The 57671-nt window shown below is 48.2% G+C and carries 48 protein-coding genes and 1 pseudogene (2 of these 49 cut by a window edge); 33 read left to right on the forward strand and 16 right to left on the reverse strand.

All coding sequences use genetic code 11. The features are described 5' to 3' along the window. A protein-coding gene (locus tag DXA36_RS00305) for a DUF2461 domain-containing protein (RefSeq protein ID WP_118675706.1) crosses the window boundary here: on the reverse strand, positions 1-22 show its 5' portion. It extends 665 nt beyond the left edge of the window; only the first 22 of its 687 coding nucleotides appear in the window; it begins with the start codon at positions 20-22; its stop codon lies off the left edge, out of view. 14 nt (positions 23-36) lie between these two features. Next, positions 37-876 carry an RNA polymerase sigma factor gene (locus DXA36_RS00310; protein WP_118675707.1) on the reverse strand — a complete coding sequence of 280 codons (840 nt, stop codon included), beginning with the start codon at positions 874-876 and terminating at the stop codon, positions 37-39. Positions 877-1076: 200 nt separating this feature from the next. Between DXA36_RS00310 and DXA36_RS00315 the strand changes: the two genes are divergently transcribed. Both DXA36_RS00315 and DXA36_RS00320 read left to right on the forward strand, forming a co-directional pair. Further along, positions 1077-3014, forward strand: a complete 1938-nt coding sequence (locus DXA36_RS00315) for a GGDEF domain-containing protein (RefSeq protein WP_118675708.1) — start codon at positions 1077-1079, stop codon at positions 3012-3014. Positions 3015-3104: 90 nt separating this feature from the next. After that, positions 3105-5297: a hypothetical protein gene (locus tag DXA36_RS00320; protein WP_118675709.1), complete on the forward strand. Its 2193-nt coding sequence runs from the start codon at positions 3105-3107 to the stop codon at positions 5295-5297. Positions 5298-5434: 137 nt separating this feature from the next. Here the strand turns inward: DXA36_RS00320 and carB are convergent, their stop codons facing one another. From carB to DXA36_RS00335, 3 genes are all read right to left on the reverse strand, one after another. Continuing rightward, a complete protein-coding gene (carB, locus tag DXA36_RS00325) occupies positions 5435-8659 on the reverse strand; it encodes a carbamoyl-phosphate synthase large subunit (RefSeq protein ID WP_118676345.1) in 3225 nt (1074 codons plus the stop codon). A 282-nt stretch (positions 8660-8941) separates the two neighbouring features. After that, on the reverse strand, positions 8942-10297 hold the full coding sequence (locus DXA36_RS00330) for a B12-binding domain-containing radical SAM protein (RefSeq protein ID WP_118675710.1): 1356 nt from the start codon (positions 10295-10297) through the stop codon (positions 8942-8944). Between the two features lie 90 nt (positions 10298-10387). Next, positions 10388-11767, reverse strand: a complete 1380-nt coding sequence (locus DXA36_RS00335; RefSeq protein WP_118675711.1) for an MATE family efflux transporter — start codon at positions 11765-11767, stop codon at positions 10388-10390. 178 nt (positions 11768-11945) lie between these two features. On the opposite strand from DXA36_RS00335, the gene DXA36_RS00340 reads away from it, so the two are divergent. The 5 genes from DXA36_RS00340 (at position 11946) to DXA36_RS00360 (ending at position 20843) form a co-directional block, all read left to right on the forward strand. Next, the gene (locus DXA36_RS00340; RefSeq protein WP_118675712.1) at positions 11946-12470 is read left to right on the forward strand and encodes a PadR family transcriptional regulator; all 525 of its coding nucleotides are present in this window, start codon (positions 11946-11948) and stop codon (positions 12468-12470) included. Between the two features lie 276 nt (positions 12471-12746). Continuing rightward, positions 12747-14087 (forward strand): methyl-accepting chemotaxis protein, encoded by a 1341-nt coding sequence (locus DXA36_RS00345; protein ID WP_182478849.1) that lies wholly within the window; start codon positions 12747-12749, stop codon positions 14085-14087. A gap of 255 nt (positions 14088-14342) precedes the next feature. Continuing rightward, positions 14343-15728 (forward strand): glycoside-pentoside-hexuronide (GPH):cation symporter, encoded by a 1386-nt coding sequence (locus tag DXA36_RS00350; RefSeq protein ID WP_118675714.1) that lies wholly within the window; start codon positions 14343-14345, stop codon positions 15726-15728. A 3-nt stretch (positions 15729-15731) separates the two neighbouring features. Continuing rightward, entirely contained in the window at positions 15732-17648 is a 1917-nt protein-coding gene (locus DXA36_RS00355; protein WP_118675715.1) for an alpha-glucosidase, read from the forward strand. Positions 17649-17753: 105 nt separating this feature from the next. Next, positions 17754-20843 carry a glycoside hydrolase family 2 TIM barrel-domain containing protein gene (locus DXA36_RS00360; RefSeq protein ID WP_118675716.1) on the forward strand — a complete coding sequence of 1030 codons (3090 nt, stop codon included), beginning with the start codon at positions 17754-17756 and terminating at the stop codon, positions 20841-20843. A 111-nt stretch (positions 20844-20954) separates the two neighbouring features. Here the strand turns inward: DXA36_RS00360 and DXA36_RS00365 are convergent, their stop codons facing one another. The 6 genes and pseudogenes from DXA36_RS00365 to DXA36_RS00395 all read right to left on the reverse strand — a co-directional run bounded on the left by DXA36_RS00365 (position 20955) and on the right by DXA36_RS00395 (position 26747). Then, positions 20955-21842 carry a fructose bisphosphate aldolase gene (locus tag DXA36_RS00365; RefSeq protein ID WP_118675717.1) on the reverse strand — a complete coding sequence of 296 codons (888 nt, stop codon included), beginning with the start codon at positions 21840-21842 and terminating at the stop codon, positions 20955-20957. 524 nt (positions 21843-22366) lie between these two features. After that, positions 22367-23104: pseudogene (locus tag DXA36_RS00375) on the reverse strand (nucleoside recognition domain-containing protein); the annotation flags it as partial. Positions 23105-23157: 53 nt separating this feature from the next. Then, complete coding sequence (locus DXA36_RS00380) at positions 23158-24783, reverse strand: recombinase family protein (protein WP_118675720.1); 1626 nt, start codon at positions 24781-24783, stop codon at positions 23158-23160. 3 nt (positions 24784-24786) lie between these two features. After that, positions 24787-24954 carry a ribbon-helix-helix domain-containing protein gene (locus DXA36_RS00385; RefSeq protein WP_227187772.1) on the reverse strand — a complete coding sequence of 56 codons (168 nt, stop codon included), beginning with the start codon at positions 24952-24954 and terminating at the stop codon, positions 24787-24789. A gap of 211 nt (positions 24955-25165) precedes the next feature. After that, positions 25166-26059 (reverse strand): hypothetical protein, encoded by an 894-nt coding sequence (locus DXA36_RS00390; protein ID WP_118675721.1) that lies wholly within the window; start codon positions 26057-26059, stop codon positions 25166-25168. Further along, positions 26046-26747, reverse strand: a complete 702-nt coding sequence (locus DXA36_RS00395) for a hypothetical protein (protein WP_243114530.1) — start codon at positions 26745-26747, stop codon at positions 26046-26048. The genes DXA36_RS00390 and DXA36_RS00395 overlap by 14 nt, the downstream gene beginning before the upstream one ends. A gap of 410 nt (positions 26748-27157) precedes the next feature. Here DXA36_RS00395 and DXA36_RS00400 point away from each other — a divergent pair, with 410 nt between their 5' ends. The 13 genes from DXA36_RS00400 to DXA36_RS00465 all read left to right on the forward strand — a co-directional run bounded on the left by DXA36_RS00400 (position 27158) and on the right by DXA36_RS00465 (position 39662). After that, positions 27158-27472, forward strand: coding sequence for a YdcP family protein (locus DXA36_RS00400; protein ID WP_118675722.1), 315 nt, complete (start codon positions 27158-27160; stop codon positions 27470-27472). A gap of 20 nt (positions 27473-27492) precedes the next feature. After that, a complete protein-coding gene (locus tag DXA36_RS00405; protein ID WP_118675723.1) occupies positions 27493-27876 on the forward strand; it encodes a YdcP family protein in 384 nt (127 codons plus the stop codon). Between the two features lie 7 nt (positions 27877-27883). After that, positions 27884-28129 carry a hypothetical protein gene (locus DXA36_RS00410; protein WP_118675724.1) on the forward strand — a complete coding sequence of 82 codons (246 nt, stop codon included), beginning with the start codon at positions 27884-27886 and terminating at the stop codon, positions 28127-28129. Between the two features lie 26 nt (positions 28130-28155). Then, the gene (locus tag DXA36_RS00415; RefSeq protein WP_118675725.1) at positions 28156-29553 is read left to right on the forward strand and encodes an FtsK/SpoIIIE domain-containing protein; all 1398 of its coding nucleotides are present in this window, start codon (positions 28156-28158) and stop codon (positions 29551-29553) included. Positions 29554-29729: 176 nt separating this feature from the next. Beyond that, positions 29730-30926, forward strand: coding sequence for a MobT family relaxase (gene mobT / locus DXA36_RS00425; RefSeq protein ID WP_118675726.1), 1197 nt, complete (start codon positions 29730-29732; stop codon positions 30924-30926). Between the two features lie 48 nt (positions 30927-30974). Beyond that, on the forward strand, positions 30975-31196 hold the full coding sequence (locus tag DXA36_RS00430; protein WP_021636460.1) for a hypothetical protein: 222 nt from the start codon (positions 30975-30977) through the stop codon (positions 31194-31196). 64 nt (positions 31197-31260) lie between these two features. Beyond that, a complete protein-coding gene (locus DXA36_RS00435; RefSeq protein WP_118675727.1) occupies positions 31261-32004 on the forward strand; it encodes a hypothetical protein in 744 nt (247 codons plus the stop codon). Positions 32005-32052: 48 nt separating this feature from the next. After that, complete coding sequence (locus DXA36_RS00440; RefSeq protein ID WP_182478850.1) at positions 32053-32541, forward strand: antirestriction protein ArdA; 489 nt, start codon at positions 32053-32055, stop codon at positions 32539-32541. Between the two features lie 103 nt (positions 32542-32644). After that, on the forward strand, positions 32645-33037 hold the full coding sequence (locus DXA36_RS00445; RefSeq protein ID WP_054354528.1) for a conjugal transfer protein: 393 nt from the start codon (positions 32645-32647) through the stop codon (positions 33035-33037). Next, positions 33021-35474, forward strand: coding sequence for an ATP-binding protein (locus DXA36_RS00450; protein WP_118675728.1), 2454 nt, complete (start codon positions 33021-33023; stop codon positions 35472-35474). The genes DXA36_RS00445 and DXA36_RS00450 overlap by 17 nt, the downstream gene beginning before the upstream one ends. Then, on the forward strand, positions 35471-37741 hold the full coding sequence (locus DXA36_RS00455) for a CD3337/EF1877 family mobilome membrane protein (RefSeq protein WP_118675729.1): 2271 nt from the start codon (positions 35471-35473) through the stop codon (positions 37739-37741). The genes DXA36_RS00450 and DXA36_RS00455 overlap by 4 nt, the downstream gene beginning before the upstream one ends. Continuing rightward, on the forward strand, positions 37738-38739 hold the full coding sequence (locus tag DXA36_RS00460) for a bifunctional lytic transglycosylase/C40 family peptidase (protein WP_118675730.1): 1002 nt from the start codon (positions 37738-37740) through the stop codon (positions 38737-38739). The genes DXA36_RS00455 and DXA36_RS00460 overlap by 4 nt, the downstream gene beginning before the upstream one ends. 14 nt (positions 38740-38753) lie before the next feature. Further along, the gene (locus tag DXA36_RS00465; RefSeq protein WP_118675731.1) at positions 38754-39662 is read left to right on the forward strand and encodes a conjugal transfer protein; all 909 of its coding nucleotides are present in this window, start codon (positions 38754-38756) and stop codon (positions 39660-39662) included. Between the two features lie 50 nt (positions 39663-39712). Here the strand turns inward: DXA36_RS00465 and DXA36_RS00470 are convergent, their stop codons facing one another. Continuing rightward, the gene (locus DXA36_RS00470) at positions 39713-40555 is read right to left on the reverse strand and encodes a LysR family transcriptional regulator (protein WP_182478851.1); all 843 of its coding nucleotides are present in this window, start codon (positions 40553-40555) and stop codon (positions 39713-39715) included. Between the two features lie 133 nt (positions 40556-40688). On the opposite strand from DXA36_RS00470, the gene DXA36_RS00475 reads away from it, so the two are divergent. Further along, a complete protein-coding gene (locus DXA36_RS00475; protein WP_118675733.1) occupies positions 40689-41213 on the forward strand; it encodes a DUF4865 family protein in 525 nt (174 codons plus the stop codon). A 49-nt stretch (positions 41214-41262) separates the two neighbouring features. Here the strand turns inward: DXA36_RS00475 and DXA36_RS00480 are convergent, their stop codons facing one another. Beyond that, complete coding sequence (locus DXA36_RS00480; protein WP_118675734.1) at positions 41263-41616, reverse strand: helix-turn-helix domain-containing protein; 354 nt, start codon at positions 41614-41616, stop codon at positions 41263-41265. A gap of 594 nt (positions 41617-42210) precedes the next feature. Between DXA36_RS00480 and DXA36_RS00485 the strand changes: the two genes are divergently transcribed. The 3 genes from DXA36_RS00485 (at position 42211) to DXA36_RS00495 (ending at position 43594) form a co-directional block, all read left to right on the forward strand. Next, positions 42211-42633, forward strand: coding sequence for a sigma-70 family RNA polymerase sigma factor (locus DXA36_RS00485; RefSeq protein ID WP_021636445.1), 423 nt, complete (start codon positions 42211-42213; stop codon positions 42631-42633). After that, positions 42630-42866 carry a helix-turn-helix domain-containing protein gene (locus tag DXA36_RS00490; protein ID WP_118675735.1) on the forward strand — a complete coding sequence of 79 codons (237 nt, stop codon included), beginning with the start codon at positions 42630-42632 and terminating at the stop codon, positions 42864-42866. Before DXA36_RS00485 ends, DXA36_RS00490 begins: the two co-directional genes overlap by 4 nt. A gap of 518 nt (positions 42867-43384) precedes the next feature. Continuing rightward, positions 43385-43594, forward strand: coding sequence for a hypothetical protein (locus DXA36_RS00495; protein WP_118675736.1), 210 nt, complete (start codon positions 43385-43387; stop codon positions 43592-43594). On the opposite strand, the gene DXA36_RS34360 is transcribed toward DXA36_RS00495, so the two are convergent. Genes DXA36_RS34360 through DXA36_RS00510 form a run of 3 tightly spaced genes read right to left on the reverse strand, consistent with a single transcriptional unit; the run spans position 43565 to position 45493 of the window. Beyond that, positions 43565-43762 (reverse strand): helix-turn-helix domain-containing protein, encoded by a 198-nt coding sequence (locus DXA36_RS34360; protein WP_117450229.1) that lies wholly within the window; start codon positions 43760-43762, stop codon positions 43565-43567. The genes DXA36_RS00495 and DXA36_RS34360 overlap by 30 nt on opposite strands. An 8-nt stretch (positions 43763-43770) precedes the next feature. Further along, complete coding sequence (locus DXA36_RS34145) at positions 43771-45252, reverse strand: ferrous iron transporter B (protein ID WP_118675737.1); 1482 nt, start codon at positions 45250-45252, stop codon at positions 43771-43773. Continuing rightward, positions 45242-45493, reverse strand: a complete 252-nt coding sequence (locus DXA36_RS00510) for a FeoA family protein (RefSeq protein WP_118675738.1) — start codon at positions 45491-45493, stop codon at positions 45242-45244. The genes DXA36_RS34145 and DXA36_RS00510 overlap by 11 nt, the downstream gene beginning before the upstream one ends. 271 nt (positions 45494-45764) lie before the next feature. On the opposite strand from DXA36_RS00510, the gene DXA36_RS00515 reads away from it, so the two are divergent. From DXA36_RS00515 to DXA36_RS00555, 9 genes are all read left to right on the forward strand, one after another. Then, positions 45765-47231 (forward strand): arylsulfatase, encoded by a 1467-nt coding sequence (locus tag DXA36_RS00515; RefSeq protein ID WP_118675739.1) that lies wholly within the window; start codon positions 45765-45767, stop codon positions 47229-47231. Positions 47232-47315: 84 nt separating this feature from the next. After that, positions 47316-49382, forward strand: a complete 2067-nt coding sequence (gene lysS / locus DXA36_RS00520; RefSeq protein WP_118675740.1) for a lysine--tRNA ligase — start codon at positions 47316-47318, stop codon at positions 49380-49382. 116 nt (positions 49383-49498) lie between these two features. Then, positions 49499-51943, forward strand: coding sequence for an ATP-binding cassette domain-containing protein (locus tag DXA36_RS00525; RefSeq protein ID WP_118675741.1), 2445 nt, complete (start codon positions 49499-49501; stop codon positions 51941-51943). A 2-nt stretch (positions 51944-51945) separates the two neighbouring features. Next, on the forward strand, positions 51946-52968 hold the full coding sequence (locus tag DXA36_RS00530; RefSeq protein WP_118675742.1) for a S66 family peptidase: 1023 nt from the start codon (positions 51946-51948) through the stop codon (positions 52966-52968). A gap of 169 nt (positions 52969-53137) precedes the next feature. After that, the gene (locus DXA36_RS00535; RefSeq protein ID WP_118675743.1) at positions 53138-54124 is read left to right on the forward strand and encodes a LacI family DNA-binding transcriptional regulator; all 987 of its coding nucleotides are present in this window, start codon (positions 53138-53140) and stop codon (positions 54122-54124) included. Positions 54125-54376: 252 nt separating this feature from the next. Then, on the forward strand, positions 54377-55765 hold the full coding sequence (locus tag DXA36_RS00540; RefSeq protein WP_182478852.1) for an extracellular solute-binding protein: 1389 nt from the start codon (positions 54377-54379) through the stop codon (positions 55763-55765). Positions 55766-55856: 91 nt separating this feature from the next. Continuing rightward, a complete protein-coding gene (locus DXA36_RS00545; protein WP_182478853.1) occupies positions 55857-56756 on the forward strand; it encodes a carbohydrate ABC transporter permease in 900 nt (299 codons plus the stop codon). A gap of 11 nt (positions 56757-56767) precedes the next feature. Next, positions 56768-57604 carry a carbohydrate ABC transporter permease gene (locus DXA36_RS00550; protein ID WP_118675746.1) on the forward strand — a complete coding sequence of 279 codons (837 nt, stop codon included), beginning with the start codon at positions 56768-56770 and terminating at the stop codon, positions 57602-57604. A 48-nt stretch (positions 57605-57652) separates the two neighbouring features. Next, positions 57653-57671, forward strand: the beginning of a protein-coding gene (locus tag DXA36_RS00555) for an alpha-N-arabinofuranosidase (protein ID WP_118675747.1). 1610 nt of this gene lie beyond the right edge of the window; only the first 19 of its 1629 coding nucleotides appear in the window; it begins with the start codon at positions 57653-57655; its stop codon lies beyond the right edge, outside the window.

Genomic DNA, 57671 nt, shown 5'->3' on the forward strand with positions numbered 1-57671 from the left:
GCAGCATACAGTTGTCATTCATTTCTATCTGTCTCCTTATGCATTCATAATATAGCTGCATTTGTCCGATTGCAGAAAGTCGGACAGGAATTTCCTGGCTTTTTCGGTGGTCCGGAAGGAGGGGAGAGAAGAAAAAAGCAGGGAAAGATCATCGATCTCCTCCATGTTTTTTACAAATTCTTCCGCTTCCGGGTTGGGGACGGCCAGCGGGGAATATTCCGCAGCTTCCGGATAGATGCGGTGTGTGGCGGCAGCGTAAGGAATCCTTCTTTTGCAGGAACATTTCCCACCGGCAAGGCCGCAGTATTCATTCAGGAAAGCGGACATTTTTTTTCGGATCCGGGAGAGCTTCTGACGGTAATTTTCAGCGGACATATCCAGAATCTCACCGGCTATCCGGCTGTCCGCCCGGAACATAGTGCCCAGGACGAAAATACAGCGGCTTTCCGGATCCAGACATTGCAGCATGACGTTGGTACAGGAAAGCTTCAGCTCCTGTTCCAGCAGATCGTGATCCAGATCAGGGGAGAGGGCAGGGAGATCCCGTTCCTTTCCGCTGTCGATATCCGCTCCGTAGAATTCAAAGCTTAAAGGCCGGTTGGCAAACATATGCTTTTTGTAATCCTTCAGGTGATTGACGGCAATTCGGAAAACCCATGTGGTGAAAGCGCTTTCACCAAGGAATGAAGACAGATGTGTCATTACCTTTAAAAGAATTTCCTGGGCGGCATCCTCCGCATCCGGCACCGTTCCCAGCATGCGCAGGGACAGATGAAAGACAGGATCCTGAATTCCCGTCAGCAGTTCTTCCAGCGCCCTGCGGTCGCCCGACACCGCTTTTTCCACGGCGGCTGTGATTTCTGGTTGGTTGTTCATCGATTTTTTCCTCCTTTATATTGTTAGACGGCGGCTTCTGCAATATGTGACAAACTTTTTAGAAAACGGTTATGCTTTATAAAAGGTTCTTTTTCCTGATTGCCATGGTGCTGCCATACCCAAACAGGAGAAAAAACCAAAAAAACAGGTACATCCCTTGAATTATAACAGACGGAACCATATACTGATAGAAGGAATACATGGAAAAGGAGCATCCCATGCAGAAAATCTTTACCCGCTATATCAGTGTTGTGGTCATTGTGGCCCTGATGGCCATATTCGGAGTAAACTGGTTTTTCCAGGAATATAATGCGAGGAAGCAGATGACGGAAAAATCACAGATGAAGCTGGATCAGATCATACAGACGCTGGAGAACAATGAGGTGGAGCTGGAAAATCTGAAGGAAAGCCTGGATGAGGATTACCTTACCAGAGCTTATGCGTTTGCCTATATCATCGAGCAGAACCCGGAGGTACTGAACAGCCAGCCGGAGCTTGAGCGGATCGCAACGCTTCTGAATGTGGACGAACTGCATGTGATTGATGAAAACGGAATTTTGTTTGCAGGCAGCATTCCCAAATACTTCGGCATGGATTTTCATGACACGGATCAAACGAAGGAGTTTCTGGCGATTTTAGAGGATCCGGAGTCGTGCCTTGTGCAGGATATACGGCCCAACGGTTATGAACAGAAGATTTTCCAGTATATCGGCGTGCCCAGACAGGATCAAAAAGGAATCGTCCAGGTGGGGATGGCTCCCACCAGAATGCTGGAGGCCCAGAAAAGGAACCAGCTGGATTACATACTTGCAAGAATGCCTGTTGAGGCGGGCAGCACGCTGTTTGCAGTGAATACGGAAACGGGAAAGGTTCTGATCTGCCGCAATGGCAATACAGAGGAAAGGGAGCTTTCTTCGTTTGGTTTCGACATAGAGGATGTGAAAACCCTTTCCGGCGGCGGATTTATGCAATCTGAAGGAACAAATGTGTTTTTTGTAACGAAGGAATACGACAATATGGTTCTGGGAATCGGAAAAGAAGCGGGGGCGCTTTATGAGGACAGGAACCGGCAGATCATCCTCACCACGGTTTTTCTGGTATTTATCTCCCTCGTGATGATATCCCTGATCAACCGCCTGCTGAAGGCACAGATTGTGAACGGGATCCATCGGATCACCGGTGATTTGGAGCGGATTACCGAAGGGGATCTGAATACGGTGGTGGATGTGGACAACAATCCGGAATTCCGCCAGCTTAGCTCCGGAATCAACAAAATGGTTGCAGGTATACTCAGTGCTACGGTTCGGGTATCCCAGGTAATTGATATGGTGGATATGCCGATAGGCGTATTTGAATATGGGAGGGACGGCAGGGAGGTTATGGCGACCGGCAGGGTGCGCCAGGTATTCGGCTGGACGGAGGAGGAAGCACAAAGCCTTTACCGGGAAAAAGAACGGTTTGAAAAGCGCCTGGAGGAAATCCTTGGCAGACCGGAGGAAGGGGAACGGGATATTTACCGCTTGTCCGATGCCCCGGAAAAGTGGATCAGCATCCGTATGAATTCGGATGAAACCGGAACCTTCGGCGTGGTGGCAGATGTTACCAGGGATATCCGGGAAAAGCAGAAAATCCTGCACGAAAGGGATTATGATTCCCTTACCGGCCTCTGCAACATTGATACCTTCAAAAAAGAAGCAACCCTTGTCCTGAAAAAGGGCGGTTTCGGTGTTGCCGCCATGGTAATGCTGGATCTGGATAATTTCAAGCACATAAACGACAGCTACGGCCATGATTGGGGAGATGAATATCTGCGGATCTGTGCCGGCATCCTGGAAACGAGTAATGGCGACCGAGGAATTGCAGCACGCCGATCGGGAGATGAGTTCTGTCTGTTTCTCCATCATTTTTCCTCTAAGGCGGAGCTTGCCAATTATATGGAGGAATTTTACGCCAGGCTGGATATGACGGAAATCCTGTTCCCGGACGGAAGCAAGGGCAGGCTTGCCATATCCGCCGGGCTGGCCTGGTACGGGGACGGCCTTGACAGCTGCGGGCCGCTGCTGAAGGCCGCCGATTATGCGCTGTATGACGCCAAAAACAGCGGAAAGGGGATTATAAAACAATACACCCTGGATTAAATTTATGCGGAACAGCCCAAAATACCACTTTAAAAAAGAGCGGAGGTTATGGTATACTGTGTGTAAACGCTTACATAAAAGGGGAAACATATGGGATTATCGATTTTAACTGAAAAATTTAAAAATCCGGACAGGGAATATACCGCATTTCCCTTCTGGTTTTTTAACGGTGATTTTACGGATGAGGAAATTATCCGCCAAATCAGGGACTTTAAGGAGAAGGGGATTTATGGTTTTGTCCTGCATCCCAGGATGGGGATTCCGGAAAGCATTCCGTATTTGTCGGATATCTTTATGCATTATGTGAAAACAGCGGTGGAAACGGCGCGGGAAGAAGGGATGCAGGTGGTGCTGTATGACGAAGGCATGTACCCTTCCGGTTCGGCCCATGGCATGATTGCGGCGGCGGATCCGGCGCTGGCTTCTGTGGGGCTTACGCTGGAGGACAGCTGGAATACGCAAGGGCATCCCCCTGAGGAACGTCCTGTGGCCCGGCTTGCCGACGGAAAATTCCTGGTGTGCAGGCATAACCGGGGAACTATCCGGGGGATTCATTTCGGCGAGGATGACGGAGAAGCAAAGGCACCGTTAAGTGCGGATATCCTGAATCCGGCGGCGGTGGATTTATTCCTTCAGCTGACCCATGAACGTTACTATGCGGTTTTGAAGGAGTACTTCGGTACCACGGTAATCGGTTTTTTTACCGATGAACCCAGTATTCTGGGCAGAAACGGCCTGGGTACCCCGGAAAAGCCTTTCTTTCCCTGGACACCGGGACTGGAGGAGGAAATCTGCAGCCGCGGGGGCAGGCCGGAAGAGTTGGCAGCTCTTTTTGAAGGAAAGGAAAACAGGACGACAGCTATTTACCGTCAGGTAATTACGGACAGGGAAGGCCGGGTTTATTACGGAAAGCTTTCCGCCTGGTGTGAGGCGCATGGCATCGCGCTCATGGGACATCCCCATCAGAGCGATGATATTGATGTACAGCAGTTTTTCGGGGTTCCGGGGCAGGATCTGGCCCTGCGCTGGGTGGCTCCGGAAAAAGGCGGCCTGGAGGGAATGGACAGCGTCATGGGAAAATGCTCCTCCGATGCCGCAAGGCTGATGGGAAGGCGCCGCAATTCCAATGAGTGCTTTGGGGCATGCAACAGGTCGGAAGGAGGCAGGCAGGTCCCCTGGTACTTTACCGGCAGCGATATGAAGTGGTATCTGGACTGGCTGGCGGCCCGGGGCGTAAACCTGTTTATCCCCCATGCGTTTTATTACAGCATTGAAGGCGCCAGAAAGGAGGAACGTCCACCGGATGTGGGGCCAAACAGTATCTGGTGGGGCCGTTACCGGCAGATTTCCGGTTATATGAGCCGCCTGTCCTATATGGGGACGGATGTGAAGAACTGTGCCCGGGTGGCGGTATTATGTGATAACAGGGATTTGCACTGGAAGGAAATGCGGGAATTTTATGAAAGCCAGGTGGAATTCAATTACCTTCCCCTGCGCTTTCTGGAAGCCTGCAGGGAAGAAAACGGAAAGCTGCTATGTGGGGATCAGACTTATGACTGTATGTTTGGGGAGGAGAAATACGGGCGGCTGCAGGAGCAGCTGCGGGAGCGGATGCCCGGAGTGAAACGGATCCGCTCTGCGGCGGAAGCGGGACGGCAGGATATGCGTCTGCAAAAGCCCTGTCCCTCCCTTCGGCTCACCCATTTCATCAAGGAGGGAAAGGAATGCTTCTTCCTGGTGAATGAAGGGGAAGAGACGATTTCAGAAACGGCGGAAATCAAGATAACGGAAGATAAGAATTGCTGCCTTGCCGCCTGCGATCTCTGGAAGAATGAATACTATGGGATCCTCGTCCGGCAGCAGGAGGGGTATTTGGCCTTTCCGCTGGAACTCGGGAGAAGGGAAAGCCTGCTTTTGCTTTTATGTACGGAGGAAGAATTCCGGGAAGCAGGTTTCCGGTACCGGGCGGAAAAAGAAGAGATCCGGATCCGCGGCTGGAAGCTTATCGGGGAGAAACCCCATGATCTTCAAAAGGAATATGAAGGAACCTTCTATTGGGAAAAGGAAAGAGACAAAAAAAAGAGATGGGTGCTGCATACGGCGGCGGAAGAAATGGTGGAATATTACGTTAACGGCCGTTTTGCCGGTGTTACGTTATGGAATCCCCATGAAATAGAACTGTCCGGCCTGTTGGAGGAAGGGGAGAACCATCTGCGCATCGTGGTGACCGGAAATCCGGCAAACCGGTATGGGGCAGCAGATATCCCATACGGATTATTATAAACCAGAAAAAAGAAGCCCTGTACGTGTTCCGGGTTAAGGATGCACCCGGAAATACGCGCAGGGCTTTTCTCTTCGGCAGCAGTAACTGTCCCGCAGAGCTGGGGGTGCAACAGGTACTGTTCCGGTTTTTAGCGGTATTATCTTTCCTCGATTTCTCTGTGAAGCTCTTGAATGGATTTCACATCCCCGTTGCCATGTTCCTTCACATATTTGATACCGTTTGCGGTTGCTTTCGCCGCCGCAATGGTGGTCATATAGGGGATTTTTGCCTTGATGGCGGCCTTACGCAGATAGCTGTCGTCGTGCACGCTTTCCTTGCCCACGGGAGAATTCACCACAAGCTGGATTTTGCCGTTGGTTATGAGATCCAGGATGTTAGGCCGTCCCTCATAAAGCTTATTGACCTTTTCAGCTTCAATGCCGGCTTCCCGGATCAGGCTGCAGGTGTTCTTCGTGGCTGCGATATGGAAGCCGGCATCTGCGAAAGCCTGTGCGACCTCCACAACCTCTTCCTTATCCTTGCGGTTAACGGAAATCAATACGGTGCCTTCCAGGGGAAGACGGGACTGTGTGGCTTCCTGGGCCTTATAGAAGGCTTCCCCGTAGGAATAAGACAGGCCCAGCACTTCGCCGGTGGAGCGCATTTCCGGTCCGAGGACAGGATCCACCTCCGGGAACATATTGAAAGGGAATACCGCTTCCTTTATCCCGAAATAGGGGATATGCTGTTCCTGCAGAGCAGGCACGGGAGAGGGCTTTCCGGTCAGTTCGGAGGTGATGATATCGATGGCAAGCGGCACCATGCGTATGTTGCAGACCTTGGATACCAACGGGACCGTACGGGATGCGCGGGGATTGGCCTCCAGCACATAGACTGTTCCGTTTTCGATGGCATACTGCATGTTCATCAGACCCTTGACATGCATTTCTTCCGCAATTTTTCTGGTATATTCTTTGATTGTTTCCACATTCTCCGCAGATATATGCACGGAAGGAATGATACATGCGGAATCCCCGGAATGCACGCCTGCCAGCTCAATATGTTCCATTACTGCAGGAACAAAGGCATGTGTGCCGTCGCTGATGGCATCCGCTTCACATTCCATGGCATGGTTCAGGAAACGGTCGATCAGGATGGGGCGGTCCGGGGTTACTCCGACTGCGGCCTTCATATAGCCGGCCATGCTTTCCTCGTCATAAACCACTTCCATCCCTCTGCCGCCCAATACATAGGAAGGGCGGACCATAACGGGATATCCAATTTTTCCGGCGATGGCCAGCGCTTCTTCCACCGTGGTGGCCATGCCTGATTCCGGCATGGGAATTTCCAGCTTTTCCATCATGGCACGGAACAGATCCCTGTCTTCCGCCAGATCGATCACGGAAGGGGCGGTGCCGAGAATCTTCACGCCGTTCTTTTCCAGCTCGTTCGCCAGATTCAGCGGTGTCTGGCCGCCGAACTGGGCAATGACACCCACCGGTTTTTCTTTTTTATAAATACTCAGAACATCCTCCAGCGTCAGAGGCTCAAAATAGAGCTTATCCGAGGTGTCGTAATCCGTGGACACGGTCTCCGGGTTACAGTTGACGATAATCGTCTCAAAGCCCAGATTTTTCAGTGCCAGGGACGCATGGACGCAGCAGTAATCGAATTCGATGCCCTGACCGATACGGTTGGGGCCGCCGCCCAGAATCATTACCTTGGGCTTATCGGAATTTATCGGGTTTTTATCCTCTCCGTTGTAAGTGGAGAAGTAGTAGGCGCTGTCCGGAGTGCCGCTTACATGGACGCCCTCCCAGGTTTCTTCTATGCCCAGTTCGATACGGCGGCTGCGGATATCCGCTTCCGGAACTGCAAGGATCTGGCTTAAGTATTTATCGGAAAAGCCGTCTTTTTTGGCAGCGATGAGGTTTTCATCGGAAGGAAGGCTTCCTTTGCCGGCGGCCAGGGCTTCCTCCTCCTCCACCAGCTCCTTCATCTGCTGGATAAAGTAGGTCTTTACCTTGGTGATTTCATGGATTTCGTCAATGGAAGCGCCTTTGCGGAGAGCTTCATACATGATGAAATGCCGTTCGCTGGAAGGGGTGATCAGAAGGGTGAGGAGCTGTTCCTTCGTCTTGCTTCCCAGGTTCCCGGCGTTGCCCAGGCCGTAGCGCCCGGTTTCCAGGCTGCGGATTGCCTTCTGGAAGGCTTCCTTATAAGTTTTGCCGATGCTCATGACTTCGCCTACCGCACGCATCTGGGTGCCCAGCTTGTCCTCCACACCCTTGAACTTTTCAAAGGCCCAGCGGGCAAATTTGATAACCACATAATCGCCGTCAGGCACGTATTTGTCCAGCGTTCCGTATTTCCCGCAGGGAATATCCTTCAGGGTAAGGCCGCAGGCGAGCATGGCGGATACCAGTGCGATGGGAAAACCGGTGGCTTTGGAGGCCAATGCGGAAGAACGGGAGGTCCTGGGGTTGATTTCAATAACAACGATACGGTCGGTTTCCGGATCATGGGCAAACTGTACGTTGGTGCCGCCGATAACCTGGACGCTTTCCACAATCTTATAAGCCTGCTCCTGCAGACGTTTCTGGCATTCCCGGGAAATCGTGAGCATGGGGGCGGAGCAGAAGGAATCGCCGGTATGCACACCCAGAGGATCGATATTTTCAATAAAGCAGACGGTGATCATGTTGTTTTCACAGTCTCTGACAATTTCCAGTTCCAGTTCTTCCCAGCCGAGTATGGATTCCTCAACAAGAACCTGTCCCACAAGGCTGGCCTGCAGGCCTCTGGCACAAACTGTTTTCAGCTCGTCCACATTGTAAACAAGTCCGCCGCCTGCACCGCCCATGGTATAAGCCGGACGGAGGACTACGGGATAGCCCAGACGGTCAGCGATAGCCAGCGCTTCTTCAACACTGTAGGCAACCTCACTGCGGGCCATTTCAATCCCCAGCTCATTCATGGCTTTTTTGAATTCTATCCGATCCTCACCCCGTTCGATGGCATCCACCTGGACGCCGATGACTTTCACATCATATTTTTCCAGGATTCCGGCTTTGTTCAGCTCCGAACACAGATTCAGCCCGGACTGCCCGCCCAGATTGGGAAGCAGGGCATCGGGCCTCTCTTTGGCAATAATCTGCTCCAGCCGTTCAACGTTAAGCGGCTCAATATAGGTTACATCTGCTGTTTCCGGATCCGTCATGATTGTTGCCGGATTGGAATTGACAAGAACGATCTCATAGCCCAGTTTACGCAGCGCCTTGCAGGCCTGGGTACCGGAATAATCGAATTCGCAGGCCTGGCCGATGATGATGGGGCCGGAGCCGATGATCAGTACTTTGTGGATATCTGTTCTTTGTGACATAATTCCTCCATTCTGCTGCCAGGACGGCAGCCAGCTTACGGGGAAAACTGGTACATGCGTCTGCACGCAAGCCAAGGCGGAAAGAACCATCCGGTCCCTCCCGCACATTCCTGACAGTTCAGACGCTCCTGAACTGTGACGCACATTCTTCTGTAATTTCCCTTTGCAGTCTATTATATAGGATATTGCGGAAAAGGGAAAGAGATTTCTTTTCCGGATTCACCAGGAATTGTTACCGCACGTAACCGTTCAGACGGCCCTTTGTGTCCTGCGGCATCCCCTTTACCGGCCCAGAAGAAAGCGGGCGATCAGCTTCGGGGCGTTTATAAAGTCATAGGAGCCGTAGCGGCGTGCGAGGAAAAACAGCCGGAGGACAAGGATATGGTAGCGCAGGTAGAAGGCGGGGACGCTCATGTGGGCAGGGGGGAGGAGGACATGGGTGTAGTCCCATTTGCGCCAGTCGCGGGTGAGCAGGTCTTTTTGGCAGCGGTCATACATCGGGGTTCCCGGAAGCGGGGTGATGATGGAGGGAATGACGTATTCCAGCTCCTGTTCTTTCACCCAGCGGTACATGGAAGTAAAATCCCCTGCCGTGAAGTCGGTGTCAATTATCATCATGGCATAGAGGCCCGCATGGATGCTTTTCAGAAAGCGGATACAGGAAAGGCTGTCTTCCACAGCTATTTTTTTATCATATTTTTCCAGGTAGTTGTCCCGGACGGCTTCGAAGCCGACGATAAAGTAACGGAAGCCGATTTGGGTAAGCTCTCTGATAAGTTCTTTATTATTGAGGATAAAATCACACCTGCCGTAGCAAATATAATTTTTTCGGATTCCAAGGCGGCGTATCCAGGCAATGAATTCGGAAATGACCGCAGGATCCACGAGAAAATTATCATCCACAATATAAATGGTATCGCTCCGGACTGCCTGGATTTCCTCTGCAAAACGCTGTATATCCTTATGTATATAGCGGCCGCAGTTCATCATGGTACGGTAGCAGAAAGTACATTTGTGGGAGCAGGAATACGCAAAACGGACACAGGCAAGGGGGTTGTGCCTGAGCAGGCGGAAACAGGATTGATACCGGTAAAAATGGGAACGGTCAATGTGCCGGGGAAGACAGTTAATATCATAGGGGGTAATGGTATTTTCCGCCCAGCTGCCGTCTCCCTTCCGGAAGCAGAGGCCGTTCAGCGCTTCCAGCCGGTCTGTTTGGATTTCCGGTTCTGTCTGCAGGGAGGCGACGGCGGAGAGCACGGCGGGATCATAAGAACGGCAGATATAATCCACGGTATCCGCATAGAGGTATGCGTAATTGTGCTCTGCAAAAATCCCTCCCAGTACGGTGGTTATCCGGGGAGAATAAGCCTTGGTCCTTTTCATATAATCCAGCATATAGGGAACCTGTTTGACAACGCCGTCCGCATAGACCAGCCGGGGAGCAAAGGCGGACAATACCTGTTCATAGCCTGTCTGCTCCCGGTCGGGATCGTAAATGCGGACGGTATGGCCGTCCTGTGTGAGGACTGTATATAAGATTTCTGTGTCCAGGGGTTCATTTTCAACAATGCCGATGGAACGGAAATGGGTACGTGTTTCTTCCGTATGGATCAACAGGATGCGGGTCGGGTTCATGGTTTTTCCTTCCGTTGTATAAGTTTATGCTGCACCTATTTTACCATAGAATATATTATTATGCATGAAATTTTATTTTTCGCATCTTTTTCAGGCCGCCGGTTCTCTGTCAGGCGCTGCCGGTACGGTGCGTGACAGCTCTCTGTGAAGCTGAACGGCCATGATTACCGTGACGGCAGCGGAGAGGACATCTGCAATCGGCTGGGCATAAATAATGCCGTTGATACCGAACAGGGACGGAAGAAGCAGGATGACGGGCACAAAGCAGATTCCCTGCCTGCAGGCGCCGAGGATACAGCCCTCCTTTGCTTTGCCCATAGCCAGGAAAAGGGAGGAATATACCGTGTAGAAACCAAAGGGGAGGAAGGAAAGGCCGTTTGCCCGCAGGGCGGCCTGTCCCACCCGTATCATATCCATATCCCCTTTTGTGAACCGGGCAAGGATTGCCGGGGAGAAAAGGGCGGCGGCCAGACCGAAAACGGTGCAAAACAGCGTGGACCACAGGATGGACGTGTTAATGGCTTCCCGCAGACGGCTGTAATTGCGGGAGCCGCAGCTGTAGCCGGCAATAGGCTGGAAGCCTTTGATAAAGCCGAATACCATAAGGCTTCCCACAGACATAATCCGCGTCACCGGCCCCATTGCGGCGAGTACGGAATCCCCATACTCTTTTGCCGTGCTGTTGATGAGGGTAATGGACAGGCTTGTCAGCAGCTGGAATACCAGAGTGGGAATTCCTATTTTCAATATTTCCGACATGATTTCCCTGGAAAAACAGCAGTCCTTGATACGAAAGTGAAATACGCTTTTTTTTCGGAAAATATAGCATAAGTATACCAGCGTGGAAACCAGCTGTGAAAGGGCGGTTGCTATGGCGGCGCCGGCTACGCCCAGCTGCAGGCCGTAGATAAAGAGGGGATCCAGAATTACATTCAGTATGGCTCCGGTCATGAGTACACACATGGTGGTTTTGGCGGCGCCTTCACTTGATACGATGTTGTTCATGGTGACATTAAAAACATTGAAGATGGAGGAGGCGATATATATGCCCGTATAGGACACCGCATAAGGCATGATGCTTTCAGTCGCTCCCAGCAGCTTAAGCAGCGGACTAAGAAAAAGCAGGGAGCAGATGATGACCGCCGCGCCTACGGTTATGCTGCTGTATAAGGCGGTGCTGGCGACCTTGTCCGCCGTATTTTTTTCTCCGCGTCCCAATAGACGGGAGAGATAGGAGGCGGCGCCGTTTCCGAACAAAAGGCCCAGGCCGACCACCACCTGTCCCAGGGGATAAGCCACGGTGATTGCTCCCATCTGGCTGGTGCCCAGCCCTCCTACAAAATAAGCATCCACCAGATTGTATAAGGCATTGATCATCATGCCGATCATGGTGGGAAGCCCAAGGGCGAGAAGCGCTTTGGGTATCGGTGCGCTTCCCAGCAGTTCCATTTTCCTGTCAGTTCCGTTCATGTGTAAATCTCCTTTCGTGTAGTGTAAGTTATAATACTATAAATTATAGTACTTGATCTGCGTGGCATATAGTACTATAATTTATAGTACTTGTCAAGAAGAATAAGAAACAAAAGAAATAGTAAGCGGCCGGAAATCCCCGAATATCGGCAGGAGCGGAAAAGAAAAGGAGGACATCATGGCCACCATAGATTTGATTGTATTGGGAATACTGAAAAAAGAGCCGTTAAGTGCTTACGATATCCAAAAAACGGTAGAGTACCGCAACATTTCCCGCTGGGTAAAAATCAGCACTCCATCCATATATAAGAAGGTAATCCAGCTGGAGGAAAAAGGCTATATCAGCAGCACGATGGTAAAAGAAGGGAAAATGGCGGAAAAAGCCGTCTATTCGTTAACGGATGCGGGCGGGGCGGAATTTGAAAAGCTTATGGGGGATATAGCAGCAAAACCCATCCATATATTTCTTGATTTTAATGCGGTGATAGTGAACCTGGACAGCCTGCCCCCTGAAAAGCAGAAGCGGTGTCTGGATAATATCGAACACAATGTTATCACGATGAAAGCAAACCTCGAAGAAAACATTGCCCGGAAAAAGGATATGCCGGAAATCCCGGAAACCGGAAAAGCAGTTTTGCAGCAGCAGTATATATTGATACAGGCAATCGAAACATGGATTGCCTCGCTGAAAAGAAAATTTTGAAAATAATAACAGCTTTCTGACACAGGATCAGGAGAAGCGGATACGGACGGCGGCCCCCCGGGCTGCCGTTCTTTGTTTCCTGCGTTAACTTTTTTGAATCTTATCCGATTAAATAAGTAATTGAAGAATAATTGCTTCCTGAAGGGGGACTGCCCGGTACGGATGAGAAGGTGGTGGATGCTTTATCGGAGAGAAGAACAAAATACGTTGAAAGAAGATATTGTTACAGTACTGCTGTATTCAAAAAAGGAATCGAAGAGATTGGAGAGAGTAAAGATGGTTAACCGAGAAAAAATGTTGCTCCTGTGTGCAAAAATTGTGAGTGTTGTAATCGCCTTATTTATTATAATCAATTGTATGAAAGGGACCTTTTTAGTGGGCGGGCTTCTGCTGCTTACTTCCCTGATTTTGATTCTGCCTGTTTTCCTGGGGAGAAACCGGATACCGGAGGTTCCCCTTTGTGTTTTTTTCTGTGTGGGCCTGAATGTGATTGTGTTTATCGTCTGCCTGCTGGGAGGAGAAGCAGTTGCCAGTATTCCCATTTTCATCTGCGCGGGAACCATATCCGCAATCTTTTTTGAACCAAAACTGGTGAAAATAGGGTTCACGGCGGCGATTCTTCTTTTTTCTGTCCAGACCGGCCTGCTGTGGCTGATTAACGGGAGCCTGCCCGTGGATGCCTTTACCTTGCTGGAATGCCTTTTGGGAATGATCGTATGTGCCGTTCTTGTTTACCGCAGTGTATCCAATGGCGTGGCATATCTGGAAAAAGCAACGGAAAAAGAAAAGGAAAGTGAAAAACTGCTGTCCACCGTAAACCGGCAGCGTGAAGCGGAGAAAAAAGCGATGGAGCAGCAAAGATATACGCTTACCCGGGTGGACGAGGTTTCTTCCAGCATAATGGCAAAATCGGGACGGCTGGCGGAAGAGGCGGATACCTTGGCTTCCGGGGCGACGGAACAGACGGATCTCATTAATGAGCTTTCATCTTCCATAAAGGATATTCTGCTTAAAATCAAGGAAACGGCCGATTATTCCCTGAAGGTGCGTTCCGAGTCCGAGGAAATGAGTTCCAATGTGGCGCTGGGAAGCCAGAAAATGAACGATATGCTCAAAGCGATAGAGGATATTTATAACAGCTCCGTTTCGATAGAAAAAATCATCAAAACCATTGAAGATATTGCATCACAGACGAATATCCTGGCGTTGAATGCGGCGGTGGAAGCCGCGAGGGCCGGTACTGCCGGCAAGGGTTTCGCCGTGGTTGCGGATGAAGTCCGTAATCTGGCCGTGAAAAGCAGTGAGGCGGCCCAGAGCACCACGGAGCTTATCGGCACATGTCTCAATACGATAACAAACGGCAATAATATTGCCGGGGAAACGGCTTCCGCTTTGGAGAGCATACGCAGGAGTGTGGAGGAGGTGTCCTCCAAGACCGGACAGATTTCGGAAATGACAGAGGAACAGACGATTATGGTTACGGAGATCAACGACAGCATACAAAAAGTGATCTCTGTTATCCAGGCATCGGTTATGGCTGCGGAAAATACCGCGGATACCGGTAAGGCCCTGCAGACGGATGCGGATCTTCTCCGGGCGCTGGGGACAGGAAAGTAACCCTTTCATAAAAATAGAATAACGCAGGAATCAACGGCCCGGAAGGCCGCAGGGGATTGGCATGGCCGGTTCTTCCTGCGGCCTTTTCCTGTGGATGGAGAGAGGATGCTGATAGCAGGGAGATCTTGGCTGTTTTGCACAATTATCAGTTGCAACCATGTCCGTTCTGGGGCATAATGAATATAGATGCTGAATATAGATGCCAAGGCAGCAGGAAAGACAGACGGTCCGCGGGGACAGCAAAGGGGGAGTTAAGTGAAACAGAATCGGAAACGCAACAAGTATACGTTCGGGTTAGGCACGATAGGCAGGGATATGGTCTATTCCATGGTGAGCATGTACCTGATTTATTATCTTACGGACATTATAGAACTGCCCACATCCGCTTTGTGGTGGATAACGGTCATTGTTCTTTGTGCCCGTATTTTTGATGCGCTCAATGACCCGATCATGGGGGTGGTGGTGGATAATACCAGCACCCGGTTCGGAAAGTTCAAGCCATGGATAGCCCTGGGAGCGCTGCTTTCCGGGATGTTGACCGTGCTGCTTTTCACGGATTTCGGGCTTCGGGGGGCGGGGTATGTGGCGGTGTTTGCCCTGATTTATATAGCCTGGGGGCTTGCCTATACCGCTAACGACATTTCCTATTGGTCCATGCTGCCCTCTCTGAGCCTGGAGCAAAAAGAAAGAGAGCAGATTGGTGCGGTGGCGAGAATTTGTGCCAATGTGGGCCTGTTCTTTGTGGTGGCGGGTATTGTACCCATTACTACGGCGCTGGGCAATGTCCTCGGCAGCATGCAGAAGGGGTATTTCGCTTTTTCCCTGCTGGTGGTGGGGATCATGTGGGCGGGCCAGTGCATTACGCTTGCCGGTGTCAGGGAACCGCGGGAGCTTGTGGCACAGAACAGCCATACCAGCCTGAAGGAGCTTCTGAAGGTGATCTTCGGTAATGACCAGCTATTGTATACGGCGGTGTCCATGGCCTTATTCATGATAGGCTATACCACCACCACGAGCTTCGGCCTTTATTTTTTCAAGTATGCCTATGGGGATGAAGGGATGTATTCTATTTTTGCGCTGATTCTGGGCGTTTCCCAGATTGCGGCCCTGGCGGTGTTCCCCCGGGTCAGCCGTTATTTTGAGCGCAGAACCCTGTACGCCTTTTCCACCGGACTGGTGGTTGCGGGTTATGTGATTTTTTTCTTTGCCCCGCTTACCACCATGCTGTTTATCGGCATTGCGGGAGTGCTTCTTTTTATCGGGCAGGCATTTATCCAGCTGATGATGCTGATGTTTCTGGCGGATACGGTGGAATACGGCTTTTGGAAATCCGGAAGGCGCAACGACAGCATTACCTTTTCCCTCCAGCCGTTCATCAATAAAATGGGAGGAGCCGTTGCCAGCGGTGTCGTGAGCGCAACCGTCATACTTTCGGGAATCAAGGATGCGCAGGATGCCTCCCAGGTGACGCCCCGGGGGCTGCTTATGATGAAAACTGCCATGATGATCTTCCCTTTGCTGTGTATCCTTGCAGGTTTCCTGCTATACCTGAAAAAATATAAAATAGACAGCAGCCTGTATGCCCGGATCCTGAAGGAACTGAAGGAACGGGGAGATATCCGCACAGAGGAAGGAGAGTAAGGCATGAACGGGAAAATGACTATGAAAAGCAGCCTTCGTGAGGTATATGCCCATCCGGCGGGCCATGATATCCTGAAAAAAATCATGCTGCAGACAGGCATGCAGGATTGGATGGTTGACAACCGGATAACCGGATCCTTCTCATTGCAGACAGTGGCTGCCCTGACGAAAAAAATACTGGACGAAAGCTTCTGGGAGACGTTTCTGCATCTGCTGAATGAAGAAATGGATTACCCGGAGGAAACAGATACGCAGATTGTGCGGAAATGGTGGAAGGAAGCCGTTTTCTACCAGATTTATCCCCGGAGCTTCTGTGACGGAGATAAAGACGGTACCGGTGATTTGAAGGGGATCCTGGGAAAGCTGGATTATCTTTCCGGGCTTGGGGTGGATGCGGTATGGCTTTCCCCTATTTACGATTCCCCCAATGACGACAACGGCTATGATATCCGGGACTACTATACGATCCTGCATGAATTCGGCACCATGGAGGAATTTGACGCCCTCCTTTCCGGGCTGCACAGCCGCGGCATGCGCCTGATTATGGATCTGGTGGTAAACCATACCTCCGATGAGCATGAGTGGTTCCGGGAGGCGGTGCGGGATCCATACGGCCCTTATCATGATTATTATCTGTTCCGGGAAAACGAGGACGGACGGGAGCCGAATAACTGGACCTCCTTTTTCGGGCAGGGCAGGTACGGGGATGCATGGCGCTATATCCCGGAAACGGATGAATGGGCGCTTCATCTTTTTTCGCCAAAACAGATGGATCTCAACTGGGACAATCCCCGGCTGCGTAAGAGTATTATCGCCATGGTGAAATGGTGGCTGGAAAAAGGGGTGGACGGCTTCCGTCTGGATGTTATTAATTATATTTCCAAGGAAGAAGGCCTTCCCTACGGGAATAAATCGGTGGGAAAGCTGCTGGGATACGTGGGGATCGAACACTATTTTTACGGGCCGCATCTCCATGACTATCTGCGTGAGCTGCGCTGCCGGGCGTTTGACCCTTATGAAGCCTTTTCCGTGGGCGAAATGCCCGGAATCGGCATGCAGATGGGCAAGCTTCTCACAGGGGAGGACAGACATGAACTGGATATGCTGTTTTCCTTTGATCATCTGGAGACGCCGGGGCATACCCGGTTCGATGCATACCGTTATGATCTGAACTATCTGAAGCAGTATTACACGGAGTGGATGGAGGGTTACGGGAACCGTTGCTGGATGTCCCTTTTTTATGAGAACCATGATAATCCCCGGATGATTTCTAAAGTGAATGAAGATCCCCGTTTCCGTTTTGCCATCGGCAAGCTGCTTGGCATGATACAGTTCACGCTGAAAGGCACCCCGTTTTTATACCAGGGACAGGAGCTGGGAGCCGTCAATGTATCTTTTACGGAGATATCCCAGATCCGGGATGTGGAAAGCCGGAACCTGTATGAAGAATTCTGCCGGGAAATGAGCGAAGAAGCCGCATTTGACAAGATACTGGCGGGAACCAGAGATCATGCAAGGGCGATGATGGATTGGCAGGAGGCCGAAGAGCAGAAATACGACAGGGATTCTATTTACTATTTTTACAAAAAGCTCATAGCCCTGCGCAAAAAGTACCCGGCCCTCGTCTATGGGGATATACGGATAACGAACCGTTCCGCCAAAAATCTGTTTACCTGGTTCCGTGAGCTTGACGGCGAGGTTTTCTATATAGAGTGCAATCTCAGTGAAGCGCCGCTCAAACGCCCGCCCAGGCCGGAGGGCTTTGGGGGAGTGCTGTCGAACTATAAGAAGCCGGGAAAACAGATGCAGCCCTATGAAGCGTGTCTGTACCGGAAAACAGAGGTTTCCGGGAGGGGATGCCGCAGGGAGCAAAGGCCGTCCGGACTGTTACATAAAAGCAGGTCAGAAAAATACAAATAGTCTGCAAGATTTTACATTTTCAAAAGTACCAAAAAATCATATGATTAAAAATGATTGTTTTCCAAACGGACAACGGTACGTAAAGTAAAGGGAGGTACATTTACCATGAACAGCAAGCTCTTACAACCAAATGGCTATATGCCATGGGAAAAGAACCCGGAAGTTTTCCGGATTAATAAGGAAAAGCCCCACAGCGATATCATTCCTTTCCCCACGACGGAGGATGCCCTTTCCTGGAATAAAGAAGCGAGACATATTACGGATCTGAACGGAACCTGGAAGTTCTGCTACTTTGAAAACCCGGATCAATGTGATGCGGCCTTTCCCCAGGGGCTGGAAGGTTTTGTGGATACGCATAACTGGGGACATATCCAGGTGCCGGCAAACTGGCAGCTGCAGGGCTATGATTATCCCCAGTATGTGAACGTGAAATATCCCTGGGAGATGACGGAAGACATTATGCCGCCGGAAATCCCCAGAGTATATAACCCTGTGGGAATTTATTCCCGTATCTTTTCCGCGGACAAGAGGGAAAAGGGACGGACATTCCTGCGTTTTGAAGGGATAGAATCCTGCGGGGAGGTCTATGTAAACGGAAGCTTTGCAGGCTACAGCGAAGGCTCCTTCACTCCTGCGGAATATGATATAACCGACTATGTAAAGGACGGTGAGAACCAGCTGGTGGTAAAGGTGCTGCGCTGGTGCGACGGCAGCTGGCTGGAGGATCAGGATTTCTGGAGGCTTTCCGGCATTTTCCGGGATGTGTATCTGTACTCCCTGCCGGAGGTCTACGTGAGCGACTGGAGAGTGGATGCGCTGCTGGACGAGAATTACCAGGACGGAATCCTTACCGTGGAAGCTCAGATAGAAGGGGACACCCGGGACTGCGGGCTGATGCTGGAGCTGTACAGCCCCAAAGGAAGGCAGATAGGGAAGCTGGAAGCAGAAAAGGCGGAGGAAGGCAGAGCCGTATTTCATCTGGAGGTGGATACGCCCTGGCAGTGGAGCGCGGAATCACCCTCCCTGTACACGGTGGTGCTCCGCCTGCTGAGAGGGGGACAGGAAACGATTCTGGCATCCCGGTGCGGGTTCCGTACCTTTGAATTAAAGGACGGTCTGATGATGCTCAATAATAAACGGATTGTTTTCAAGGGGACAAACCGTCATGAATTCGGAGCAAAATTCGGAAGGGCGATCACCAAAGAGGCAATGCTTTCGGATGTGCTTGCCATGAAACGGAATAATATCAATGCTGTCCGTACCTCCCATTATCCCAATCACCCTTATTGGTATGAGCTGTGTGATGAATACGGACTCTATGTCATCGATGAAACCAACCTGGAAACGCATGGCACATGGACGTACGGTGTGCCGGAAGACAGGCAGCCGGATGTGCTTCCCGGAAGCAATCCCCTCTGGACAGGGGCGGTGCTGGATCGTGTGGCGGATATGTATTACCGGGACAGGAACCATCCCTCCATATTGATCTGGTCCTTGGGCAATGAATCCTATTGCGGAACGAATTTCAGGGAGATGGCGGATTTCCTTCGGGCGCATGATAAAACCAGGCTGGTTCATTATGAAGGACAGCATCATTGCCCGGGGTATGAGGATGTTACGGATATGGTTTCGACCATGTATACACCCGTGTCGGAATGGGTGAAATACGCCGGAGAGGAATCTGCAGGCCAAAAGGATTCCGGGAAACCAGGAATCCTTTGCGAGTTCGCCCATGCCATGGGAAATTCCTGCGGAAGCCTTTATAAATACGCCGAAGCTTTTGATAACTATCCGAAGCTGCAGGGCGGATTTATCTGGGATTTCGTCGATCAGGCCATCTGGAAAAAGGATGAGGACGGCAGGGAGTACCTGGGCTACGGCGGTGATTTCGGGGAAGGCTATACGGACGGTATTTTCTGCGGAAACGGCCTCCTGTTCGCCGACAGGACAGAAACCCCCAAGCTTATGGAAACCCGGATCTGCTACCAGAATATCAGTTTTGAAGAGATTGACTGGGAAAGCGGGGAAGTGACTGTCCGCAATAAGAACCTGTTCACGGATGTAAGTGCCTACCGTCTGGCATGGAGCCTGTACCTGGATGAACAAAGGACTGCGGAAGGGGAACTGGAAGCCGCCTGTGAACCGGGTGAGACCGTGCGGGTGAAGCTGCCTTTGGGAAGCCTGCCGGAAGGAAGCTTCATGGAAGCCTTCCTGAATCTGGAAGCGCGGCTGAAAGAGGATACCGGCTGGGCAAAAGCCGGATATGCGGCAGCCAGGGGACAGTTTATAACAGGAAGCCGTGAAAAGCTGCAGGAAGCAGCAAAGACAGGAGGCAGCCTGCAGGTTACAGAAAATTTCGGGACACTTATCATTGCCGGATCCGATTTCGAATACCGTTTTTCCAAACGCTCCGGTGATTTTTACAGTATCCGCAAGGGCGGCAGGGAATATCTGAAAGCACCTGTGGAATGCAATTTCTGGAGGGCAAGTACGGATAATGACCGGGGAAGCAAGCAGTCCTTCCGTTCCATGATCTGGAGATATGCCGGTGCCAATGCGGCAAAATGGACGAACCGGGGAGAAACAAGCGCAGAGGCGGTGGAGGTGGATATGAAGTTCATCCTGCCCGTTACCTCTCAGGCCGTCATGGATACCAAAATAACAATACGCGCAGATGGAAGCATTTTGTTCGATAATACATACAGCGGCGGGGAAAATCTGCCGGATATGCCGGAAGCAGGGCTTTTGTTTACCCTTCCGGAATGCTTTGACCGTTTCCAGTGGCATGGAAGGGGGGCGCATGAAAATTACATCGACAGGAATACCTCCGCTTTTGTGGGAACCTGGGAGGCAAAGGTGGCGGAACGCGTGGTTCCTTATCTGATGCCCCAGGAATGCGGGAATATGACGGGAGTCAGAAGGCTTACCCTTGCAGGAAGAGACGGGAGAAGCCTTACCTTTACGGGATTCCCGGAGGTGGAAGCCAACGTGCTCCCCTATACGCCGGAGGAAATGGAGCTTGCCGCCCACCAGAAGGATCTGAAGCCTGCGGATAAAACCGTGGTGAGGATCAATTACCGCCAGACCGGAGTGGGAGGGGACGACAGCTGGAGCCTGAACGCCAGGGCCCATGAGGAGTTCCGGATCAAAGGAGACAGCACCTTCCGTTTTGTATTTGAAGTAAAACCGGAATAATCACAAAGCAGCCGCCAGGGAAGGCTCCCCGCGGCTGCTTATTTTCTGTGTGCCGGCTGGCACGCATACGCCAATGGACATACATGCGACCGGCGGGCGCGTATCTGACGGTCAGGTCATGGATGCTTTATATATTTCATCGATGGAACGTTTCAGTACGGCATTGAATTCCTCATCCGTCTGCTGCTTCTGCAGCCCGGCGGTGAGGGCGCGGGAGAAACTGGCTATCAGGCCATGGTTCCTTGCAAGCCGCTGATTGGCTTCTATCTGGCTGTAACCGCCGGACAGCGCCACCACACGGACCACATGAGGATCCTCCATGAGCTCCTGATAAAAATCATCAACGGAAGGGATGGTAAGCTTGAACATCAGCTTACTATCCGGATCCAGACCGTCAAGATGGGCAAGAAGCTCCTTTTTCAGCAGCTTTTCGCTGTTTTCCTTGTCCGGGATAAAAATATCCACTTCCGGCTCCAGAATCGGGACCAGGCCGGCACGGGCGATGCGGCAGCCGATTTCAAACTGCTGATCCACGACTTTTTTTATCCCGTACGGATCCGCCGCTTTGATAACCGAACGCATTTTTGTACCGAAAATATGCTTTTCTTCCGCCCGTTTCAGCAGATCCTCCAGATTGAGGATAGGCTTCATGACGCGGACCCCGTTTTCCTGTTCCGCCAGGCCCTTATCTACCTTCAGGATTGGAAGGATCCCTTTTTCCTCCCACAGATAATCCGCGGTATCTTTCCCTTCAATCTGCCGCTCCATGGTATTTTCGAAAAGAATAGCTCCCAGGATATGTTCGCAGGTAAAGGCCGGGCTGGTTATAATACGTGTTCTCATCTCATGGATAAGAGAATACATTTCTTCATCGCCGTGATAAGACCCATCCGGAATCCCATAGAGCCGGAGAGCCTTCGGCGTGCTTCCGCCGCTCTGATCCAGTGCGGCAATAAATCCGTTCCCCTGTTGCATCCGACAGAATTGTTTCTGATCCATATATGCTCCCCCTTTTCGTAATTGTCCCGGCGGCAGCACGGAAGCGGTATGCCGGTTTGGCAGACGGCTTCCTAAGCTGGATACCGGTGTTCCCTTTAAAGTTTCTTTATAGTTATATTATACTACGATATAAGGCGGAAAGCTATGCACAAGTGCAGTATAACCGCGGTTTCCCGGCGGAAAAGCCGGATACAATAGCGGAAGGCCCCGCAAGTACGGGACCTTCACTTTTTTGTCTATATTATAATTGAGCAACAGAACCGCATCACAATGCCTGACTAACACGATTCTGTGTTCCCTTCAATTTGTTATTATCATATCCTAAAAATGTGACAAAACTATGTACACTTTCATAAGAAATCATAAAAAAATACCGAAAGAATTTAGAAATATTTTGGAATGTAAGGATTGGATTTGTCATAGATGGCGGAAAAGAATACGCGGATGGAAGCAAAAGGGCGGGACTGCCCGGAAAAGCAGCCCCGTCCTTTGTGATCCGGGATTTTCATTAGCGTCACCGGCCCCTACGAAAAAAGCAGGCGGGCAGCGGTGGTAAATAAAAAGCAGATTAGGATTCCGCAAACAGTGGGAAGCAGAAAAGAAAGAAGGGTCCATTTCAGACTTCCCGTTTCCTTTTTGATTGTGAGACAAGTGGTGGCACATGGCCAATGCATCAGAGAGAACAAAATCGTGCTCACGGCGGTTATCCAGGTCCAGCCGTTTGCCGTAAAAAGCTGCAGCAGCTGCGCGCCTTCTATTTCAATCAGACTGCCTCCGGCCATATAGGTCATGATGATGATAGGGACAACGATTTCATTGGCCGGAAGTCCCAGAAGAAAGCCGGTAAGGATACAGCCGTCCATCCCGATGGCCCTGGCAAAGGGATCCAGTAAGCCGGTAAGGGAGTTAAGAAGCGTGGTCTGGTTTTGCAAACGAATATTGGCCAGAAGCCAGATGATCAGACCGGCGGGGGCTGCTGAAACCATGGCGCGTCCAAGGACCTTTATGGTACGATCCACAATACTTCTTACAATTACCTTTAGTATCTGTGGTTTCCGGTAGGGAGGCATCTCCAGCGTGAAGGAGGAGGGGACTCCCTTTAACAGGGTGGCCGACAGCAGCCTGGAAACCAGAAGTGTCATAAAAACGCCCAGGACGATTATACCTACCAGAATGCAGGCGCCCAGGAAAGACCCGTAAAAGCCTCCTGCCCCTCCGATCAGGAACAGGGTGATAATGGATATTATGGTGGGAAATGCGCCACCATCCAAACGGCAACTTTGCTCCATACGACGAGTAGATGGCTGACAGTTCCCTACTCGCCGTCGATAAAAATATGGAGGTCTTTGCCATCCCAGACAATTTTCTTAACCATCAGCTTGATTAAGGTACGCTTTTCTTCAATCGTCAGCGTATGGAAATTGTCTTTGAAGCTGGATAACGCCGTGGACAGCATATCCACTTGAATTTCCCTGTCCGCTATGATGTTTACATCCTTTTGCAGACGGGCTTTTTCTTCTTTCATGGAAGCAAGCTCTTTGTCCAGCTCCGTAATTCTGGCATTTACACGTTCAATGAACGCAGCTCCTAAGTTTCCGTGTGACAGTGTGTTGATAAGATTGTCAATCTCGCTGTTACATTTCTTGATTTTATCATCAATGACCGCTACGGGGCTTTTTTGTGTCTGTCCTTGTAAATCACGTTTCAGCTTTTCCAGCAGCTTGTAGATACCGGAGTTTTCATCCGTGTACTGCATGAGATATTCACAAACAATATCGTCCGCCTGCTGACCACCCAGATTTTGACAGTCGCATAAATCTAAGCCGCCACGCAGTTTGTTGTTACAAATATAGTCGTAAAGTTCACGGTTGCCGCCTTTGCCGCTCCGCTGCTTTGCGAACATCCGGCTCTGGCATTTATCGCAGAAGATTAAGCCGGACAGCAGGGAATAGTCATTGTGCATGATAGCAGGCTTCTTCCCAGTGGGGATATTGTCTTTCAAGATATTTTGAATTGCTACCCACTTTTTACCGGATATGCGCCCTTTGTGCCTACCGATTGCGACAATCCATTTATCCATATCCTGTCTTGGGGCACTTTTCTTCCGGTAATCACGCTTATTGTATGCCAGCAGACCGTATTTATTAGAACAATCGGTTTTCTCAAAGCAAACGTCTGAATGATGTTCCGTGAAGTATTCCCATGCGTCTTCATCAGCGATACAGTAAACCGGATTTTGCAATATCTCTTTAATGCCTAACAGGGAGAACATTTTACCTGTACGTGATTTGATTCCCTGCTTGATTAAGTATTTGCTTACGCCGGATATGCTCCGAAGCTCTAAGAATTTTTCCAGAATACAATCAATGGCTTTCAATTCCTCTGGATTGTCCTTTAGCTTGCAGGAAGTCTTGATTTTACCGTCAATAATGATTTCCTGTATCTTTTCAGAAGTAAATCCTGTTGGGGTAGTGCCGCCCAGCCAACGTCCAGTCCTTGCCAGCATTAGCATATTGTCACGGACACGCTCTGCAATCGTTTCTCTTTCCAGTTGGGCGAAAACCGAAGCTATGTACATCATGGCTTTTCCCATAGGCTTTGAGGTGTCAAATTCTTCTTTAATACAGATAAATGAAATATTGTAGCTGTTCAAGTCTTCAATCAGAGAAGAAAAGTCACTGACATTACGGCTGATACGGTCAAGACGATAGCAGACAACGTATTCCGGTTTATTCAGTTTTATATCACGGAGCATTTGTTGGAATTGCGGTCTGTCCGTGTTCTTTGCGGAAAAGCCCTCGTCTTCATAAACGACGATTTCCGCATTATCCGATTCGGGGATTTTGGTTGAAATATACTCCCTGCACATTTCAATCTGGTTTTCAACGCTTTCCCCTTTGCCCGTATATACCGATTTACGGCTGTATATATAGATTCTCAAAGGTTACTCACCATCCTTTTTCTGCTGCACATAGTCAGATAAAATCTTAGCGCATAAGTTGGAAAAGGTACGCTTGTCCTCTTTTGCCAGATTATCTAACTGCTGCTTTAATTCCTTTGGAATTGTTATAGGTACTCTCACGTTATTTTCAGAAACAGCCAAACTATCCACCTCCTTACATATAGTGTATCACAGTGTAACACTTTTGTCAAGAATACGGGTACCACTGACTTGCTATTATTATGTTTTGTATGATGTGGTTGCATATATAGAACGGAATATTTTTTCAACAAAAAACTCTTTTTGACAATTTCATCAAAAAGAGTTTCTAAACTTGTAAATAATAAATATGGTTTATATTTAAAGAGACTTAATTAATGTTCTATACACTTAAACTACCGATATAAGTGCCATTATATGCATTGGGTTTCTTTTTATTATCAAGAAAACTGACAGAATAGTTTTCATTAGATACATAAATGTCAACTATCGAATTATCACAATCTAAAATGATGTCTCCAGCAGTATTTTGGGTTATGGTATTATATCCAGATAGGTAATTAATTTTGTCGGATGGCGCTTCTCCTATAATAACAATTTTGGGATTGATACTTTCCATCCACTCCTTGGGGAGTTTACCGCTGCTTCTACCATGATGGGGTGCAAATATTATGTCAGCTTCGGGTAATTCAATTTCATCTTTTATTTTTTCGGTAAAGGAATTTTCTAAATCCCCGAACCATAAAATAGTTACCCCATTATTTAATGAATATTTTATTATTGGCGAAATATTATTTGGACTTTTCCCATCTTTAGCATTAAGCAGTTCAGCTTTAAAATGTTCATTATCAACAATAGGCCATAAGATATTGATACCCGACGAACCGTAATTTTTTTCTTCATCGTTATCGTTCATCCAACGGCGGGAACAGCCTTTGTATAAGTAAAATGCTTTTTTGTCTGAATCCCTTAATTCGCAGTAACGTTTAAAATCCTCTGTCTCATCCTCTTTTGTTGCTTCATTAGCAACGCAATAAAAATTAAGAATACCGATACTATCATCTAAATATTTTAGTCCGTGAATATGGTCTTCATCTGGATGTGTTGAGATGAACCTTTTAATATCTTTTTCCTTAGATTCACTAATTATTTCATCAGTAATTAATTTTTTATTTGTATCATCCATATTGCAATCAATAATAGTAAAATTGCTACTACCATGCTTTATGTAGAACATATCCCCATCTCCAACAGAGATTGATTTAATAATACTCATTTTTTTCCTCCTCTTTCGATATATCGAGCGCTATAACATTATAGACAAAACGTTTAGCTTTTATATGTGTTGCTACATTAGTAATAATTAATACCCCAAGTAGATAAATAATAAAGAGTTTTTCATATGTTAGCCACTTAAAGAAAAAACAGGATATAAAGTATAATACAAGAATAACCATAGTGGAAACATACATATCCCTCATTAACAAATAGTTTCGATTTGACATAAACACCATAGGAGCTTCTCTATATTGATTGTAAATTTTATACCATTGACTATTCTCATACTTTTTTCTTTCATCCAGATTTATTGGTATCGCAGAATATATATGAGAGTATTTTTGTAAAGCCATATCCGTAGTAAAACGAATGTCTTTATTTTTGTTTTTAATTTCAGTAAATATATATTCACCTGGTAACTTCATAAAATACAAATTGACTATTTTGTTTTTTATTTTATCGTCTATGACACTATCAAATAATATTGTGAATATATATATTATTGAAGCAAGGAGAGTTGTTCCCAACAAAGAGACTATCCCCTGTAATAACTTTATATTTTCAGTATTAGCAAAGTCGATAAATCCATGAACCAACAAAAAAACTAATGCATTAGCAATTACATATTGTTTCAATTCATTTTCTCTGTAATCTTTTAAATTATTCAGTTGAACCACCTCATTCATAATGGATAATACTTCGTTTATGATACCACGAAACCGACTTGTTTTCAATAAACATACCAAGTAAAAAGCAAATTAAAGATTACTAAGATTTATCATAGACGTTCATCAATGAGCGTCTTTTTTCTTACCCAAAATTCAGAAAGGATGTGATACCCATGCCACGGCAAGAACCGCAGGAGCGTTCCCCTCCGCATAACATCATGTGGAGATTGTGCCAGTCACAGGCTGGCTGAAATCCTCCTTATTCGGCTTGACTACCCTTTACCTGTTAGAATGGGATTTGTCAAGGGTGCGAAGCACAACGCCAGCCCTTGATAAATCACAGGCAGACAGGTATTCTCCACGAAGCTGAATGAAGAACTATCAAAACCCATTAACCATCAATCATAAGAAAGGAAAGGTAAAAACATATGGAACTTAAATTTGTTATCCCGAACATGGAAAAGACATTCGGCAGCTTGGAGTTTGCCGGAGAAGACAAGACAGAACAGCGCAGAATCAATGGGCGCATGACTGTACTCACACGTAGCTTCAATCTGTACTCTGACGTACAGAGGGCGGATGATATTATCGTGATTCTGCCAGCCGAAGCAGGCGAAAAGCATTTTAATTTTGAAGAACGTGTTAAGCTGGTAAATCCCCGTATTACCGCAGAGGGCTATAAAATCGGCACTCGTGGCTTCACAAACTACATCCTCCATGCAGACGATATGGTAAAAGCATAAGGAAAGAGAGGTATCTATTTATGAGATTAGCAAATGGAATCGTCATTGACAAGGAAGCAACATTCGGGGCGTTGAAATTCTCCGCCCTCCGCCGTGAGGTACGGATTCAGAATGAAGATGGTACGGTATCGGATGAAATCAAGGAACGCACTTACGATTTGAAGTCCAGAGGACAGGGGCGCATGATTCAAGTGTCCATCCCTGCCAGTGTGCCGCTGAAAGAGTTTGAATATAACGCAGAAGTGGAAATCATCAATCCCGTAGCCGATACCGTCGCAACCGCCACGTTTCAAGGGGCAGAGGTGGACTGGTATATCAAGGCGGATGATATTGTCTTGAAGAAAGGTGCTGCCCCTGCCGGAAATCCGCAGCCGCCGAAGAAAGACAATCCGCCTGTAAAATAAGAAGCCTATGGATGGTATCGCAAGATATGACGAGTACGAAGACGACTTCCGGCTTCTTTCCCTGCCGGAATACCGCTGGATGGCGGAACAGCTATTGAACGAAGCCTTAGAAGATTACAGACCACCGGAAAATCTGAATGTATTTATGGCGGATTGCCTATGTAATGACATTTCCGGCTATACATTCCTGTTTACAGCCCGTACAGAAGACAGCGAAAAAAACTATTCACTGCTCTACACGGGCTTTTATTAAAGTCAGAGAAAAAGAGTGAATCAAGCATGAAACAGTATCTTCCCCGTGGCAAGCGGATTCGTGCCACGGACAAAGACTTAGTTTTCCATACCGCCACCGCCGCCCTGCTTCCAGTCTTTCTGCTGATTGTCCTGCTGTTTCATGGCAGATCAATCATGCAGACAGACTGGCAGGATGTTACTTTCACGCAGCTTGGAGAATCCATCCACATTCCCTACCTGCTTATCAGTATGGGCGTGGCAGGGCTTATCTGTCTGGCGGCGGTTCTGGTCTTCCGGCACTACTGCCGTGACTATGTGAAACAGCTCTACCACCGCCAAAAGCTGGCGAAGATGGTTCTGGAAAACAAATGGTATGAAGCAGAACAGGTGCAGTCAGACGGTTTCTTCAAAGACCTGTCGTCCAGCCGTTCAAAGGAGAAAATCAGTTATTTCCCCAAAATCTACTACCAGCTTAAAAATGGGCTGATTCATATTCGGGTGGAAATTACGCTGGGAAAATATCAAGACCAGCTTTTGCACTTAGAAAAGAAGCTGGAAAGCGGCTTGTATTGCGAGCTGACCGACAAGGAGTTAAAGGATTCCTACGTGGAATATACCCTGCTCTATGACACTATCGCAAACCGCATTTCCATTGAAGATGTGCAGGCAAAGGATGGCAAGCTCCGGCTGATGAAAAATATCTGGTGGGAGTATGACAAGCTGCCCCATATGCTGATTGCCGGAGGAACGGGCGGCGGTAAGACGTATTTCATTCTGACGCTCATAGAAGCCCTGCTCCGCACAAATGCCGTTCTTTACGTTTTAGACCCGAAGAACGCCGACCTTGCCGACTTGGAAGCCGTCATGCCAAACGTCTATTATAAAAAGGAGGATATGACTGCCTGCCTTGACCGTTTCTATGAGGAAATGATGAAACGCAGCGAGGATATGAAGCAGATGGAGGGCTACAAGACAGGAGAAAACTACGCCTACTTGGGATTGCCAGCGAACTTCCTTATCTTTGATGAATATGTGGCGTTCATGGAAATGCTGGGAACAAAAGAGAACGCCGCCATCCTTAATAAGCTGAAACAGATTGTCATGCTGGGGCGGCAGGCCGGATTCTTTCTGATTCTTGCCTGCCAGCGTCCGGACGCAAAATATCTGGGCGACGGAATCCGTGACCAGTTCAATTTCCGTGTGGCTCTTGGGCGTATGTCTGAAATGGGCTATGGGATGATGTTTGGGGAAACCGACAAGGACTTTTTCTTGAAGCAGATAAAAGGGCGTGGCAATGTGGATGTGGGAACAAGCGTCATATCGGAATTTTATACGCCCCTTGTGCCAAAAGGACACGACTTCCTAAAGGAAATCAAACTACTTGCAAACAGCAGGCAGGACACACAGGCGGCGTGCGTAGCGGAAGCCGCAGGGGTGGACTGACCTGCTGGCTGGTGTGCCGCAAGGCACGCCAGCACCTAACCCCCCGTATCTAACAGGGGGGTACAAATCGACTGGAAACAGTCTGAAAATAAAGCGGAATCCTGCTGGTTACATGGGATTCCTTAAAATCCGGCGTGTGTCAGCGAAGTACCGAAAGTTGACATACGTCTTTTTGATTGGAGGGATATTCACTGAATCACGATACTTGGGTACAGGAATTAAAGGAAAAACGCTCCGGCTATGGAATCTCGCAGAACAGGCTTGCGGTAGCTGCTGGCATGACACGCCAGTATCTAAGCGACATTGAAACGGGCAAGGTATTTCCAGCCGCCGAACGGAAAGCGGCTATCATGGAAGCACTGGAACGGTTCAATCCAGACGCTCCCCTTGAAATGCTCTTTGACTATGTGCGGATTCGCTTCCCTACTCTGGATGTGAAGCACGTGGTTGAGGATATTTTGAGGTTGAAGCTGTCCTATATGCTCCATGAAGACTACGGCTTTTATTCTTACGCTGAACATTACTGTCTGGGCGATATATTCGTGCTGGTATCGCCGGAAGAAGAAAAAGGCGTGTTGCTGGAACTGAAAGGGCGTGGCTGCCGCCAGTTTGAGAGCTACCTGCTGGCACAGGAACGGAGCTGGTATGAGTTTTTCATGGACTGTCTGTTGGAGGGCGGCGTGATGAAGCGGCTTGACCTTGCCATCAACGACAAGACAGGGATTCTAAACATCCCCCGTCTGACGGAGAAATGCCGGAATGAGGAATGTGTTTCCGTGTTCCGCAGCTTTAAGAGCTACCGCAGCGGCGAACTGGTGCGGAGGGATGAAAAAGAATGTATGGGAAATACGCTGTATATCGGCTCTTTACAGAGTGAAGTGTACTTCTGCATTTATGAAAAGGATTTTGAGCAGTACAAGAAAAATGACATTCCCATAGAGGAAGCCGAAGTTAAGAACCGCTTTGAAATCCGGCTGAAAAATGAGCGTGCTTACTATGCCCTCCGTGACCTGCTGGCGTATGACAATCCAGAACGAACCGCTTTTAAGATTATCAACCGCTATGTGCGGTTCGTGGATAAGGACGATACGAAGCCCCGTTCTGAATGGCGGATAAGTGAGGAATGGGCGTGGTTTATCGGGGAGAATCGGGAAAGTATGAAGCTGACAACGAAGCCCGAGCCGTATTCATTCCAGCGTACCTTGAACTGGCTTTCCCATCAAGTAGCCCCAACCTTGAAAGTGGCTATGAAGCTGGATGAAATCAACCATACGCAGGTCGTAAAGGATATTATCGCCAGTGCGAAGCTGACGGAGCGGCACGAAAAGATTTTAAAGCAGCAAGCCGCCACTGCAAAGGAGGTGGTTATCTAACTGCTTTTTATTCCCTGTTGACATTCAAGCAAAGAAAGGAGCGATTTTATGAATTTCGGACAGAACTTATACAACTGGTTTTTATCAAACGCACAATCTCTGGTACTGCTGGCAATCGTGGTGATTGGTCTTTATTTGGGCTTTAAGCGTGAGTTTAGCAAGCTGATTGGCTTTCTGATTATCTCGCTGATTGCTGTTGGTCTGGTCTTCAACGCCTCTGGTGTAAAAGACATTCTGTTAGAACTGTTCAACAAGATTATCGGAGCTTAAATTAGCTTGGTATAATAATCATTTAGTGATACAATACAACTAAATATAATTTTAGGGGTGTATCATGAAAAAAAAGCATATTATTCTTTTGTATATTCTTGTTTTATTGTTATCTTTAGTAACGCCTATAATCATAAATGAAAGCTATAAAGCCAATACGGGCTATATGACGTTATGGGAAGCTAAAGATGTACTTCTTTATTTTGGTTCAATACTTGGAGCGTTAGGCACTACTTTTATTGGCGTTGTTGCTTTATTTCAAAGTGCGCAAGCAAATAAAATCAGTGATAGGCTATTGCAACTTGAAGAAAGGAATAGCACGCCATTTTTGCACATAGATACGTCTAATTGCAAAATTGATACATTCACAAACAGAGAAGTCGATATTTCTATTTATTTCAGAAATGCTACGGAAAATGTTATAAATATAGTCCATGTGGATGATTTAAAAATAGATGCAGTTTTTCTATCTAATACTGATAAAAAGATACCTTTTTGTCAAACGTGGACAAGACATTATTCAGTATTACCCAATCAAAGTAGACAAATGAATTTTTATATGACTTCTTCAAAAGAAGAACCAGCATTTGTCTTCTCGGAGTATTTATATAGTAGCGGATTTCTCCAGCTTCATTGTGAATTAAGTATTACTTTAGGATACGCCAATTCAAAAGACATATTTGAACAAAGCTACGAATTTGTTATAAACATTGCTTGTCCTAAAGATAGCAAGAAATACTTTGCAATGTTTGATGGTGTTGAAAACAGCATAGACAAAACTAATTTTGAAGAAGCAGCCAATAATTAGGCTGCTTCTTACGTTAGAACAGAAAGGATGTGGAGATTTATCGAAGAAATGAGAATCTATATTGCCAACTTAGGCAAATACAACGAGGGAGAATTGGTCGGGGCATGGTTCACACCGCCCATTGATTTTGACGAAGTGAAAGAGCGTATCGGTTTGAATGACGAATACGAAGAATATGCCATCCATGACTACGAACTGCCCTTTGAAATCGACGAGTACACGCCCATTGAGGAAGTAAACCGTTTATGTGAAATGGTGGAGGATTTACCGGAGGATATACAGGCAGAGCTTCACGAACTGCAATCCTATTTCGGCGGTATCGAAGAATTGTGCGAGCATGAAGACGATATTATCCATTATCCCGACTGTGAGGACATGGCGGATGTGGCACGCTATTTCATTGAAGAAACAGGTGTTTTGGGCGAAGTGCCGGCAAGCCTGCAAAACTACATAGACTATGAAGCCTACGGGCGTGACCTTGAAATCAGCGGCAGTTTTGTTGTCACGAACCACGGCGTATTTGAAATCACTCGCTAAGAATCTGGCAAATCACAACCCGACAGGGGATGTTCTGACAGATTCTTTATTTTTCGGGGCGGCTTCCATGCTGCCCCACACTCTTTTAGAAAGGACTGATTACATGAAGAAAATCCGAAGCTATACAAGTATCTGGTCGGTGGAAAAGGTGCTATATTCCATCAATGACTTTAAGCTGCCGTTCCCTATCACGTTTACGCAAATGACGTGGTTCGTGGTATCGCTGTTTGCTGTCATGCTGCTTGGGAATGTGCCGCCGCTGTCCATGATAGACGGGGCTTTCCTCAAATACTTTGGGATTCCCCTTGCGCTTACATGGTTCATGTGCCAGAAAACCTTTGATGGGAAGAAACCTTACGGCTTTCTGAAATCCGTTATCGCCTATCTGGTGCGCCCGAAACTGACCTATGCAGGAAAGACCGTGAAGCTGGGGAAAGACCATCCGGCAGAATCCATCACGGCAGTTAGGAGTGAAATTTATGGCATATCCGATTAAGTATATCGAAAACAATCTGGTGTGGAACAACGACGGGGAATGCTTCGCCTACTATGAGCTACTACCTTACAATTATTCGTTCCTTAGCCCAGAACAGAAATTTAGGGTTCACGATTCATTCCGGCAGTTAATCGCACAGAACCGTGACGGAAGAATCCACGCCTTACAGATTAGCACAGAATCCAGCATAAGGGCGGCGCAGGAACGCTCTAAAAAGGAAGTGTCCGGCAGGTTGAAAGAAATTGCCTATGAGAAAATCGACGCACAGACCGAAGCCCTTATTTCCATGATTGGGGAAAATCAGGTAGACTACCGTTTTTTTATCGGCTTCAAGCTGATTTTGAATGAGCAGGAAGTCACGATTAAAAGCGTGGGTAAAGAAGCGGCAAACGCCTTTTCTGACTTCATCCACGACGTGAACCATAAGCTCATGGGAGATTTTGTTTCTATGAGCAATGATGAAATCTGGCGTTTCTCTAAGATGGAAAAGCTGCTGGAAAATAAAATCTCACGCCGTTTTAAAATCCGCCGTCTGGACAAGGACGATTTCGGTTATCTCATTGAACACCTTTACGGGCAGACAGGAACAGCATATGAGGACTACGAATACTATCTGCCGAAGAAAAAACTGGATAAGGAAACGCTGGTAAAATATTACGACCTTATCAAGCCGACACGCTGTCTGATGGAAGAAAAACAGCGGTATTTGAAAATCGAGCAGGAAGAATCCACGGCATATGTCGCTTACTTTACCATCAATTCCATTGTGGGCGAACTGGACTTCCCGTCGTCTGAAATCTTCTACTATCAGCAACAGCAGTTCACCTTTCCCATTGATACCAGCATGAATGTGGAAATCGTGGCGAACCGGAAAGCCCTGTCCACTGTCCGCAACAAGAAGAAAGAGCTGAAAGATTTGGATAACCACGCATGGCAGAGCGACAACGAAACCAGCTCCAACGTGGCAGAAGCACTGGACAGTGTGAATGAGCTGGAAACCACCTTAGACCAGAGCAAGGAATCCATGTATAAGCTGTCCTACGTGGTGCGTGTCACGGCTTCCGACCTTGACGAGCTGAAACGCCGCTGTAATGAAGTCAAGGACTTCTACGATGATTTGAGCGTGAAGCTGGTGCGCCCCTTTGGGGATATGCTGGGCCTGCATGGGGAATTTCTGCCTGCCAGCAAACGGTATATGAATGATTACATCCAGTATGTGACAAGCGACTTCCTCGCCGGATTGGGATTCGGGGCTACGCAGATGTTGGGGGAGAATGAGGGAATCTATGTAGGGTACAGCCTTGACACAGGTAGAAATGTGTATCTGAAACCTGCTCTCGCCAGTCAAGGGGTGAAAGGTTCTGTGACAAATGCTCTCGCTGCCGCTTTTGTCGGCTCATTGGGAGGGGGAAAATCATTTTCCAACAACATGATTGTCTATTACTCCGTCCTGTTTGGCGCACAGGCTGTCATTGTAGACCCAAAGGCAGAACGTGGGAACTGGAAAGAAACGCTGCCGGAAATTGCCGACGAGATTAATATTGTCAATCTTACCTCGGACGAGAAGAACAAGGGGCTGCTTGACCCCTATGTGATTATGGAGAATCCGAAAGATTCGGAATCTCTGGCAATCGACATCCTCACATTTCTTACGGGCATTTCCTCCCGTGACGGTGAGAAATTTCCTGTCCTTAGAAAAGCCATTCGTGCCGTAACCAACAGTGAGGAACGGGGCTTACTGAAAGTCATTGAGGAATTGCGTGTGGAGGGAACGCCCATCAGCGTAAGTATTGCAGACCATATCGAATCTTTCACGGATTACGATTTTGCACACCTGCTTTTCTCACACGGGGATGTGGAGCAGTCCATCAGCCTTGAAAAGCAGTTGAATATCATACAGGTGGCGGATTTGGTGCTGCCGGATAAGGAAACCAGCTTTGAAGAATATACCACAATGGAGCTTTTGTCCGTGGCTATGCTAATCGTTATCAGCACCTTTGCCCTTGATTTCATCCACACAGACCGCAGCATTTTTAAGATTGTAGACCTTGACGAAGCATGGAGCTTCTTACAGGTGGCGCAGGGAAAAACCCTGTCCATGAAGTTAGTGAGGGCTGGGCGAGCCATGAACGCAGGCGTTTACTTTGTCACGCAGAACACGGATGATTTACTGGATGAAAAGCTGAAAAACAATCTCGGCTTAAAATTTGCGTTCCGTTCTACGGATATAAACGAGATAAAAAAGACCCTCTCCTTTTTCGGCGTGGACGCAGAGGACGAGAACAACCAGAAGCGTTTGCGTGACCTTGAAAATGGACAGTGCCTTATCAGTGACCTATACGGGCGTGTGGGCGTGATACAGTTCCATCCGATATTTGAAGACCTGCTGCACGCCTTTGATACCAGACCGCCCGTCAGAAAAGAGGTGGAGGAATGACAATAAAAAAGCTGTTACACCGGAATCCGGCGGCAGGCGGCAAGCCGGAACGGAAAAGAAAATGGAATATACAGCGGCTTGGAAAAGTGGCAGTTACGGTACTTCTGGTATTCGTGATTGCCATTTTTCTGTTAGCGACGCTGGGAACGGTAGCCCATGCCGCAGGGCTGGTGGATGATACCGTCAATGCCGCCAACGAATACAGCAAGTACCCATTGGACAACTACCAGCTTGATTTTTATGTGGACACGGGCTGGGATTGGCTGCCGTGGAACTGGCTGGACGGTATCGGAAAGCAGGTTATGTATGGGCTTTACGCCATCACAAATTTTATCTGGACAATCAGCCTTTATCTTTCCAATGCCACGGGCTATCTGATACAGGAAGCCTATTCACTGGACTTCATATCGGCAACGGCGGATTCAATCGGAAAGAATATGCAGACCCTCGCGGGCGTTACCCCAAACGGGCTGTCCTCGGAGGGATTTTATATTGGATTCCTGCTGATTCTGATTCTTGTCGTGGGAATCTATGTCGCCTACACGGGGCTTATCAAGCGTGAAACTACAAAGGCAATCCACGCCGTTGTGAATTTCGTGGTGGTATTCGTGCTGTCAGCGTCGTTTATTGCCTATGCTCCCGACTATATTGGGAAAATCAATGACTTTTCCGCAGACATCAGCAACGCCAGCCTGTCATTGGGGACGAAGATTGTCATGCCCAATACGGAGAGCCAGGGCAAGGACAGCGTGGATTTGATAAGAGATAGTCTTTTTTCTATACAAGTACAGCAGCCGTGGCTTCTGCTCCAATATGGCAGCTCTGATATGGAAGCCATCGGAATGGACAGAGTGGAAGCCTTGCTCTCAACCAGCCCCGACCAGAATAACGGCGAAGACAGGGAAGAAATCGTTGCGGAGGAAATCGAGGACAGGGATAACACGAATCTGACCGTCACAAAGACCATCAATCGGTTAGGTACAGCTTTCTTCCTCTTTATCTTCAATATTGGTATTTCTGTATTTGTGTTCCTATTGACTGGCATTATGATTTTCTCGCAGGTGCTATTTATCATTTACGCTATGTTCCTGCCTGTGAGCTTTATTCTAAGCATGGTTCCCACCTTTGACGGAATGTCAAAGCGTGCCATCACAAAGCTGTTCAATACGATTTTGACTAGGGCAGGAATCACGCTGATTATTACAATAGCATTTAGTATTTCCACCATGCTCTATACGCTTTCCGCAGGTTATCCGTTTTTCCTCATTGCGTTCTTGCAGATTGTGACCTTTGCCGGAATCTACTTCAAGCTGGGGGATTTAATGAGTATGTTCTCCTTGCAGAGCGGCGATTCCCAAAGAGTGGGAAGCCGTATTATGCGAAGGCCCCGTATGCTCATGCACGCCCATATGCACCGATTACAGCATAAGCTGGGGCGTTCTGTGGCGGCTCTTGGGGCTGGTGCAGCCGTTTCTAAGGCTTCTAAGCAATCGGGGGCGGCTTCTGGTTCGGGAGCTTCCAGAACCACACAGGCAGACCATACCCGACCGGATGGACAGACTGGCACAGCGGAAAAGGCTTCTTTTGGCAAACGTGCTGGACAGGCGGCAGGTATGGTCATGGACACCAAAGGCAGGATTGTAGACACCGCCGCAGGGCTGAAAGAACAGGCAAAGGATTTGCCCGTCAATGCAAAATACGCCCTTTATCACGGGAAAACGCAGGTGTCGGAGGGCGTGCGTGACTTTACATCCAGTATGACGCAGACCAGAACCGCCAGAGCGGAGGGGCGCAAGGAAAAAGAGGAACAGCGCAGGAAGACGATTGCAGAGCGCAGGGCGGAAATGGAACAGGCAAAAGGCAAAAAATCTTCTGCCGCAGAACCGCAAAAAACCGCTTCCCCTGTCCATGAACGACCTGCCACCACTGCATCACAAACCGAATCCCGTGAGCCTGTGGAGCGCAGCCAGACACAGACGGCCAGAGCCACGGCACAGGCTGGAAATGCTGGCAAGCCTACGGAAAGACCTGTGGTATCATCCGTGAAAGAAAAAGCGGATATGCCGCCAGAGAGGACGGGACGTCAGATTGTACAGACGGCTTCACATTCAGAAAGACCGCTGCCAAAGGCGGCTGCCCCTGCCACAGCAGAGCAAGAGCCGCAACGACAGTCCATCAAGGAGCGCAGTTCCACTATTCAGCGTGAATCCACCAGAAAGGAGAAGTCCAGAATTGCCGCCGAAGTTAAGAAAGGGGAGAAAAAATGAAGCTGAAGCATATCATCATTGCCAGCTCTGGGGTGTTCGTGCTGATTTTCTCCCTGCTCCTGTTTGTGGTCGTCCTGTTCTCGGATGAGGAAGACGGGGGCGGCTCTCATATCCAGTATGGCGGTGTGAATGTGCCAGCGGAGGTGCTGGCACACAAGCCCCTGCTGGAAAAGTACGCAAGGAAATACGGGATTGAAGAATACATCAATGTGCTGCTTGCGATTATACAGGTGGAATCCGGCGGTACGCTGGAAGATGTTATGCAGTCCTCGGAATCGCTGGGATTGCCGCCAAACTCACTAAGCACAGAGGAATCCATCAAGCAGGGCTGCAAGTATTTCTCGGAACTGGTGGCTTCCGCCGAAGCAAAGGGCTGTGACCTGAACGCCGTCATTCAGTCCTATAACTATGGCGGCGGCTTTCTTGACTATGTGTCGAACCGTGGGAAGAAATACACCTTTGAACTGGCGGAAAGTTTCGCAAGGGATAAATCCGGCGGAACAAAAGTGACCTACACAAACCCTATCGCTGTGGAAAAAAACGGCGGATGGCGGTATAACTATGGAAATATGTTTTATGTACTGGTGGTGTCACAATATCTGACCGTAGCGCAGTTTGACGACGAAACGGTACAGGCTATTATGGATGAAGCTCTAAAATATGAGGGCTGGCGGTACGTGTTCGGCGGAGCTTCCCCTACTACCTCCTTTGACTGTTCCGGTCTTGTCCAATGGTGTTTCGGCAAGGCTGGAATCTCCATGCCACGGACGGCACAGGAACAGTACAACGTGACGCAGCATATCCCCTTATCCGAAGCAAAGGCTGGGGATTTGGTCTTTTTTCACTCTACCTATAACGCTGGTACTTACATTACGCACGTCGGGATATATCAAGGAAATAACCGTATGTTCCACGCTGGCGACCCAATCGGCTATGCCGATTTGACAAGTTCCTACTGGCAACAGCATTTAGCAAGCGCAGGAAGAATCTCAAAATAGAAAGGATGAAAACCATGATTCAAATAAGAAAAAAAGAAAACCAGAAACAGCCAAAAGAAAAGAAGCCCCGTGTCTATAAGGCGAATATCCACAAGCGGATTGTAATTGCCCTGTGGGTGCTGCTGGCGGTCAGCTTCTGCTTTGCAGTGTATAAGAATTTCACGGCGATTGACGTACATACTATCCATGAAACAAAGGTCATTGAGGAAAAAATCATTGATACCCATAAGATAGAGAACTTTGTAACAAACTTTGCAAAAGTCTATTATTCATGGGAGCAGACGGCGGCTTCCATTGATAGCAGGGAGAACGCCATCAAGAATTATCTGACGGGAGAATTGCAGGTACTTAATACCGATACCATCCGCAAAGATATTCCCGTGTCCTCGGCAGTTAACGGGGTGCAGATATGGTCTGTCACACAGGCGGATGAAAACCAGTTCTCCGTGATTTTCACTGTGGAACAGTTAATCACGGAGAACGGAAGCACAAAGTCGGTGCGCTCCGCTTATGAAGTCACGGTATATGTGGATAGCTCTGGAAACATGGTTCTCACGAAGAATCCAACCATCACCAGCATACCCGTGAAATCCGGCTACACGCCAAAGGCAAAGGAAAGCGACGGAACGGTGGACGCTGTGACGACTGACGAAATCAACGAATTTCTGACGACGTTCTTTAAGCTCTACCCAACCGCAACTGCAAAAGAACTGTCCTATTATGTGAACGAGGGCGTGTTAAAGCCTATTGGGAAGGATTATGTATTCTCGGAACTGGTAAACCCTATCTACAACCGCAGCGATAGTCAAGTGACAGTTTCCGTGGCTGTGAAGTACCTTGACCAGCAGACAAAAGCAACACAGGTATCACAGTTTGATTTGGTGCTGGAAAAGAGCGGGAGCAACTGGAAAATTATAGATTAAATAGAGAAAGAATAAGGCAGATAATCGCTTACAGATTTCTGCCTTATTCTTTATTGATAACAAGTTAGACTTTCTATTATTTCTTTAAATGTTATAAAATCTGACGGAAAAGAATCTTTATGAATCCATATATTGATTGTGGTAGGCTCTACCTCTGGTATATCAAACTTATTTACAGTTAATTTATTTCGTAATACATTCTTGGGAAGCAATGAAATCCCCCCTCCGGCAGCAACCATGTTGATAATAGATTCTACTGTATCAAGTTCTATTATCTTGAATGATGCAGATTCACGTAAGAATAAATCCGTTAATATTTTGCGATATGGGCAGGTCTTTAAGTTGTTAATAACTATTGGTAACTGCCATATTTGGGAAATAGATTCACAATATTTAGGTGTTATAATAGAAAGATATTCTCTGGTTTTAAAAATACATTGTGCATTCGTGAATACATGAGGGTCATTCGTGATAACACAATCTAATAACTTTTGCCCTAGCTGTTTATCCATTTCTTGCTGATTAGAAGTATTTATTGAAAGATTGATATTAGGAAATTTTTTTTGGTATTCAATCAAACATTGAGGAAGTAAATATCCGGCTATTGTTTGAGTTGCTCCAATTTTTAATTGTCTAATATCTCTATGGAATGTATATAAAGTCTTATCCAGTAATGATATAATTTGTTCGGCGTATTGCAATAATCTTTCTCCGTCTTCGGTCAGCGTTACACCCTTATTATGCCGTATTAACAAAGTGGTGTTTAATTCATTTTCTAATTTTTTAATGTGAGCCGTGATGTTGGATTGCACATAACCCATATTTTCGGCAGCTCTTGATATATTTTTAGTACGTGCAACTTCTCTGAAAATCCTTAATTCTAAACTTTCCATACCATATCCTCCATCACTTAAAATGATGACAACCATCTTTAACAACTATTATACATCATGCAGGAGCAAATGTATAATAAAAGTGTAAGTAGAAAGCTGCTTACAGGGTGATGTGAATTGAGGAGGGATAAATATGATTGCAATGCAATATAAAATTTTTTTACCGGATGATTATGATATGGATAACATAAGGCAACGTGTAAAAAATAATGGTCATAAGACAGACGGCTTTCAAGATTTAATGTTTAAAGCATATCTAATTAAGGAAAAAGATGGTACATCTGAAAGCCATAACGAATATTCACCTTTATACCTATGGAAAGATAGTGGAGGAATGAATAAATTTATTTTTGAGGGCTTCTATAACAATATTTTACAATCCTTTGGTTGGCAGAAAATAAATATTGGTATTCCGCTTTTATGTGATTTGGGTAAGGAATTTAATAATTCTCAATATGCTATGGAAATTGAAAATGATGTTTCACCAACGAATCAAATGTCACCATTAAACTTCTTAGAAACTTCTGAAAGTTGTTTAGGTAAAGTGTTAATATATAACCCTGATAAATGGAAATATGTAGAGTATCGTTTTTATGAGAGAGAACCAAAAAAAACATTAAATAATAAAATATATCAAATACTTCATTTATCAGTATAAAGAAAGTTTGCAATTAAGTGACAAAATAAGAGAAGCAGGGAACATTTGGTTATTCCTCTGCTTCTTTCGCTTTACTTATACCATTTGCCAGAGCTTCCATAAGCATTAATTCTTTATCCGTAAAATTTTCTATCTGTTTTTCTATCTGCCTACGTCTGGTGCTCTTTACCAGATTAGTGTTAGGTAAGAAAAACTCGTCAACGGACACGTTCAATAAAGATACAAGGTCATAAAGTACCTGTAAACTGGGGTGTTGCCCCTTGTTCTCAATATTGGTTAAATAGCGTGGGTCAATCTCAATCATTGCGCCCACCTGTTCACGGGTTAAACCTCGCTTTTTACGGGCTTCTTTTATCGCAAGCCCAAACGTTTTAAAATCGTATTTATCTTCTTTTTTACGCATAATAAACCACCTACTTACATTTTACTGTTCCTGTTCAATAAGTAACAGGTATGGAAAAACGTATTATAAGGTTTTATAGTTCCTATTGTGTGATTTATACAAAAAAGTATACTGCCAGACGGCAAATAAAAAAAACCGTTTTCTGGCAGCATGATTTTCTTGTGTCAAAATCAGTTTCATATCCAGACGACGGTTTGAAGAAAGCCGCCGTCTTTTTGTTTGTTAAATGAAATCCACGGAGGATGTGTTGAAGTCAGCTATGAAAGCTCGGCGGTTTGTAAGGGGATAGCCGCCATGCACGATACAATCATTCGACATAATTCTACAAATGGTACGTCATTAAAAAAAGCCATTCTCCTACATTAGATAAAAATGCCTACCTATATGGTTTTTTGCAATACATAGCAGGTACTAATGAAGCACATAAGCAGATTGTAAAGTCTGTTTGTGTGCTTTTTTGGTTGCCGAAAACTTTTCTTAAAGTTTCTTTGCCAGTAATGCAACTGGCAGCCCTTTCGTGTCGGGACTTAGTGCGAAAGGGGGCAAAGGAGTTCGATTCACTCCCTTTCATGGCAAGAAAGGGGGTGAGATACTATGAAGCCATCTTCTTTTCAGACAACTATTGAGAATCAGTTTGATTATATCTGCAAGCGTGCTATGGACGACGAGCGCAAGGACTATATGAAAGCCCTGTCCAGGCAGTCCAAACGGGAAACGCTGTTTTCCGATATGGGCGATTACCTCGTCAGTCAGTTTGCAACTGTGGACAGCTACCCATCTGATTTTCATATCTTCACGCTGAATGATTCCACAGTCGGAGTAGAAAGCGATTTATTAAGCGAAGCATTACGGAATCTGACGGACAAGAAGCGTGAAATCATCTTGCTGTATTATTTTATGGATATGAACGACACAGAAATTGCAGACCTGCTAAAGCTGAACCGTTCCACGGTTTACCGTCATAGAACCAGCGGACTTGCCTTTATCAAAGAATTTATGGAGGAAAACGAAGAATGAAGACTACATATTCCATGATTCCTTTTCCTGTCATTGTGGCAGCGACGGACGGCGATACAGAAGCTATCAACCAGATTGTAAAGCATTACAGCGGCTTTATCGCCAAACGCTCCCTCCGCTCCATGAAAGACGAATACGGGAATCAGCACATGGTCGTGGATGAAACCTTACGCCGCAGGATGGAAACCAGACTGATTGCGAAGATTTTATCCTTTGAAATCGGAGAAGAATAAAACATTTTCCCTTTCGTGGAAGCGTGTTGATATGCTTCACGCTTCCCGAATGGGGATGTTTGCCGCCCTATCAAAGCATATTGCCGTCAGTATGCTTTGACAGGCTGACAAGCCGTTGTTCCTTGAAAACTGAATAAAGCAATCGAATACGTTTCGATAGGGAAAGAGCCGACGGGCTGACACGCCATGACCCCGAAAGGAGGGATGAAAAACGAGCGATTCACGCCAGCGTTCCGTATGCAGCTTTTGGCAGAGCTGCCGCCATGACCTCCCTATCGTGATAATGATACTCCCGTACAGCCACAGTCCGAGCGTGAAAGAACCGTCGCAGGCAAAGGGTACGGCTGCATGAGAACCATGCAGGGGTGGGATTCCCGTGAGCTATGCCAGAGCTGTTCGATTTGCTTATGACATAAAATGAAGCTGCACCAGAATCGGACAGCTTCATAAGATGGAATAGGACATACAGACATTTTCATAACATAAAGTGTCTGGTATTTATCGAAAGGAGGGCGTGAATGAAAAGAAACTGTATTCAGAATGTTATCATCCATGTTCCAGAAAATATGGATTTTCACGCCCTTTCCGATAAAATCAATGAGTTTCATTTAGAGGTGGTGGAACGCAGGTTAAACAGTTCTAACCTAACGAAGGAAGAAAAGATAACCGTTATTGATAAAATACTGGATAACCTAAAATCACGTGAGCTTGATGGAATCATCAAATAAGTGTTTGTGAAGCCGCCATACATTGTAAGGTGGCTTTGCTTGTTTTTGTTCCCAGCTACGAAGTGTAAAATGCTTTACGCCCATAAGCTGTGCAAGCTCCTGTTGTGTGATATGGTTTTTCTTGCGATAGGCTTTCATCTTTGAAGCCCAATCGCCAAAGTCATACATTGGTACAGTTAATTCGGCTGTTTCTTCATTGTCAGCGCCGAGGAACAATTTTGTTTCCCTTTGTATGGTGGTGGAAAACGGCCATTGCAGGGAACAAAATTGTTGGTAAGGATAGCGATAAGCCGTTCCCTGGGGGAGTCTATAATTCGGCATCCGGTAACCCCCGCCGCATTGCAGCCAAACCCCATGCACATCGTAAGAGCCTGTTTGCCGCAGGCGGAACAATTTTTAAAACACCGATCCAGATTGAAAGCAACCCGGGGCAGATAACCGAAGTCCTCCAGTAAGGTAAACAACGGGAAAAAAATAGCCATGGGAGGCAGCATGACGGAAACCACCCATGCGATAACCCGGTATACGCCGTGTACCAGCAGCCCGGTAAGGGCGCCGGGAATGCCTGCCGCAGTAAATAACGCGGCCAGCTGATCCTCCAGTCTGAAAAGAAACGTTGCCAGCAGGGCGGACGGGTAGTTGGCGCCTGTTATGGTAATCCAGAAGATCCCCAGAAGGAGCAGCAGCATAATAGGGAAACCGGTGACTCTGCTTGTAAATATATGATCCAGCCTCCGGTCGGTTTTGTCACAGCCTTCTTCCGGATAGAACACAACACCGCGGCATAACCGCTCGGCTGTCCGGACAAAAGCCGCAGCCAGATCGTCGTGAAGCTGTTCCCGGCTGATTCCCCGGTTCCGAAGAAACGCATGGATTTCCTCCAGTGTAACGGATATTTCAGGCTCGGCAGCAGGATCCAGATCCAGTCCGGCCTTGAGAGACATCAGCAGGTTTTCATTAGCATCCAGCAGACGTGCGGCAAGCCAGCGTGGGGAAGGCAGAGAGGCTGTTTCTCCTCCCCGTGCGGCATAAAGCTTTTTTATACGGGGTACAAGAAGGGAGAGGGCTTCTTCCACATATTCCGGATACACGACCAGAGGATAATTCCTGCTGTCCGGATTCCCGGAAGCTGCCGCAAGTCCGGGCAAGACAGGGGGGAAAAGTGTTTCCTCCAGATTTTCCAGCAGATCTTCAAGGCCTTTATTGCTGCGTGCGGCGGCACCTGTCACCGGGACATGAAGCCGGGATGCCAGCAGGGGAAGATCCAGCCTTATTTTTTTCTTTTTTGCTTCATCCAGCAAATTGACGCATACCAGTACCGGCCGGCCGGCTTCTATGATCTGCAGGACCAGGTTCAGGTTGCGTTCCAGACAGGTGGCATCGCAGACTACGATAACCGCGTCCGGTTCACGGAAGCAGATGAAATCCCTTGCGATTTCCTCTTCTGCCGAATGGGCCATGAGGGAATAGCAGCCGGGTATATCCACAAGCGTATAACAATGCTCGTGGAAGGTACAGGTTCCCCTGGCATTAAGGACGGTCTTGCCGGGCCAGTTGCCTGTATGCTGCTTCAGGCCGGTAAGGGCATTGAAAATCGTGCTTTTTCCCACATTGGGATTCCCGGCCAGGGCGATGGTTGCAGAAGACTTATCGGTCATGGGAACCCCCCTTTTTCAAAAGGATATGGCCGGCATCCTCCTCACGCAGGGCGATAACCGCTTCCCGTATCCGATATGCGGTGGGATCGCCCAATGGGCTTCGCTGGAGGCAGGTTACGGTGGTTCCGGGGATGAAGCCCATATCCTGAAGCCTCCTCCGCATTTCCCCCTGTGCCGTCAATTGGGTGATTACGGCTGAAAGGCCGGGAGACAGCCGTGACAGCGAGAATGTTTCCGTCATATGTTTCCTCCTTTTTTGCTGCCGGAGGACTCCAGGCGGACGGTTGCTGGAGCAGAGAGTACAAACTGAATAAAGGCCTCCGACGTATCATTCCAATTTAATATATGCAGGGGAAAAGATTGCGTGCTTTTGCCGGACCCGGAAGAGATAGAAACGGGAGCGCCGGTCTCCAGTGGAAATAATGGGCACTATGGGATAAAAAAACGGGAAGGGGTTGGCATTTCCTGAAATATAAGATAAAGTAAAAGTTAGAGAAAGGAGTAAAGAAGAAATGGGTAAGGAGAAAAAAAGGAAAAACATAGTGCTGCTGATGACGGATCAGCTGAGAGGGGATTGTATGGGCTGCGCGGGCCATCCGGATGTAAAGACACCTTATCTGGATACCCTGGCTTCCAAAGGAATGCGCTTTACCAATGCCTACTCGGCATGCCCTTCCTGTGTGCCGGCCAGGGCGGCGCTGCACACGGGGCTGACCCAGGAATCCCACAGACGGGTGGGCTACTCGGATGGTATTGCGTGGCGGTATCCCTCAACAATGGCCGGGGAACTGACAAAAGCGGGCTATTATACCCAGTGCGTGGGGAAAATGCATGTGGATCCGCTGCGTAACTATCTGGGGTTCTGCCATGTGGAGCTGCATGACGGTTACCTCCATTATTACCGGGATCCGGAGATAGCCTACCGGGAAAACCAGAAGCAGGCCGATGATTATTTTCATTGGCTGAAGCAGGAAAAGGGAATTGACTGTGATGTGACAGACACCGGACTGGAGTGCAATTCCTGGGTGGCAAGACCATGGATTTACGAAGAAAAATACCATCCGACCAATTGGGTCACGGATCGTTCCATCGATTTTCTGCGCAGAAGGGATCCGGATATGCCTTTTTTCCTTTTTGCCTCTTATCTCCGACCGCACCCCCCGTTCGATGCACCCCAGTGCTATTTTGATATGTACAGGGGAAAGGAACTTACGCCCCCCGCCGTGGGAGACTGGTGCGGGGAAGAAGCGCTTCGTGAACGGGGAAGGATCTTCGATTCGGATACCGGTCCGCTGGATCCGGAACTGATCCGCGAAATGCAGATTGGCTATTATGCCTGCGTAACCCATCTGGATCATCAGATAGGACGGCTCCTGCAGGCCCTGATTGAAAATAAGCTGTATGAGGATACGATCATTCTGTTTGTTTCCGACCACGGGGAGCTTTTAGGCGATCATCATCTGTTCCGGAAAAGCCGCGCTTACCAGGGCAGCAGCCGGATACCGTTCCTCCTTTCCGGCGGCGGTTTTACTCCCGGCAAAGCGGGAAGCGTCAGCAGGGAGCTGGTGGAGCTGCGGGATGTGATGCCTACGGTGCTGGAGGCAGCAGGCGTCCCGATCCCGGACAGCGTGGAAGGTATCAGCCTGTGGAACACCGCGCAGGAAGAGGACGGCACCGTGCCCCGGGAATATCTTCACGGAGAGCATGCCCTGGGTATGGCCTCCAGCCAGTGGATCATCACCCGGGAGGAAAAGTATATCTGGTATTCCCAGACGGGTGAAGAACAGTATTTCCGGATCGATGAGGATGAAAACGAACTTCATAACCTGATTCACGAGGAGGCCTGCCGGGAACGGGTGGATGCCCTGCGTGCCCTGCTGATCCGGGAGCTGGAAGGCAGAGAAGAAGGCTTCGTACAGGAGGGCAGGCTGGTAACCGGATGCGATCCTATTGTCTGGCTGACAAAGGATCGGCTATGAATTGACAATTTCTTAAGAAAATGATACATTAAAACTCAGTATATCAGCATTAAAAAAGAAAAATCTGAGAGGTACAAGAAAATTATGCATTGGTCTGACAGAATTGCGCAGGAAATTATCAGGCGCCGTCCTGATAAAGAGGAATATGTATGTGCGGCAGGTATCAGCCCTTCCGGTTCCATCCATATTGGAAATTTCAGAGATATCGCTACCAGCTATTTTGTGGTAAAAGCGTTGAGACGCCAGGGAAAGAAAGCAAAGCTTCTTTTTTCCTGGGATGAATTTGACAGACTCCGTAAAATACCGGTGAATGTTGCCAAACTTCCCCGCCCCGAAGGGGAAAGGCCCTGGGAGGAATATATCGGCTATCCCTATGTGGACGTGCCCAATCCTTTTGATGACGGCTGTCCCAATTATGCCAAGCATTTTGAGGATGAATTCGAAGAAGCCATGGAGCGTTTCGGCATCCATATGGATTACCGTTACCAGGCACAGATGAACCGTTCCGGAAAATATGCGGAATATGTAATTCAGGCTCTGAAGAAGCGGGGAGAGATCTTTGATATCCTTGACGGATTCCGTACCCAGGCGGCCCAGGAAGGAGAGCGGGAGGCTTATTATCCGGTAAGCATTTACTGCCCTCACTGCAAAAAAGATACCACCAGGATTCTATCCCTTTCCGGGGACTGCACCGTTGCGGAATATGAGTGCGCCTGCGGTCACAAAGGAACCTTTGATTTTACCAAAGATTTTAACTGCAAGCTGGCTTGGAAGATTGACTGGCCTATGCGCTGGATGTACGAAGGCGTGGATTTTGAGCCGGGCGGAAAGGATCATGCAAGCCCGGGCGGCAGCTACGATACCAGCCGCGTGATTTCCCAGAAGATTTTCGGCTATGAAGCCCCTATATTCCAGGGCTATGAATTTATCGGCATCAAGGGTGCAACCGGTAAGATGTCCGGCTCTTCAGGGCTGAACCTGACACCGGATACCCTGCTGAAGCTGTACCAGCCGGAAATGATCCTCTGGCTGTATGCCAGGTCGGAACCCACCAAGGCTTTTGATTTCTGCTTTGATGACGGGATTCTGCGGCAGTATTTTGAGTTTGACAAGCAGTATAATGATTTTGTGGATGGGAAAGCGGACGAATTCCTCACTAACGTTATGGCGAACTGCCTGCGGGAAGAGGAAGAAGGACAGCCCGGCTATAAGAAGATTGAAACCGTGCCCATGAGCCTTCTCGTACAGCTTGGGTCCGTGGTGGATTTCAATGTCCCTATGCTGGAAACCGTATTTGAAAAGATCGGTCAGCCCTTTACCTTTGACCAGTTCAAAGACCGGCTGGAACGTGCGAAATACTGGCTGGAGCAGTGTTCGCCGGAAAATGTGAACCGTCTGAGACCGTACAGGAACTGGGAGGTGTATGAAGCCCTTTCCGAAGAGGAAAAGAAGGAAATTGCCCTTCTTCATGCTTATATTAAAAAGGGAGGCTACAGCCTGGATGAACTGAACCAGGAATTGTATGCTATCCCTAAGCAGGTAATGGGAGAACTGGAGGACGCAAAGGAACTGAAGAAAATTCAGGGCCGGTTTTTCAAAAATGTATACCGTCTCCTGATCGACAAGGAAAAAGGACCCCGTCTGTACCTGTTCCTTTATGCAATTGAGCCGGATAAATATGTGAATCTGCTTGATTTCTCAACCCCTAAGACCGAAGAAGAGCAGCAGCTACAGGCAATGGAATCCGCTCCTTCCACGGAAGAAACGGAAAAGGCCGGGAAGCAGGTACCGCTCGGCGATCCGGATCCCGTCGAACCCATCCGTGAGGAAATTACCATTGATGACTTCGGCCGGATGGATATGCGTGTATGCAAAATCCTGAAATGTGCGGAAATCAGGAAATCCCACAGCTGTTATAAACTCACCCTGTCTGACGGGCTGAAGGAGCGTGTGATTGTGTCCAGTATTAAGAGCTATTACACACCGGAAGAAATGGTAGGAAAGAAGATTATTGTGATTGCCAATCTGAAACCTGCCAGATTTGCCGGAGTTACCAGCGAAGGAATGCTGTTGGCGGCTACGAACAATGCCTGCGGCTGTCAGGTGATCTTTGTGGATGATATCGTGCCGGAAGGAACAAGAATCTGCTGATACCGGAACAGAGGGTGAAAAGCCCCGGAAATATTTATTTCCGGGGCTTTTCCCATCATCCAAAGGGACGCCTGTTCTTTGCAGATTCAGCTGTGAAAGGACAATAAGGAGTAAACATGCGGAATATAACAATAACGGGAGCGCGGGAAGGTAATTTAAAAAACATCTCCCTGGAAATCCCCAGAGGCAGGCTGGTAGTGCTCACAGGAGTGTCCGGTTCCGGAAAGACCACACTGGCTATGGATGTGCTGTATAACGAATGTCAGAGACAGTATCTGGAGGCCATGGCTTTTCAGGGCATCAGTAAGCCGGAGGTGGAATCTGTACAGGGTGCATCCCCGGCCATTCAGATTTCCCAGAACGGCTTTGGCCGCAATCCGCGCTCTTCGGTGGGTACGGTTACTAACATTTATACGGATCTGCGCATGATTTTTGAGAAATTAGGAAAGCGTACCTGCCCATTCTGCGGCAGCGCCATTTATTCCGGAGAATGCAAAGAGGAGACGGAGAAGCTGGGGGAGGATTTCCGGGTTTATATGTACTGCAGCAGCTGCGGCAGACGTATGGATAAGCTGACACGGACCTGGTTTTCCTTTAATACCAGGGAAGGGGCCTGTCCTGTCTGCCAGGGTATGGGGAAAGTGATGGCTGTCCGGGAAGGGAATGTACTGCATGAGGATCTTTCCCTGGAAGAGGGGGCGGTGGATTATTGGGAGAGCAGATATGGAGAATACCAGACCCAGGCACTCTATGCCGCTTTTTCCCACTATGGCATCTCCTTTCAGCCGGGTACCGCCGTGAAGGATTTTACGCCTCTGCAGAAGGCGATCCTCTGCTATGGTGTGGAGGACAGCCGGGTAAAAGAGGCTTTTCCGGACATCAATCCGCCTAAAACCGTTGCGGGAGGCCGGGTGGAGGGATGCTTTCCTATTCTGTGGCGCAGACTGTCGGAAAAACAGGGAAATCTGGATAAAAAAGAACGTTATTTCGAGGAAAGAGAGTGCCCCGAATGCCATGGGGAACGGCTTGGAAAAGTAAGCCGTCAGGTAACGGTAATGGATACCAGACTGCCGGAACTGGCAGTGCTTTCTCTGGAAGAGCTATATGACTGGTTAACCCGGCTGGCAGGACAGATGAAAGAGAACGAGGCCGCCCTGACTCGTGTTTATGTCCAGGATCTGCAGACAAAAATAAGCCGGCTCATCCGTGCCGGCCTGGGATACCTTTCCCTGGACAGACAGACGGGGACTTTGTCCGGGGGAGAGGCACGGCGGCTGAAGCTTGCGGCGGCCCTGGACTCCCGGATCAGCGGAATCATATATATTCTGGACGAGCCGACCGTGGGCCTGCATCCGAAGGATACGGCCGGAGTAATGGATATCCTGAAAAAACTGAAGAGCCTGGGAAATACGGTTCTTGTAATAGAGCATGACACCGATGTGATGAAGGAAGCAGATCAGATCATTGACATCGGCCCGGGAAGCGGCAGGAACGGAGGCTGTGTGGTAGGGCAGGGGAATTGGGACGAATTGCTTTTGCAGGAAAACTCGGTCACCGGGAAGTATCTGAAACAGCCCAAGATCTATCCCTGCCGTTTCCGAACGGGCGGGCCGCAGAAACTATCCATACGGAATGCCAGTATCCATAATCTCAAAGGGATACGGGTGGATTTCCCGACATCCTGCCTTATCGGGGTAACAGGGGTTTCCGGATCGGGAAAGTCCACGCTTATTTTTGATGTCCTGGCAAAAGGGGAAGGCGTGGAGGGAATGCAGTATTTCGACCGTGTTGTTACGGTGGAACAGCATGCCCTCACCCGCATGAAACGTTCCAATATGGCAACCTATTCCGGGGTTTATGAGGGGATCCGTAAGGTGTATGCTTCTTTGCCGGAGGCCAAAAAGGCCGGTCTGGGTGCCGGTGATTTTTCCTTTAATTCCAAAGGCGGCCGGTGTGAAAACTGCCAGGGGCTTGGGTATGTGGTGAGCAATATGCTTTTTTTTGAGGACAGGGAGGTGACCTGTCCTGTGTGCGGCGGCAGACAATTCGCAGATCCGGTGCTGGCGGTAACCTATAAAGGACGTTCTATCCATGATATGCTTCATACCAGTGTGGAAGAGGCGGCCGAATTGCTTGGGGAATATCCGAAGCTTTTGGCTATACTGGCGCTTTTGCAGGAGGTGGGGCTTGGGTATCTGGAGCTGGGGCAGACCCTCACAACGTTGTCGGGAGGAGAAGGACAGCGGCTGAAGCTGGCGGGAGAGCTTTCCGGCAGCCGGGGTGGCCGGGGACTTTATCTTCTGGACGAGCCTACTACGGGACTTCATGCTCTGGATGTGGAACATTTCCTGAAGCTTCTGAACCGGATGGTGGATGCGGGAAATACGGTCATCGTAGTGGAGCATAACCTGCAGCTTATCCGCTGCTGTGATTATATCGTGGACTTGGGGCCGGAGGGAGGCATCCGCGGAGGAGAACTTGTGGCAGCAGGGACACCGCTCGCCATTATGGAGAATCCACGTTCTGTAACCGGAAAATACTTAAAGAAAATGGAGGAATGAATATGAGATATCCGAGTTTTTTACAGGAACAGGGAACTATCGGATTTGCAGCCCCGTCCTTTGGCTGTGCCACCGAGCCTTACAAAACCGCTTTTCTGCATGCGCAGGAAAAGCTGGCCGGTATGGGATATCGGCTGGATTTGGGACCGAACTGCTATGCCCGGGAGGGGATCGGAATCAGCAATACTCCCGAAAAGTGCGGAAGAGAACTGACGGAATACCTTCTTACTGACAAAAATGACATCCTCATCTCCTGCGGAGGAGGGGAGTTGATGTGCGAAACCTTGGATTTCGTAGACTTTGATGCGATCCGGAAAGCACAGCCCAAATGGTATATGGGCTATTCCGATAATACGAATCTGACCTTTCTGCTTACTACGCTCTGCGATACGGCCTCGGTGTACGGGCCGTGTGCAGGATCCTTCGGCATGGAACCCTGGCATGAATCCATTCAGGATGCCCTGGACTTGCTCCGGGGCCGGAAACTGGTCATGAAAGGATATGAAAAATGGGAGAAAGAGCCTTATGAAGCCGATGAAAATCCGCTGGTACCCTATCATTTGACGGAAACGCGGCTCCTCCGCAGCTTTCCGGAAGGAGACAGCACGTTTTCAGGAAGATTGATAGGCGGATGTATGGACTGCCTGGTAACCCTTCTTGGGACCCGTTATGACCGGGTAGCGGACTTTAGCAAAACCTATGAGCAGGACGGCTTCATATGGTTTCTGGAATCCTGTGACCTGAATGTATTCTCCATCCGCCGGGCTGTCTGGCAGATGCAGCACGCGGGCTGGTTCTCTCATGTAAAGGGCTTTCTCATCGGACGTCCCCTGGTATTCGGACAGGAAATGATGGGATTGGATCAGTATCATGCCGTCTATGATTTGCTTAAGGAATACCAGGTACCGGTTATCATGGATGTGGATTTGGGACATCTTCCGCCGATGATGCCTCTGATTACAGGAAGCCTTGCCGCCGTTACGGTACAGGGGAATGAGCTGGAAATAAAAATGGAATTGAAATAAAGCCCTGTACCGGTCAAAGATCCCGCCCCCTTCTCCTTCAGGAAACGGTTCAGTGGAGGAGGGGGCAGGGCTTCTGCCGCTATTTGCGGAAATGGACAATTGTGGTTGACAACGCAGGTAAAAATAGGAATAATAACAAGTGAGTACACGTGAACAGGAGGTCGGGAGAATGGGTGTTACAACGAAGGATTTAGCCCGCATATGCGGAGTTTCAAGAGCTACGATAACCAGGGCTTTGTATGGGACGGGAAGCATTAAAGAGGAAACCAAGAAAAAAATCCTGGATACGGCAAGGGAGCTGGGATATCAGCCGGATCTGATGGCCCGCAGCCTGGTAATGGGAAAAAGCAGGATGATAGGTACCGTCGTTGTGGATTTGCGGAACCAATATTTTCCCAAAATGATAGATGCCATAGAAAAAAGGACCAAGGAATCCTCATATATGCTCAATATTTCCCTTCATGAGGATGATAAGGAGGAGGAAAAAAGACTGATCCAGGCTATGGTCGGCTATCATGCGGACGGCCTGATACTGAACTGCATCAATAAAGACGAAGCTTTCGAAAAAATGCTGGGACAGCTGGGCATCCCCTATGTAATCCTCGGTTACCAGGTTTTCAAAAACAGTCATACGGTAGGGGTGGATGAATACGAAGCGGCATATAAAGGGGTTAATTTTATCTTGGAAAAAGGATATAAAGAGGTCGTGTTCGTGGTCCCTCCGCTGTACGATGCGGACGGGATACCGAATATCGGACATGCCGACCGCAAGAAGGGGTTTGCAGATGCCGCCGAAAAGAGCGGCTGCCGGTATACGATCCTGTACGGAAACGATTACTTGGAAAAGGCACTGGAATATATGCGTCTGAAAGCGGAATCCAAACCGGCTTTTTTCTGCTCAGGAGATACGTTTGCCGGGGAATTGATGAGCTTTTTTTCCCGGAACGGCTATCTGCTTCCCGACGATTACGGCCTGATGGGGTATGACAGGGTCGGCTTTTACCAGGATTTTTCCCCCAGGCTGACTACCGTGGACAACCATGTGGAGCGTATGGGTTATGAAGCTGCCAATATGCTGATTGATATGATTGAAGGCAGGGAGGTTCCGCAGCATATTAAGGTGCCGGTTGCTATCGTGGAGGGACAGACACTATGATGGAATGTGCATAATTTATAAGGAGTACAAAAAAAAGAGAAAAAAATATACAAAAACAACAGGAATAATATTTAAAAAAGCATTGACGGGCGAAAAAAGTTGTGATATATTACAATTATCTAATAAAGGTACACGTGAACATATTAAAGGCTATCCAGAATAAAAAGAGCTTGGGAAAGCCATTTTTTTACAAGCAAAATGTACACGTGTACATTGATGCGGCAATCCGGTTTGATAAAAGGAGGATTTATTATGAGATCAAAGAAACTTGCCCTGCTTTTGAGCACTGTACTGGCAGCTTCCGCGTTGGCAGGCTGCGGCAGCAGCACTGCGCCAAAGGAAGCATCCGTTCCGGCGGCGGACAGCACCGCGGCAGTATCTGAAGAAAGTGCCGGCTCGGGAAACGCTTCGGAAGCGGAAGCCTCAGCACCCATCACCATTGACTTCTGGAATTCCTGGACGGGTTCGGATGGGGATACCCTGGTGGAATTAGTAAAGCAGTTCAATGACGAGAATCCCTGGAGTATTACCGTAAATATGGATATCAGTTCTTCTTTTGCAGAAAAATTGTCCACTTCCCTTCCTACCGGCGATGCAAGTCCCCTGATTCTGATGGGTAACGGCGACCGCTTCAAATATCAGGAATACCTGCTTCCCATCAATGACATCTGGACGAACACCCAACTGAAGGAAGAGGATTTCAATACCAATTCCCTGGATACGGGAAGAATCGGGGAGGATTTGTACTCCCTTCCTTTCCAGAATTCCCTGTATTACATGTACTGGAACAAGGATTTGTTCGAAAAAGCCGGACTGGATCCGGAGGCTCCTCCGCAGAGCTTCGAAGAGTGGACGCAGATGGCAGCCAAGATTACGGATCCGGACAGCAACGTATACGGCTCCGGATTATTCATGTCTTACGGAAATCAGGAGATGTGCCTGATGCAGCAGATGGGCGGACTGGCTGTGGAGGATCAGGGAGACGGTACTTATAAAGTGAATATAGCAGGTAACGAAGGTTATCAGAAATATCTGGAATGGATGAAAGCCCTGTACACCAATGGTGATAACCCCCAGGAAAATGAAATTGATTCCATGTTTAAGGCCGGACAAATCGGTATTATGGTGAATGGTCCCTGGCTCGCTCCCGGCGCGGACGAATCCGGCGTGAATTTCGGAATGTGCAAGATTTTCGGGCAGGAGCCTCTCGGGGATGTGGCCGGTTTCTTTATCACCAGCAGTGCCACGGATGAAGAGAAGCTTGCCTGTGAAAGATTCCTCCAGTGGTGGTATACAGGCAACGAAGGCTGTGCAGTAGAGGATACGGCGGTTTCCACCTGGTCCCTGAAGCTGGGATTCCCCACCACCTATGTCCCTACGGCGGAATGTGACGCTTATAAATCCAATGAAAGGCTTGCCGCCCTTACTCTGGATGATAACAGCAAGGACTCCATCTGGATTACCACCTCTCCGGAATTCAAGGGGTGGGGCGATTTAGTAACGGTTATCGGCAACATGACCCAGGCCGTTGTTTATGATACACCTATCGATGAGGCTATGGCACAGGCACAGGAGGATGCGGAAAAGGCAGTTACCACTTACGAGGGGGCTGACGCGCTTGCAGAGGCTAATACCCCGTAGTAAGCCGCAGCAGCGGAAAGGGAGAATGGGGAAAGTGTTCCGGTTCTCCCTTTCCGTGAAACAGACAATCATTTGGAATGGAGGCGCACCCATGGGGAACAAGTGGAAAAATCTGCGTTCTTACTGGAACAAGCCGCAGAGGGCAGCATATCTTTTCCTGCTGCCTGCGGCAATTTTAATTTTGGTATTCAATATTATCCCGCTCTTTGCATCGTTTGTAATCAGCATGCTGGATATGGGAATATCCTTTGACAGCGCAAAGTTTGTGGGGCTGGATAATTTTAAGGAGGCGCTGACGGACAGGCGCTTTATCAACAGCCTTATCGTAACCATTAAATTTACGGTGATCGAAGTTCCGATCCAGATGGTGCTGGGACTGGTGCTTTCCGCTATGCTCACCAAAAACACATTTACGAATAAGCTGTTCCGGAGTATCTATTTCATTCCGATTGTATGCTCCGCTACTGCCATCGGCATCATGTGGCAGATTATCCTTCATTCAAACGTTGGGCTTATTACCTACTGGGTAAAGCTTCTTGGTTTTGGAAAGGTCAATTTCCTGAATACCCCCGGGCTTACTCTGGGCGTGGTGATCTTTGTATCTGTATGGAGGACCTTCGGAATCTCCACCATTATCCTTATTTCAGCCATGCAGAATGTGCCGGGAGATTATTATGAAGCGGCGGATATCGACGGCGCAGGCAAAATCAGGCAGTTTTTCTCAATTACCCTGCCCTGTATCATGCCTTCCTTCTGGTTCCTGCTGATGACAAGGGTGATTGGTTCCCTTCAGGTATTCGATTTGGTTTTCACTCTCACGGACGGCGGACCGAATTACACCACAGAGACGCTGGTTACCTATGTATATAACCGCGCCTTCGATGTGGGCAACCGGATGGGCTATGCCACAGCTATGTCCGAATTCCTGTTCCTAATCATTATGGTGATAACACTGATACAGTACCGTATTATGAAAAAGACGGAATACTAGGAGGAAAATTAATGAAAAGCAGAAATTTGAAAAGAAAACTGTTTCGGATCCCCATTCTCTTGATTTTCCTTATCCTGGCCGTTATCATGCTGCTTCCTATTATTTGGATGCTGCTCAGTTCCTTCAAACCGGATAATGAAATTATAAAATTCCCGCCGACGCTGTTTCCTTCCTCCTTTACGCTGAAGAATTTCATCAAATGTACACAACGTATCGATATCTGGGTGTATTTGAAGAACTCTTTTGTATATTCCTTCGGAGCCACCCTGCCGTCACTTCTGGTTAATACAATGGCAGGATATGCCTTTGCCAGATATGAGTTTAAGGGGAAAGATATCATATTCGTTATTTTCCTTGCAACGATGATGATTCCCTTCCAGGTCATTATGATCCCTTCTTTCCTGGAGGTCCATGCGCTGGGGATGTACGATAACTATGCCGGGCTGATTATCCCTAAAATAGCGGCGGCGTACTGGATATTTATGATGCGTTCCGCTTTTTCCGGGCTTCCCAGGGAACTGGAGGAGGCGGCGCGGATAGACGGGCTGAATGAATTTGGGATTTATTCCCGTATTATGATGCCTCTTATCAAGCCCGCTCTTGTGACGCTGATCATACTCAGTGTGAACGGAAACTGGAATGATCTGCTCTGGCCCTTGATTATTACCTCCGATTCCAAAATGCGCACCCTGTCAAACGGGCTTGCTCTTTTTGTGGGGGCCAGGACCATCGAGTACGGTGCGGCGTTCGCCGGTGCCGCCATTTCCCTGATCCCTATGCTGATTCTTTACATATTCGGACAGAAATATTTTGTGGAAGGCCAGGCGACAAGCGGTTTAAAGGGCTGACGGACCGGGCCTGTACCCGGCAGCCGGTGCGCTGCGGAAAGGATAATTATGCAAAAAGCGAAGGTAA

The organism is Eisenbergiella sp. OF01-20 (assembly GCF_003478085.1).
Lineage (GTDB): Bacteria > Bacillota > Clostridia > Lachnospirales > Lachnospiraceae > Eisenbergiella.

Coding starts and splice junctions, on each gene's coding strand:
- DXA36_RS00340 (WP_118675712.1), top strand. CDS start 11,946: ATGGCCACCATAGATTTGATTGTATTGGGAATACTGAAAAAAGAGCCG.
- DXA36_RS00470 (WP_182478851.1), bottom strand. CDS start 40,555: ATGGAAAGTTTAGAATTAAGGATTTTCAGAGAAGTTGCACGTACTAAA.
- DXA36_RS00345 (WP_182478849.1), top strand. CDS start 12,747: ATGGTTAACCGAGAAAAAATGTTGCTCCTGTGTGCAAAAATTGTGAGT.
- DXA36_RS00330 (WP_118675710.1), bottom strand. CDS start 10,297: ATGAACCCGACCCGCATCCTGTTGATCCATACGGAAGAAACACGTACC.
- DXA36_RS00365 (WP_118675717.1), bottom strand. CDS start 21,842: ATGGATCAGAAACAATTCTGTCGGATGCAACAGGGGAACGGATTTATT.
- DXA36_RS00310 (WP_118675707.1), bottom strand. CDS start 876: ATGAACAACCAACCAGAAATCACAGCCGCCGTGGAAAAAGCGGTGTCG.
- DXA36_RS00355 (WP_118675715.1), top strand. CDS start 15,732: ATGAACGGGAAAATGACTATGAAAAGCAGCCTTCGTGAGGTATATGCC.
- lysS (WP_118675740.1), top strand. CDS start 47,316: ATGCATTGGTCTGACAGAATTGCGCAGGAAATTATCAGGCGCCGTCCT.
- DXA36_RS00545 (WP_182478853.1), top strand. CDS start 55,857: ATGGGGAACAAGTGGAAAAATCTGCGTTCTTACTGGAACAAGCCGCAG.
- DXA36_RS00410 (WP_118675724.1), top strand. CDS start 27,884: ATGGATGGTATCGCAAGATATGACGAGTACGAAGACGACTTCCGGCTT.
- DXA36_RS34145 (WP_118675737.1), bottom strand. CDS start 45,252: ATGACCGATAAGTCTTCTGCAACCATCGCCCTGGCCGGGAATCCCAAT.
- DXA36_RS00335 (WP_118675711.1), bottom strand. CDS start 11,767: ATGAACGGAACTGACAGGAAAATGGAACTGCTGGGAAGCGCACCGATA.
- carB (WP_118676345.1), bottom strand. CDS start 8,659: ATGTCACAAAGAACAGATATCCACAAAGTACTGATCATCGGCTCCGGC.
- DXA36_RS00550 (WP_118675746.1), top strand. CDS start 56,768: ATGAAAAGCAGAAATTTGAAAAGAAAACTGTTTCGGATCCCCATTCTC.
- DXA36_RS00400 (WP_118675722.1), top strand. CDS start 27,158: ATGGAACTTAAATTTGTTATCCCGAACATGGAAAAGACATTCGGCAGC.
- DXA36_RS00445 (WP_054354528.1), top strand. CDS start 32,645: ATGAAGAAAATCCGAAGCTATACAAGTATCTGGTCGGTGGAAAAGGTG.
- DXA36_RS00485 (WP_021636445.1), top strand. CDS start 42,211: ATGAAGCCATCTTCTTTTCAGACAACTATTGAGAATCAGTTTGATTAT.
- DXA36_RS00480 (WP_118675734.1), bottom strand. CDS start 41,616: ATGCGTAAAAAAGAAGATAAATACGATTTTAAAACGTTTGGGCTTGCG.
- DXA36_RS00465 (WP_118675731.1), top strand. CDS start 38,754: ATGATTCAAATAAGAAAAAAAGAAAACCAGAAACAGCCAAAAGAAAAG.
- DXA36_RS00450 (WP_118675728.1), top strand. CDS start 33,021: ATGGCATATCCGATTAAGTATATCGAAAACAATCTGGTGTGGAACAAC.
- DXA36_RS00360 (WP_118675716.1), top strand. CDS start 17,754: ATGAACAGCAAGCTCTTACAACCAAATGGCTATATGCCATGGGAAAAG.
- DXA36_RS00315 (WP_118675708.1), top strand. CDS start 1,077: ATGGAAAAGGAGCATCCCATGCAGAAAATCTTTACCCGCTATATCAGT.
- DXA36_RS00515 (WP_118675739.1), top strand. CDS start 45,765: ATGGGTAAGGAGAAAAAAAGGAAAAACATAGTGCTGCTGATGACGGAT.
- DXA36_RS00530 (WP_118675742.1), top strand. CDS start 51,946: ATGAGATATCCGAGTTTTTTACAGGAACAGGGAACTATCGGATTTGCA.
- DXA36_RS00490 (WP_118675735.1), top strand. CDS start 42,630: ATGAAGACTACATATTCCATGATTCCTTTTCCTGTCATTGTGGCAGCG.
- DXA36_RS00535 (WP_118675743.1), top strand. CDS start 53,138: ATGGGTGTTACAACGAAGGATTTAGCCCGCATATGCGGAGTTTCAAGA.
- DXA36_RS00395 (WP_243114530.1), bottom strand. CDS start 26,747: ATGAATGAGGTGGTTCAACTGAATAATTTAAAAGATTACAGAGAAAAT.
- DXA36_RS00390 (WP_118675721.1), bottom strand. CDS start 26,059: ATGAGTATTATTAAATCAATCTCTGTTGGAGATGGGGATATGTTCTAC.
- DXA36_RS34360 (WP_117450229.1), bottom strand. CDS start 43,762: ATGTATGACTTTGGCGATTGGGCTTCAAAGATGAAAGCCTATCGCAAG.
- DXA36_RS00455 (WP_118675729.1), top strand. CDS start 35,471: ATGACAATAAAAAAGCTGTTACACCGGAATCCGGCGGCAGGCGGCAAG.
- DXA36_RS00475 (WP_118675733.1), top strand. CDS start 40,689: ATGATTGCAATGCAATATAAAATTTTTTTACCGGATGATTATGATATG.
- DXA36_RS00320 (WP_118675709.1), top strand. CDS start 3,105: ATGGGATTATCGATTTTAACTGAAAAATTTAAAAATCCGGACAGGGAA.
- DXA36_RS00525 (WP_118675741.1), top strand. CDS start 49,499: ATGCGGAATATAACAATAACGGGAGCGCGGGAAGGTAATTTAAAAAAC.
- DXA36_RS00405 (WP_118675723.1), top strand. CDS start 27,493: ATGAGATTAGCAAATGGAATCGTCATTGACAAGGAAGCAACATTCGGG.
- DXA36_RS00495 (WP_118675736.1), top strand. CDS start 43,385: ATGAAAAGAAACTGTATTCAGAATGTTATCATCCATGTTCCAGAAAAT.
- DXA36_RS00440 (WP_182478850.1), top strand. CDS start 32,053: ATGAGAATCTATATTGCCAACTTAGGCAAATACAACGAGGGAGAATTG.
- DXA36_RS00430 (WP_021636460.1), top strand. CDS start 30,975: ATGAATTTCGGACAGAACTTATACAACTGGTTTTTATCAAACGCACAA.
- DXA36_RS00415 (WP_118675725.1), top strand. CDS start 28,156: ATGAAACAGTATCTTCCCCGTGGCAAGCGGATTCGTGCCACGGACAAA.
- DXA36_RS00510 (WP_118675738.1), bottom strand. CDS start 45,493: ATGACGGAAACATTCTCGCTGTCACGGCTGTCTCCCGGCCTTTCAGCC.
- DXA36_RS00435 (WP_118675727.1), top strand. CDS start 31,261: ATGAAAAAAAAGCATATTATTCTTTTGTATATTCTTGTTTTATTGTTA.
- DXA36_RS00540 (WP_182478852.1), top strand. CDS start 54,377: ATGAGATCAAAGAAACTTGCCCTGCTTTTGAGCACTGTACTGGCAGCT.
- DXA36_RS00460 (WP_118675730.1), top strand. CDS start 37,738: ATGAAGCTGAAGCATATCATCATTGCCAGCTCTGGGGTGTTCGTGCTG.